Here is a 57671-nt window from a genome sequence, read left to right as displayed (position 1 = left end):
TCGTTCTCGACCTCGCGGATATTCAGGGCAATATTCTCGAAGCCTATCCCAAGCAGGGCTATTTCAAAGGCCGCACCATATTGCTGAACATCGGCGGCGACGCGGCCGATCGCGCCGCCAATGGCCGCCATTTCGTGACGCAGCTGCTGCCGCGCGTCACCTCGGCGCTGGACAGCAAGGGATCGGGCGGCGCGGTGGAGCCGCCGGCGATCACGGTCAATATCGCCTTCACCTTCTACGGCCTGCTCATGCTCGGCGTGCCGACGCGCACGCTGCGCGGCCTGCCGGACGAGTTCATCGACGGCATGGCCAAGCGCGCGCGCATGTTGGGCGATGATTTCTCCGGCAGAAATTGGCAGGACAAATGGGACAAGGTCTGGCAGCCGGCCTCGCCGGAGACCGCCGTCCACATTCTCATCGTGCTCAACCAGCGCTATACGGCGAGCGCCGCCGATCTCGACGCGGCGACGGAGTCGATCGTCGCCCTCGCCGCGGAAAATCAGGTGAGCGTGCTCGGCGGCCATAATCCGCCGGACTATCCGCACCAGCCGCTCTATCAGGACCTCACCGCTCTCTTCGACGCGCAGGGACGGCCGACGCCCAAAGAGCATTTCGGCTTTTCCGACGGAATCAGCGATCCTGTGTTCGAGGGACAATATCCGGCGGACAAGGAACAGGCGGCGGCGGTCGGCCAAGGCGCGGTCGACGGCAATGGCGTTTGGCGGGCTTTGGCCGCCGGCGAATTCCTGCTCGGCTATCCCGACGAAGCGCAGGAGATTCCGGGCGCCGCCATGCCGCTCTCCTTCAGCCGCAACGGCACTTTCCTCGCCTATCGCAAATTGCACGAGAACGTCGCCTCCTGGCGCAAATTCATCGACGATCAGGCCGAGAAATTCGCCGCCGTCCGCGGCCTCACAGTAGAGGTGGCGCGCGAGACCCTGGTCGCCAAAATGGCGGGCCGCTGGTCCGACGGCGTGCCGCTGATCAAGGCGAAGGATTTCGCCGCCTGGCAGGCGTTCAACGAGAAATATCCGGAAGGCTCGCCGGAGCGCGAGCGCGAGCTCGTCGACTTCACCTATCGCGACGACCCCGACGGCGGCGCCTGCCCGATGACCTCGCATACGCGCCGCGTCAACACGCGCGACGCGCTCGACCCTTGGGTCGCGGCCGGCCAGCCCAAGCAGGCGGCAGGCTCCGTGCTCAACAATCGCCGCCGCATCCTGCGTCGCGGCCTGCCCTATGGCTCCTCCGGCCCCGACACGACGGATGCGGACGAGCATGGCATCGTCATGCTGGTCGTCTGCTCGAGCCTCGCCCGCCAGTTCGAATTCGTGCAGCAGCAATGGATTCACTATGGCGTCGACGCGCGCGCGGGCAATGACACCTGCCCGATCGTCGGCAATCATTCGCAAGGCGCCGACACGCCGGACGATTATGCCCGCGATCGCAATGGGCCCAAGGCGAAATTCGTGGTGCCGTCCGACCCCGCGTCGGGCAAGCCGCCTTATATCGCCGAAGGTCTGCCGCAATTCGTGGAGACGCGCGGCGGCGAATATTTCTTCGTGCCGAGCCTCACCGCTCTGCGCATGATCGGCATGGGCACGGTCGATCCGACCTGACGAGTAGGCAGGCGCTCGGGAGCGGGGTGACACGTCCCCGATCTCTGGGAGCAACCCCACCCCGGAGGGCTTCGCCGTCTCACCCTCCCCCGGAAGGGGAGGGTGAGACGGCCTTTCCGGCGATAGACAGCGGGACAGAGACGATGACTTTGCTGAAAAACATTATAGCCTCTCTGCGCGCCTATGCGCTGACGCTCGCGGACGCCGTCGTCGCCTTGTTCTCGCTGCTCGCGGTGGCGGCGCGCGCTCTCCTCTCCGGCAAGGGACCACTGAAGGAGCGACTCGTCGGCGCGCTCACTCTTCCGAGTTCGCAGATCAAGGTCTTTGCGGTGCTGCGCGCCGTGCTGCCCAATTTCTTCATCGCCAAGCAGCTCATCACCAGCTACGAGAACAATGGCACGGCCTTCGTCACCCGCGCCACGGATGTGATCGAGGTGCTCGATCGAGAGGAAGATTTCGCCGTCGTCTACGAGCCGAAGATGCGCGCCATCACAGGCGGCCCCAATTTCTTCCTCGGAATGCAGAATACGGCGCAATATCAGCACGACACCTCGCTGATGAAGCTCGCCATGCGCCGCGACGACGTCGAGACGCTGGTGACGCCGCTGGCCCGCGCCCGCGCCGAGGCCTATGCGAGCGCCTTTCCGACGCGCATCGACGTTCCGCAGGAGCTGACGCTGCGCGTCCCCTCCGCCATCGTCGCCGAATATTTCGGCGTCTCGGCGCAGGCCGAGACCGACGCCATTCATTGGGCGACGAGCCTTTTCTGGTGGCTGTTCGTCGATCTCAAAGGCGATCCGGCGATCGAGACGAAGGCGTTGATGGCGGCCGCCGAGCTGCGCAAGGCGATCGACGCCGCCATCGCCGCGCGCAAGGCGAGCGGAGAGACGAAGGACGACGTGCTCGGCCGCGCGCTCGATCTGCAGAAGGGCGCGCCGGAGTTCGACGATCTCGCCATTCGCAACAATCTCATCGGCCTCGTCATCGGCGCGATCCCGACCATTTCCAAAGCCTCGGTGCAGGCGCTCGACCAATTGCTCGACCGGCCGGAGGCGCTGGCCGGCGCCCATGCCGCGGCGAAAGCCGGCGACGAGGCGCTGCTCGGCGCCTATCTCTTCGAGGCGCTGCGCTTCAATCCGGTCAATCCCGTGATCTATCGCCGCGCCAACCGCTCCACGGTGATCGCCGCCAATACCTTCCGCGCCCGCAAAATTCCCGAGGGCGCCATGGTGCTCGCCGCCAATCTCTCGGCCATGTTCGATCCGCTGAAGATCGAGAAGCCGAACGAGTTCCGCGTCGATCGTCCCTGGGGCGAATATATTCTGTGGGGCTATGGCCTGCACACTTGCTTCGGCGCCTATATCAATCGCGCCGTGATCCCGGCCATTCTGCGCCCCGTGCTGGCGCGGCCCAATCTGCGCCGCGCCGCCGGGGCGGCGGGCCAGATCGACGGCGGCGGCACGCCCTTCCCGCAGCATTTCGTGGTAGAGAGCGACTGATCGCCAGCCGTCTCTCGCCCGGCGGCGCAACCGTGAGCCGAAGGGAAGACCCAATTGTCCGCAAGCCAATTGTCCGACGCCAATTCCGATATCGCAGCCCTGCCCTTCGAAAAGGCGATACAGGAGCTCGAGGAGATCGTCGGCAAGCTCGAGAAGGCGAGCGTCTCGCTCGACGATTCGGTGAAGCTCTATGAGCGCGGCGAGGCGCTGAAGAAGCGCTGCGACGCGCTGCTGCGCGAGGCCGAGGCCCGCATAGAGAAGATCACGCTCGGCGCCGATGGCGCGCCCAAGGGAACAGCGCCGCTCGACGTCGAGTGACTCTCGCTCACTTGCGGATCGTCACCTTGCGGCCGTCGCGAATGTCGGCGGGCGGATCGAGCGCGATGATCTCGTCGCCGGTCAAGCCCTGATCCACATCGACATTCGTGCCGAAATCGCGCGTGATGCCGATCTTCGCCATTCGCACCACATCGTCCTTGTCGATCACCGCGACGCGCGGTCCGTCGGCGCCGAAGAGGATCGACGGCGCCGGTATGTTCACCAGCGGCCGCGGCCGTGGAATGTCCAGCACCACGCGCACGAACATGCCCGGCCTCAGCTCGCCGGTCGGATTGGGCACGTCGACCTCGGTGAGCAGCGTGCGCGAGGCGGCGGCGAGCGAACTGGCGTTGCGCGCGATGCGCCCCTTGAAGCTCTTGCCGGGCATTTCCGGCGGCAGCACCTTGGCTTCGAGCCCATCGACGAGACCGGCCGCCTCCGATTGCGGCACCGACACCTGCACGCGCATGATATCGTCGCGCGCCATGGAGAACAGCGGCGTGCCGCTATTGGCGTCGGCGCTGACGAGATCGCCGACCTCTATGTTGCGCGCCGTCACCACGCCCTTGAACGGCGCGGCGACGTCCTTGAAGCCGACGAGCTCCTTCAGCCGATCGACATTGGCCTGCGCCGCGGCGATATTGGCCTGCGCCACCTCGACGCCCGCCTGCGCCGATTGCAGATTGGCGGCCTGCGTCTCGACATTGGCGGCGTTGATGTCGTTGTTCTGCTTGCTCTCGTAATTGTTTTTGACGAGCTGCGAGCTGCGCCCATAGGTGAGCTTGGCGAGGTTGAGATTGGCCTTGTTCTGCTCGACCTGCGCCTTGGATTGCAGGAGCTGCGCCTTGTTGAGCACGAGCTGCGCCAGCGCCTGCGAATATTGCTGGTCGAGATCGGGCGCGGAAATGCGAACGAGAAGATCGCCCTGCTTCACCTTGCTGCCGATGTCGACGCGGCGCTCGGCGATATAACCCGTCGCGCGGGCGAAAAGACGCGCCTGCTCCCAAGCGAGCGTCTGGCCCGGCAGCTCGACATGCACGGGGCCCGCGACTTTCGTCACTTTGGTCGCGCGCAGGCTGAGCGGGGCGTTGGCCTGCTCCTGCTGAAACATTTGCGCATCGTGCTCTTGCGCCGCATGGCGGCGAAAGCCGATGAGCAGCACCAGAGCGAGCAGCGCGAGCACAAGAAAGAAAGGCAACCTTCGCAGGCGCGGCGGCGGCGCCTCGCGCACGCCGACGCCGGTCGAAGCGAATCCGCGTCCCTGCGGCTGCAACGTCTCGGTCATAGATAATCCCTCGGAGGTTGCGCCTCTCCACGCCGCAGCAGCGAATAGAGGAAAGGCACGAAAAGCAGAGTCGAACATGTGCCGAAGGCGATGCCGCCCATCACCGCGCGAGCGAGCGCGGCGTTCTGCTCGGCGCCCTCGCCGAGCCCGAGCGACATGGGCAGAAGGCCGACGAACATCGCCGTCGCCGTCATGATCACCGGACGAATACGCGTCAGCCCGGCCTCGATCGCCGCCGCCTCGGCGGAGACGCCGGTCTCCTCGCGATGCTCGCGCGCGAAAGTGACGAGCAGGATGGAATTGGCCGAAGCGACGCCGACCGACATTATGGCGCCCATCAATGACGGAATGGAGAAGGTCGTGCCGGTGACGTAGAGCGCGAAGACGATTCCGCAAAAGGCGATGGGCAGCGCCAATATGACGACGAAAGGATCGCCCCAGCTCTGGAAGTTCACCACCATCAGCAGATAGACGAAGATCATCGAGGCGACGAGGCCGAGGCCGATGCGCGCGAAAGCCTGATTCTTGCTGTCGATCTGGCCGCGGATGACGATGTAGTTGCCGGGCTTCAATTCCGGCTCGATCTCGGCGATCGCCTTGCGCAAATCCCGCTCCACGCCGCCGAGATCGCGATCCTGAATATTGGCGTAGACGTCATAGGTCGGCTGCGTGTTGGAATGCGTGGCGACGCTCTGCTCCACGCCGCGCTTCCATTGCGCGACATTGGTCAACAGATCGACCTGCGCCGAAGAGCCGCCGGTCAGATCGGAAATTGGCGTATTGGCGAAGGCGTTGAGCGAGGCGACGCGATATTCCGGCGTCTGCACCGCCACCTGATAGGGAATGCCGGTCGTCGGATCGGCCCAGAAATTGGGCGTCACCTGGAAGGAGGAGGAGAGCGAGATATTCACATTATTGGCGACCTGCTGAACGCTGACGCCGAGCTGCTGCCCCTTCCAGCGATCTATATCGACGAAGAATTCCGGCGCGTCGAGAATTTGATGAATATGCGCATCGACGACGCCGCGCACTTCCTTGACGCGATCCAGCAGCTTGCGCACGATGATCTTATTGCCGGGCGCGTCGCGGCCGACGACGCGCAGCGCGATCGGCGCCGGCAGGCCGAAGTTCAAAATCTGCGTGACGATGTCGGCCGGCTGGAAATAGAAGATCGAATCCGGAAAGCGCTGCGACAGAACCTCGCGCAGCTTGCGCATGTAGACCGCCGTCGGCGCATGGCCATGGGCGAGCGAGATCATGATCTGCCCGTCGTTGTAGCCGACCGTCGTGCCGTCCGAAAAGGCGTAATTATAGGTGATCTGCGGCAGGCCGATATTGTCGATCATCAGAGCGAGCTCATGCTGCGGGATCACCTCGCGAATGACGCCCTCGACCTTTTGGAAGAGACGCTCGGTCTCCTCAATGCGCAGGCCGGAGCGGCCGCGCACATGCAGCGTCATCTGGCCGGCGTCGATCTGCGGATAATAATCCTCGCCGACGGAGACGAACAGAAAGGCGCCGAAAGCGAAGACGCCGGCGACAAAGGCGAGCGTGCGGCCCTTGTGGCGCAGCACCGCGACCAGCAGCAGCGCATATTGGCCGCGCAGCTTCTCGAACCCATGCTCGAAGCCGAGCTGAATGCGCGTCAGCGCCGCCGAAAATCCGAGACCCCGCGCGTCGCTCTCGCGTTCGCGCTCCGCGTGATGCTCATGGATGAGCAGCTGGTCCATCAATATGGGCACCAGCGTTCGCGACAGGAAATAGGAGGCCAGCATGGCGAAGACGACGGCCAGAGCCTGCGGCACGAAGAGAAAGCGCGCGGCGTCGGTGAGGAAGAGCACGGACACGAAGGCCGCGCAAATGGCGAGCGTGGAGATCAGCGCCGGCTTGGCGATGCCGGCGGCGCCTTCCGCCACCGCATGGCGGAAATCCTTGCCCTCCTCGAACAGACGATAGGTGTTCTCGATGGCGACTGTGGCGTCGTCCACCAATATGCCGACCGCGAGCGCCATGCCGCCCAGCGTCATGATGTTGATCGTATGGCCGAGCGCGCTGAGTATGGCGAGCGAGGTGAGGATCGACAGCGGGATCGAGATGACCACGATCAGGGTCGAGCGCCAGGACCCCAGGAACAGAAGGATCATCAGCGCGGTGAGGCCGGCGGCGATGATTCCCTCGTGCAGCACGTCCGATATTGCGTTGGAGACGAAGACCGACTGGTCGAACAGCTCCGCTATGTTGGTGTCCTTGGGAATCGCCTCGCGCAGCTTGGCGATGCCGGCCTTCACATTCTCGACGACATTGAGCGTCGAGGCGTTGCCGTTCTTCAATATGGTCAAGAGCACGGCGCGCGAGCCGTCGACGCGCACAATATTCTGCTGCGGCGGGCTGCCGTCGCGCACTTGCGCCACGTCCCGGATCAGCAAGGGCGCGCCATCGGCCACGCGGATCGGAATGCTGTTGAGCGTCGACAGCGCGTCGGGCGTCGAATTGAGGCGCACGACATATTGCAGATCGCCGAATTTCACGAGGCCCGACGGCACCACCAGATTGCCGGCGGTGATGGCGTTGACGACATCGAGCGGCGTCAAGCCCCGCGCCTGCAGCGTCGCCGTGTCGAGATCGACCATGATCTGGCGCTGCTTGCCGCCCCAGGGCGTCGGCAGAGTGACGCCGGGAGTCGTCGTCAGCTGCTGGCGCACGCGATAGAGGCCCATGTCGTAGAGCTGCTGCTCGTCGAGACTCTTGCTGGAGAGCGCCAGCTGAATGACCGGCACTTGCGAGGCCGAATAGCGGATGACGGTCGGCGGATTGATGCCGGGCGGCATCAAGGCGCGAATGGAGTTCATCGCCGAGACGACCTGCGTGATGGCGAGCTCTATGTTCACATCCGGCTGGAAATAGATCTTCATCACCGCGACGCCTTGCAGCGTCTGGCTCTCCATATTGCGAATGCCGTTGACGTTGTTGCTCGTGGAGAGTTCGGCGTAAGTGGTGACGCGGCTCTCCATCTCGGCGGTGGAGAGGCCGGTGTAGGACCAGATGACCGTCACGACCGGGATATCGACGTTGGGAAACACGTCCTTGGGCGTCGAGACGATCGCCGCGCCGCCGAGGAACGTCATCAATATGGCCAGGACGTAGAACGTCAGCCGAAATTTGAGAGCATATTTGACGAGTTCCATGAACGTCTTCCACTCTCACCACGACGCGGGCCGCTGTCCGCATCGCTCTCGCCACGTAACGCTTCCGCTCAGCCGACGGCGCTCCGCGCTTTCGGCTTCTTCGCGGAACAGCTCATTTTTTCGATCAGATTGGCGCGCGCGGTCCCCAGCACGCGCATCAATGTGGCCCGGTCCTCGTCGCTGACGCCGGCCAGCGCCTCCAGGCGCGTCGCCTCCGAGATGGGCGCGATGGCTTCGACCAGAGGCCATGCCGTCTCGGTCAGAAACAGCAGCCAGACGCGCCGGTCGCTCTCATGCGGCCGCCGCTCGACGAGGCCCATCGTCTGCAGCCGATCCACGGTGCGGCCGAGGGTGATCGGCTCGAGATCGAGCATTTCGGCCAGCACGCACTGGCTGACGCCCTCATTGCGCGACAGATAGGCCAGGGCCTGGGTCTGCGCGCGCGTCAGGCCCAATTGGCGGGCGTTCTGCTCGAAACGCTTACGCATCAGCCGCGCCGCATCATGCAGCAGAAAGCAGAAGGTCGTCGGCGGCGGCGAGGGCATTGGACACGCTTTCTATAGCCGTGCTTCTGATAAGTATGCTTATTAAATAGACGTGCCGCGCCGATTTCAAGCCCCGTCCGAGGCGGCGCCCACCCCGAAAGGATCAGGGCCCTATTTAGGATGATCGCACGGGCCGATTGCCGCGCAGCGTCTCGCGCCTATCGTAATTATGGCAATTCGGCGCCGAGACGGGCGCGCAACGGCGCCACGCCACAGGGAGGATGACGGGATGAGGCTGCTATTGGCTTGCACATTCTTGCTGATCTGCGCGGCCTCGGCCGACGCGGCGACGCGCGGAACGGCCCGCCAGCGCTCGGCCTGCACGGACGACGCCTATAAATTCTGCGAGCGCTACGTGCCCGACGAGGCGGCGGTGGAAAGCTGCCTGAAGGCCAATTTCGGCGGGCTCAGCCGCGCCTGCAAGGCGCAGATTCGCGGGGCCGCGGCCGGCAGGAAGCGCGGCCGCCATTGACGCGGCTCACATCCGCCGCGCGGCGAAACGGCGAATGTCGACGCCGTTCTGAGCGAGAAGATCGCGCAGGGCCGGCGGGACATTCACCACGCGCGTGGCGCCGCCGTCATATTGGCAGGCGCTGCGCAGGCTCACGTAATGGCCGTAGATGCGATTGGTCTCGTGGTCGCCGATGACCGAACGCGCCTCGCTCAGAAGATAACCGACTTGATCTACGCTGTATTGCGTCACCAGCTGACATCCGAACGCTACTTTTTCAGCGCAGGCGGGAAAAGAGATAAAAGTCACGACAGCCGCCGTTGCGAGAATCTTCATGCCACTTCCTCGAGGTTTACCGGATGAGAGCGACGTCGTGTCGCGCCTATGTCGATCCGGACGCTTCTCTTTTGCGGAGCTTCTTGTCCGAAGTTTGTCTCGACGTCGCGACGGGCTGCGCAAACCCTGCGCCATTGCGCAGCCCATCCCCGCGGCGAGCGGAAACTCCGCCATGCTCAACGGAATGTTTACGCTTAACGCCAATGTTCATCGGCAGATTATGTCTCGGGACAGCGCGCCCGATCCGTATGTGAAGCCCGCGAGACGTCGGGCCGTTGGAGTTGCGTCATGAGTTTGTCGGTTTCCGGCGATGACCTCCCTTATGCCGCCGGCCCGTTGAGGGCCCGCCCGCTCGGCAATCTCGCCGCAGTGTCGATGGGCGTCGTGGCGCTTCTCGTGCTCGCCGGCTCGCTCGCCTTCGTCCGCGCGCCACAGCAGCAGGCCGCGCCGACGCCGGCCGCCACGCCGATGGCGCGCGCGACGCCCGCCGCCGCAACGGCGCCCGCCGCCGCCCCGGAGCGGACCGCCGCCTTCCGGCTGGAGGCGCCGGAGATCGACAAGGACCCGAAAATCGCCTTCGATCCACCGCTGCCCTCGGGCGGACGTCAGGAGACGCACACTTTCGGCGCCTTCGACAATGGCAGACCCTATCTGCGGCTCGATATTCTGCAGCCGGCCGGCGAGAAGCTCGGCAATTCCGATTTCTTCCTCGATGTGGCGCGGCACGCCGCCCGGGCCGGCCTCGGCGTGGTCCGCATCGGCCAGCCGACGCCCTTGGTGACGCGCGCGGGCGCTTTCGAAGCCGCCGAAATCAAATTGTCGCTACGTGAGGGCGGCGTCGCCGCGGCCGCCGCGGCCGCCGCGGGCGAGCGCTCCTGCCTCGCCGTGCGCCTCGTCAACGCCAGCCTGTCGATGGAAATGGCGGGCGTCGCCTGCGGCGCCGGGACCAAGCCGATGGATCGCCGCGCCTTGGGCTGCCTGCTCGATCGGGTCTATTATCTGCCATCCGGCGACAATAGAGCGCTGGCTCGCTCCTTCCCCAGGCTCGAAGGGCCCGGATGCCTCGCCGCCGCCCCTGCGGGCGAGGCGGAGGCCGCCAAGCCGGCGCCGAAAAAACGCGCCGCGCGCCACTGAGATCGACGCTGCTTAGGGGCGATCCGGCGCTTTCGCCGGGCCGCCTTCAGCTTTCATGAGGCGCGCCGCACGGCGGCCCGTATCGCCCGGCGGCGCGATTGGTTATGATCGCGTCGATATCGGAATCAGGAGATGAGGATGCGTCATTTCGTCAATTTGTCGGCCGGACTCGCCTGCCTTCTCGCCCTCGCGACGGCGGGCGAGGCGCTCGCAAAGACTCATCGCGCGGCGCATCGTCATCCCGTCATCGCGCCGGCGGGAGTCATCGTGGCGACCGGCCCCATCCCCTATGTGCGCCAGCCGCTCGTCGTTCCGCGCCGCAGCTGGCTCGATCCGGGCCCGGTCGTGCCGGTCGGCTCCACCAATCGCTATATGGTGGAAGCGACCTATTTCGCCTATCAGCCGATGGAGGACAATCAGCGCAGCTGGTTCATGCAGGAGACGCTGCCGAACCGCCGCCGCTTCGAGGTTCTGCCCTATCGCGACGGCATCGCGCCGATCTGGTGGCCCTGATCGCCTCGAGGGGAAAGCTCATCGGGCCGGCCCGCGACGCGCGAGCCGGCCTCGCACGGCCCTGGAAACGCTAATCGCGCGGCGGCTTCTTGCCGCGGACGCCGGCCGTCTCGGCGCGGCCGCCCGGCGTCGCCGCGCTCCAGGAGCCGTGCTTCATCTCGAGGAAGAGCGCGATGGCCTGGGCGCGATTGCGCACCTCGAGCTTCTCGAACAAATTCCGCAAATGGAATTTGATCGTGTTGATCGAGACGCCGAAATCCTTGGCGAGCTGGTTGTTGGTGTGTCCCGAGCCGAGCGCCGACAGCAGGCTGCGCTCGCGCAGAGTGAGATTCTCCAGCGGATCGGCGCGCATCTTGCGGATATCGACGAAGGGAAACACCATGTCGCCGGCCGCCACGGAGGCGAGCACGTCCAGCAGACGCTCCGGCGGAGCGCGCTTGCTGACGAAGCCGGCGCCGCCCAATTGCAGCGTCTCCGCCGGCGCGGCCGGATCATTGGTGCCGCTATAGACGACGATCTTGGGCGCGGAGGGCTGGCGCGACAGCGCCCGCAGCACTTCCCGCGCGTGGAGCGTCGGCAATTGCCAGCCGATGATGGCGATCTGAAAGCGCTGCAGCTTGGCGGCGTCGAGAAATTCCTCGCCGTCCGTGACCTTCAGCACGAGATTGAAGCGGCGGTCATCGGCGAGCAGCGCCTCCAGCCCGGCGAGGATCAGCGGGCTCTTGTCGGCGATGGCGACGTCGATCGGGAAAGCCGCGCCCGCCTCGCCGCGGTCGTCGCCCGCGCGCTCGGCCTTTTGCCGCAGAGCGCTCGGCGCGCCATCGGCCGCAGCCTGCGCCGCAGGGCGTCCCGAAGGACGTTCCTGGGAACGTTCGGGCGCGCGGGTCGGGCCGGGACGTCCGACGGCTCGCGGTCGTTCGTCTCCGGGCCGCGTCGAAGACGTCGTGGCCATGGACCACTCCAATTGAAAGCTCCGGGTGAGAGCGCCGCCGTCGCGGACAGGATAGGCTCGGGCGGCGCGAGGCTCCCCGAGTGGGTAGGCCGGACTATATCGCCAGAGGCTGCCCTTGGAAAGCCTCGCCGCATATTTCAAACCGCCGGCGGCGGACTCTTTCAGAGGCCACGCGGCCGGGATTCGCGCCGGCAAAAAGAAGCGGCGCATCGATCGAGCCGATGCGCCGCGTCATATCCGTAGACCGGTTCTGAAGCGTCAGTCGCTCAGGACCCAGCGAGCGGCGAAATAAGCCGCAGCGCCGAGCGCGATGATCGCGATCATGCCAACCGGCGTCGCCGCATAGCTCGTAAGCTCGAGAATTGCTCCCATAACGCTTCCTCCTTTTTTAACGCCCGACCTCGTTCAGGCTGCCTATCGCGCCACGATATCACCCAAGACAGGCGATGTCTCGCCTTTGAGTGCGATACGTTCTGGTGGATATCGTCGCCGGCTCGAATTCCGAGAACGCCCTCTAGGGGCCGACCGCGATCCGAGACGCGCCGACGGTCTTTTGCGTTCGGCGCGAACTCGCACGAACCGCCGAGCGAAGCCGCGATCCACGCCCGCGACACGTTGTTGGCAATTATATTAGCCTTTGATCCTCGTCAAGATGTGGCGCCGCCGCCATCGCGGCGGAGAGGGCTTGCCGAGGCGCGCTCGGCGCGGTTATTGAAGCTGCGGCTCGACGAAGAAGAACGGAAAAAACCAAAGCCATGGCCCGCCCTTCGCTCACCTTCATCGCCGTCGCCGGCGTCGCGGCTCTCGCCGGCGCCGTCTGGTTCTTCGGCTATCGCCGCACGCCCGCCTGTTCGGGCGACGGACGCTACATGGCGACGGTCCAGCAGTGCCGCGCCTATGGCGTCGACGCCGGCATTTGCGCGAGCGCCGTCGAAAAAGCGCGCGCTCTCGCGACGAAAGTCGCGCCGCGGACCGACGCCGCCTTCGATTGCGAGGTGCGGTTCTCCGAATGTTTCGCCGGCGCCGACGGCCGCTTCACGCCGACGCCCTCCTTCTGCCTCGCGCCGGGATCTGCGGAGCCGAAGGAAGTGCGTTATCTCGAATACGAGTCCGACCGGCTGAACCGCAAGAAGACGCGCGAAATCCGCATCGACTGAAAGGCGGACGCCGAGCGCCTGTCTGTCCGCCGCCTATCTGTCCGCAGCTTGGCGCCGCCCGCTGAGGTGGAACTCGGCCGGCTCGACGGTCAACATGCCGACCGTGGTGCGCAGCGCCATGCGATAGGGCACCACGGCGTGCGCCATGGGCAAAGGCGCGAGCCAGACGGTGATGTCGTTGTTCTCCGCCATGAAGCGCGTGGAGACGCTGTCCGGCCGATGGCCGGCGATCGGATGATAGCGCGCCGCGCAGACCGAGACCGGGCCGGAATAGCCGCGCGTCTCCACATTGCGCATCTCGACGAAAGCGAGCGTCACGTCGAAGCGCGTCACGCCGTCGAAGACGGGAATGGTGCGATTGCAGGCGGCGGGGCCGACCAGCGGCTCGCTCGCCGGAACGCTCATGATCAGCGCGCTCACCGGATCGATGATGTTGGATTTGTTGGCGTCCGTCACCGGGATGCGCACAGGCATGTCCCAGGGAGTCGGCTCCACATGCACGGCGCGCGCGATATTGTTGGCGAGCGCCATGCGGACCGTGCGCGTCTCGTAAGTGTTGGAGGTGGTGTTGGCGTAGCTCGCCGGCGCGAGCCCGTCGCGCGAGAGCGCGCCGGCCGCGGTTGCGGCGCCGCGCGTGTCGTTGACGAGCGAGGCGAGGCCGGTGGTGCGCATCGAAATGTCGATGCGATAATTGCGGCCCTCGATGACGCCATTGGCGGAAGCGTGGCCGATGGAGAGGCCGAGCAGGCTCAGCGCGAAATTGGCCCTGAGCGTCTCCGCCCGGCAGGGCGCGGCGGCGACGAGCAGAGCCAGCGCCACGACGCTGCGGGTCGAGCCGCGTCCGGCCCCGCCCGGAACAGATGTGAGAAACGCCATTCTCGTGACCTGCGATCGATCGAATCAGTCCTGGGCACGATGAGCCAGGCGCGGGCGCTTGTCGATGCTCGGATCGCGCCGGAGGAGACGGCCGGGCTCAGGCCCATTCCTGCCAGCTGCCGTCGGCGAATATGCGCCAGGCGCGCAAACCCGCTTTGGCGACCACGATGCGGTCGGCCTTCGCCTCGCTCACCAGGTGCTTGAATACGAGAGGATTGCGCCAGGAAAACGGCTTTTCGGGGTCGCAGACCGCGTGATATTCGTCGCTGTCGGGATCGTCCATCAGCAGCGTGCCGACCTTGTCCGGCCGCAATTGCGCGCCGAGCGAGCGCTCTTCCTTCCAGCGGCAATGATAGTCGCGGCACACATCCGGGCGCGTGGCGTAGACGCCGCAGCCATTGGTCTTCGTGCAATGCTCGCACCAGACGCCGGCCTTCTTGGTGAACTCCTCGATCTCCAGCACCTTGCAGCAGAAGGCGCAGGGACCGCAGGCCTTGCCGGGAATCTCGAGCATGTGGCGGTTTTCGTCTTTTGGGGCGATGTCGGGAGCGAATCGATTCTGATACATTGCTACAACGATCGCGAGGTCGACGCCATCGCCGCCGCAGCGGCGGGATCGGCAGGAGAGCCGCCGGGATCGACAAGGAGAACCGCCATGCCGACAGCCGCTCCGAACATCGATCAAGAGACGCTGTTCGTCTCGACGCAATGGCTCGCCGATCATCTCCATGCGCCGGACGTCGTCATTTTCGACGCCTCCTGGCACATGGCGGCCGCCGGCCGAAACGCCCATGCGGAATATTTGGACGCCCATATTCCCGGCGCCGTTTTCTTCGACATAGACGCCATCGCCGACCATTCCACCGATCTGCCGCATATGCTGCCGGACCCGGTCGCCTTCTCCTCGGCGGTCCGCAAGCTCGGCCTCGGCGACGGAATGCGCGCGATCGTCTATGACAGTCTCGGCCTGTTCTCCGCGCCACGCCTATGGTGGACCTTGCGCGTCTTCGGCGTCGCCGACGTCTCCGTCCTCGATGGCGGACTGCCGGCCTGGAAAGCGGAAGGACGTCCGCTCGAGCAGGGTGAGACGCAACGCAAGCCGCGCCATTTCACTGCGCGCATGGATCACGCCCTCGTTGCCGACGCCGCCGATGTGACGCGCGCTCTGGCGGACGGCTCGGCGCAGGTGGTCGACGTGCGATCGGCGGAGCGTTTCGCGGGAAGCGTTCCCGAGCCGCGCCCGGGCCTGCGCGCCGGCCATATGCCCGGCGCGCTCAATCTGCCCTTCGGCAATCTCCTCGCCGATGGGCGCATGAAGCCGGCCGAGGCGCTGGCGGAGGCCTTCGCAAAGGCGCAGATCGACCCTGATCGGCCAGTGATCGCGAGCTGCGGCTCCGGCCTCACCGCCTCCATCCTCAGCCTGGCGCTGGCCGCCTCGGGACGTCGCCCGGCCACTGTCTATGACGGCTCCTGGTCGGAATGGGGCGCGCGCGCCGAGCTGCCCGTCGTCGTCGGCCCGGCCGGCTGAAACAGCCTCTGCGACAAAACAAGGCGATGAGCCTAATTCGGGGGCGCCGTCGCGAATGCCGGCGCCGCTCGACGATGCGCCGTCGGCTCGCGCGCGGCGCGGCGGAGCCTCGGCTGCAATCTACGTAAAAATACTGAAAAATAAGTCATTGCAAAAAACCGCGCGCGCCGATGACGGCGCGTCCTCCGCCCTGCGACGCCTGCCGATCGGGCTGAATTCGGCTTTGGCACGAGCCGTGCTGTGGCCCAGCGCCGTCAACGGCCTCGGCGAGACCGCCGACGAAGTCGAACGGCGCCGCTTCGAGCGTCGATCAAGGGTAAGGAGGCGAATAAAAATGCCCAAATACAAGCTCGAATATCTCTGGCTCGACGGCTACACGCCCGTGCCGAACCTCCGAGGCAAGACCCAGATCAAAGAATTCGAGAGCTTCCCGACGCTGGAGCAGCTCCCGCTGTGGGGCTTCGACGGCAGCTCGACCAAGCAGGCGGAGGGCAGAAGCTCTGACTGCGTTCTCAAGCCCGTCTCCGTCTTCCCGGACATCACCCGCACCAATGGCGCGCTGGTGATGTGCGAGGTGATGATGCCGGACGGCGTGACGCCGCATGCGTCCAACGCGCGCGCCACCATTCTCGACGATCCGGGCGCATGGTTCGGCTTCGAGCAGGAATATTTCTTCTACAAGAACGGCCGTCCGCTCGGCTTCCCCGAGGCGGGCTTCCCGGCCCCGCAGGGTCCCTATTACACCGGCGTCGGCTATAAGAATGTCGGCGACATCGCGCGCCAGATCGTCGAGGAGCATCTCGACATCTGCCTCGCCGCCGGCATCAACCACGAAGGCATCAACGCCGAAGTGGCCAAGGGCCAGTGGGAATTCCAGATCTTCGGCAAGGGCTCCCGCAAGGCGGCCGACGAGATGTGGGTGGCGCGCTACATTCTGCTGCGTCTCGCCGAGAAATACGGCATCGACATCGAGTTCCACTGCAAGCCGCTCGGCGCCACGGATTGGAACGGCTCGGGTATGCACGCCAATTTCTCGACGAGCTACATGCGCGAAGTGGGCGGCAAGGCCTATTTCGAGCAGCTGATGAGCGCCTTCGAGAAGGCCAAGGACGATCACATCGCCGTCTATGGTCCGGACAATCACATGCGCCTGACCGGCCTGCACGAGACGGCGTCGATCCACACCTTCAGCTGGGGCGTGGCGGATCGCGGCGCGTCGATCCGCGTGCCGCACAGCTTCATCAAGAACGAATATAAGGGCTATCTAGAAGATCGCCGCCCGAACTCGCAAGGCGACCCCTACCAGATCGCCTCGCAGATTCTGAAAACCATCTCCACCGTGCCGACCCACTGAGGAGCCCGGCGTCGCTCCGAAACGCGCTTTCCGAAGCGCGAGCTTCGGGCGGCGCCTCCGAAGCCGGAGCGGGACATGCGAGCAGGCCGACCGCAGGCGACGCCCAGAATTTAGGCGTGGCCCGCGGTTGGCCGCACAATTTTATCCGTGGAACATTTTTGCAGCAAATGCTATGAGCCCCATCGGTTCCTCGGCCGGATCGAACTTGGATTTCGGCGCGAGGGACATGAGCGATGCGGGGAAAGGTGAATGAAGAAAATCGAGGCGATCATCAAACCCTTCAAGCTCGATGAAGTAAAAGAGGCGCTCCAGAGCGCCGGCCTGCAAGGCATTACTGTCACCGAGGCGAAGGGTTTCGGTCGCCAGAAGGGGCATACGGAACTCTATCGCGGCGCGGAATATGTGGTCGATTTTCTTCCCAAGGTGAAAATCGAGATCGTGCTCGCCGACGACGCGGTGGACAACGCCATCGAAGCCATCCGTAAAGCCGCGCAGACCGGACGCATCGGCGACGGAAAAATCTTCGTTTCGAATGTCGAAGGCGCCATCCGCATCCGCACGGGAGAGACCGGCGCGGACGCCATCTGATTTCGCCCGGATATCGCCGACGCCCCGCCGCCCCCCGGCATTCATTCTCGTCTCCCGCGCTGGACTCGACCGTCCACATCGAACTGAAGGCTCCACGACATGACCACGGCCAAGGACGTTCTCAAGCAGATCGCCGACAATGACGTAAAATATGTGGATTTCCGCTTCACGGATCCGCGCGGCAAGTGGCAGCACGTCACCTTCGACGTGTCGATCATCGACGAGGACGCGCTGAACGAAGGCATCATGTTCGACGGCTCCTCGATCGCCGGCTGGAAGGCGATCAACGAGTCGGACATGACTCTCCTGCCCGATCTCTCGACGGTCACGCACGACCCCTTCTTCGCCGCCTCCACCCTCTCCATCGTCTGCGACGTCGTCGAGCCCACCACCGGCCAGCCCTACAACCGCGACCCGCGCGGCATCGCCAAAAAGGCCCAGGCCTATCTGCAGTCGACCGGAATCGGCGACACCTCTTTCTTCGGTCCGGAAGCCGAATTCTTCGTCTTCGACGACGTGCGCTTCTCGACCGATCCCTACAACACCGGCTTCACCGTCGACTCCGTCGAGCTGCCCACCAATTCCGACACCGCCTATGAGGGCGGCAATCTCGGCCATCGCGTGCGCACCAAGGGCGGCTATTTCCCGGTTCCGCCGATCGACTCCGCCCAGGACATGCGCGGCGAAATGCTGGCGGCCATGGCGGCCATGGGCGTCGCCGTCGAGAAGCACCATCACGAGGTCGCCTCCGCGCAGCATGAGCTCGGTCTGAAATTCGCGACGCTCGTCACCGTCGCCGACCATCTGCAGATCTACAAATACGCCATTCATCAGGTGGCGCATTCCTACGGCAAGACGGCGACCTTCATGCCCAAGCCCGTCTATGGCGACAATGGCTCGGGTATGCACGTCCACCAGTCGATCTGGAAGGAAGGCAAGCCGGTGTTCGCCGGCGACAAATACGCCGGCCTCTCCCAGGAGTGCCTGTGGTATATCGGCGGCATCATCAAGCACGCCAAGGCGCTGAACGCCTTCACCAATCCGTCGACGAACTCCTATAAGCGCCTGGTTCCGGGCTTCGAGGCTCCGGTGCTGCTCGCCTATTCGTCGCGCAACCGCTCGGCCTCCTGCCGCATCCCCTTCGCGACCAGCCCGAAGGCGAAGCGCGTCGAGGTTCGCTTCCCCGATCCGACGGCCAATCCCTATCTCGCCTTCTCGGCCATGCTGATGGCCGGTCTCGACGGCATCGCCAACAAGATCGATCCGGGCGCGCCGTCCGACAAGGACCTCTACGACCTGCCGCCGGAGGAGCTGAAGGCGATCCCGACGGTCTGCGGCTCGCTGCGCGAGGCGCTGGACAGCCTGAAGGCCGATCACGCCTTCCTGACCGCCGGCGGCGTCTTCAACGAGGATTTCATCCTCTCCTACATCGACCTCAAATATCAGGACGTCTATCGCTTCGAGATGGCGCCGCATCCGGTCGAGTATGACATGTATTATTCCTACTGATCGCCTCGCGATCCTGTAGAAACGATAGGGCGGCCGAAAGGCCGCCCTTTTTGTTTGTCGTATCGTCGAGGGACAAAAAACCTCGCCCTCATCCTGAGGAGGTCGCGAAGCGACCGTCTCGAAGCACGAGGGCGAGATCCGGTAGTCGGCCTGCTGAAGGCCACGCGCGTGAAGCTTCCTCGTCCTTCGAGACGCGGCCTTCGGCCGCTCCTCAGGATGAGGAAGCTTCAACCCATCGTCACTGCCGCCGACAGATTAGTCGACGTCCTCGACTTTCTCCGGCCCGCCGCCGAGCACGCGCTGAGCGAGCGAGGCCTGCATGAAATCGTCGAGCTCGCCGTCCAGCACCTCGTCCGGCGTGCCGGAGGTGTGGCCGGTGCGCAAATCCTTCACCAGCTGATAGGGCTGCAGCACATAGCTGCGAATCTGATGGCCCCAGCCGATATCGGACTTCGACGCTTCGACGGCATTGGCCTCCGCCTCGCGCCTTTCCAACTCCACCTCATAGAGGCGGGCGCGCAGCATGTTCCACGCGGTGGCGCGGTTCTTGTGCTGCGAGCGCTCCGCCTGACACGCGACGACGATGCCGGACGGAATATGGGTGATGCGAATGGCCGAATCCGTCGTGTTGACGTGCTGGCCGCCCGCGCCCGACGATCGATAGGTGTCGATGCGACAGTCCGATTCGTTGATCTGAATGTCGATCTTGTCGTCGATGACCGGATAGACCCAGACCGAGGCGAAGCTCGTGTGCCGCCGCGCATTGGAGTCGAAAGGCGAGATGCGGACGAGACGATGCACGCCCGATTCGGTCTTGGCCCAGCCATGGGCGTTCATGCCCTTGACCAGCAGAGTGGCCGATTTGATGCCGGCCTCGTCGCCGGCCGTCTCCTCGATCACCTCGACCTTGAACTTCTTGCGCTCCGCCCAGCGGGCGTACATGCGGAACAGCATTCGCGCCCAGTCGCAGCTCTCGGTGCCGCCGGCGCCCGAATGCACCTCGATGAAAGTGTCGTTGCCGTCGGCCTCGCCCGAGAACAGCGCCTCGATCTGGCGCTCGCGCGATTCCTTCAGCAGCGCCACGAGCTGCGCGATCCCTTCCTTCTCGGTGTCGGCGTCATTCTCGGCCTCGCCGAGCTCGACGAGGGTGATGGCGTCCTCGAGGTCGCGGTCGAGCCGCGCGATGGAGGAGAGCTGATCCTCGAGCTGGGTGCGCTCGCGCATGATCTTCTGCGCGGCTTCGGCGTCGTTCCAGAGATCGGGGTCCTCGACCCTGGCGTTCAGCTCGGCGAGACGTCGCGTTGAAGTCTCGACGTCAAAGATGCCTCCTCAGCAGTCCCATGGACTGCTCGATCTGTTCTTTCAGCGCAAGCGGCTCGGCGCGCATGTCTCTCATCCCTTTTGGGCTCAGGGCCGGCGGCCCGAGGCCGGAGGTATTAGAGCAAGACGCGCAAAAGATGAAGCCCCCGGCGGAAGCGCGGCGCCGGCCGGCCGCGACGACGGCGCCAAACGGCGCCGTTCACGGTCAGGGACAGAGCCCGGTCGATTTGCGGTAATTCGCGAGAGAATCCGGCAGCGCCGACGCGCATATCGGCGCGGCGATGTTGCGCGCCTGCTGCGGCTGTCCATCGTGGAGCAGCGCAGCGAGCATCAGCCGGACACGCGCCTCCATATGGTTCAAAACGGGGATGGTCAGCGCCTGCTTATCGGCGAGCGCTTCGCGCAATTCCTTTTCCGCCGCGGCTGCCGATCCATGATCGATCAGCCAGGCCGCGTGCGCGAGACGCGCGCGCGGGTCGCGCGGATTGCGCGCGAGCGTCGCAGCAGCGCCCGCCTTGGCCTTTTCCCAATCGGCAGGAAAGTCGGGAGCGAGAAGTTGGACTTGCGCGAGGCGCGGCGGGATGAGCGTTGCGGAGCCGAGCGCGACGGCGAAGAAAGCCGCGGCGAGCGCCGCCGGCAATTTGTCGAATGCCGGCCGCGGCCGATCGATCGGCCAGAGCGGCAAAAGCGCCAGCCCGCAGAGCAAGCCGCCGGCCGCGCCGCCGAAATGCGCGGCATAATCGATATGCGCGCCGTGACTGATCGAAACGAGCGGCAGCAAGGAGGGCAGCAGAATCTGAAACGAGCCGGTCAGGAGATTGTTGCGCTCCGGCCCCGGCGGAAAGCGATAGCTCGCAACCGCGGTCGCCGCGAACAGAGCCACGACGCCGCCGGACGCGCCGACGCCGACGATATCCGGCGGATTGAAGAAGACCGACGCCGTCGAGCCGGCGAGCGCGCCGACGCAAAAAACGCCGGCGAACCAGGCCGCCCCGACGAGACGCTCCAATTGCGAGCCGGCGGCGATCAGCGCGACGACATTGAGCAGCAAATGAAACAGCCCGCCATGCAGCAGCGGCGCGGTGAACAATCGCCACCATTCGCCGTCACGAATGGCGGCGAGCGAGGAGCCGCCCATGGCGAACACGGTTCCGACCGCCGGCGTGATAGCGTCCGTCGCCGGAAAGGGCGCGAAGGCCAGCTCGCAGGCGAAGATCGCAGCGAGAACGACCGCGAGCGCGATCGAGAAATAAGGCGCGACGAGCGCGACTTTCGGCTCGGCGGGCGCGCTCTCGCGCGCGAGCGCCGCCGCTTCCGGCGTCTGCTGCGCCTTGGCCTCCTCCACTCTCGCCGCGACGAACATCGTCAATTTGTCCGGCTCGACGTCCAACATGGAGAGCGTAAAAACGATCTCGCGGCTGCGCCAACCGAAAAGTCCCCCGAGCCACGCTAAAAATCCGGCGCGCTCCAGCCGATCCGCGGCGACCGGATAGAGAGTGAGATGCAAGAGTTTCTGATTGTTGGCGACGCTCGTATAGATATTTTGCACGTCGCCCCAGGAAACCGGGCCGCTCACGATCGAGGGGCTGGAGAAATCGCGATCCGTGAGAATGAAGGCGGGCTTTCGCGCCTGGATCAGCTGCCAGAGCGCGGCCAGCGCGCAGAGAGCGGAAAAGGCGAGAACCAGCACGCCCGCCGCGAGGCCGTGACGTTCGTCCGGGTGAAGCGTCATGAAGACGCCGCCTGCGGTGAAGACCAGGCTGCCGACGAAGATCAGCAAAAGCTTTTTGGTCGCACGCCGGATCTCGACGCGCGTGGATTGTTCGACCGTCATGAAATACACTCGCCGCTATATAGATGTGACGTCGGCGTAAGCTTAGCCGAAATATCTCGGGCCGCCTAGACGGCGGACTCGCGGCTTCGTCAATCCTGCGACAGCGGCTCGCCGTCCTCGCGCGGCTCCGGCAGCGGCTCCAGCGGCGGCTCGCCCCTCGCGCGCTGAGCGGCGCGCTCCAGCATGAGCATGAAGGCGTCTATGTCTTCCTCGCGCGTGCGGTGATTGAAGATCGCCGCGCGGATCGTCGGATGGCCGTCGAGCAGCGTCAGCGAGGGCGCCGCCTCGCCGCTCTCATGCAGCTCCATTACGATCTCGCGATTGAGACGCCCCGCCTCATCGTCGTCCTTCACGCCGAAGCAGACGACATTGAGCGCCACCGGCGCACGCATCTCGAACGTGCCGGACGCTTCGATATTGCGGCGCAGCCGTTGCGCCAGAGCGCAGCTTTTTTCGATGCAGGCGCCGAGACGCTCGGTCCCGAACACCTCTATGGTGAACCAGGTCTTCAGCGCGCGAAAGCCGCGCGAGAGATCGGCGCCGAGATCGCAAGGCCAAATCTCGCCCGCCGCCAGCCCGCGCGGCGCGCGCGTCAGATAGGCGGCGTTGGCGGCGAAGGCGCGGCGATGCGCCTCCGGGTCGCGCACCAGGAAGAAGCCCGCGTCATAGGGCACATGCAGCCATTTGTGGAAATCGAAGGCGACAGAGTCGGCGCGCTCGAGACCCTTCACCAAAGGCTTCAGCGCCGGCGAGAGAACGGCCAGCGCGCCGAAGGCGCCGTCTATGTGGAACCAGAGGTCTTCCGCCTTCGCAATGTCGGCGAGCGCGTCGAGATCGTCGATCGCGCCCGTGTCGACCGAGCCCGCCGTGCCGACGACGAGAAACGGATGCAGCCCCGCGGCGCGATCCTCGGCGATGGCGCGGCGCAGCTCGTCCACACGCAGCGAACGGGCCCCGTCCGACTCGATGAGCCGCAAATGGCGCGCGCCGAGGCCGGCGAGCTCCATCGCTTGCCGCACGCAATTATGCGCCTCGCGCGAAGCATAGGCGACGAGCTGCTCCTCCAGCACCTTCAGCCCGTTCTTGCGCACATTCTTCCCGCCCAGCGCATGTTCGCGCGCGACCAGAAGCGAGAGAAAATTGGCGATCGACGTGCCGGTGACGAAGACGCCGGAAGCGTCCAGAGGGAAGCCGAACGCCTGCGCCATCCAGGCGGCGATCTGCCGCTCGACGTCGAGCGCGATGTGATTGCGGCCGCCGCAATTGGAGTTGAGCCCGGCGGCGAGCATTTCCGCCACCATGCCGATGGGCGTGCCCGCCCCCTGCGCCCAACCCATGAACAGCGGATGGATATTGCCATTGGCGTAGGGCTGGATGAAACGCTCGAAATCCTCTAGCGCGGCGGCGAGGCCCCGGCCTTCGGCCGGCAGCGGGCGCCGGAAGCGCTCGCGCGCCTCCGCAGAGGGCTCGCGCCAGACCGGCCGCTCGCGCAGCGTCGCGAGATGGTCGATCATCTGGTCGAGCGCGCGATGGCTCTCGGCGCGAAACGCCTCCCAATCCGTCGGATCGAGATCCGCGGGCAAGGCGTCGGCGGGCGCCGGGACGGCCGCGCCGATCGACTTCGGCGGCCGCTGTGAGTGGTTCATTCCCGCTTCATCCCCGGGAGCTTCGTAAGTGGGACGGACTAATCAGCTTTCGCGCTGCGAAGCAATATCGCCGCCGGAAACGGCGCGGCGCCGACCTGCGCCGTCACTACGCCACCGTCAGCTCGACTGTCCCCACTCCGTCGATCGCCCCCGTCACATGGTCGCCCGCGACGATCGGCCCGACGCCGGCGGGCGTGCCGGTAAAAATGAGATCGCCCGGCTCGAGCCGCACGAAGCTCGACAGGATCGCCACGATCTCGGCGACGCTCCAGATCATTTCGGAGAGATCGGCGTCCTGCCGCGTCGCGCCATTCACGGCGAGGCTTATGCGCCCCTTGCCCGGATGGCCGATGCGCGCGGCCGGGGCCAGCGCACCCAGCGGGGCGGAATTGTCAAAGCCCTTGGAGAGGTCCCAGGGCCGGCCCGCGTTGCGCGCCTCGCTCTGCAGATCGCGGCGGGTGAGATCGATCCCGGCGGCGTAGCCGAAGACATGGGCGAGCGCATCCGCCCGCGCTATCTCCGCGCCGCCGCTCCCGATCGCCGCGACCAGCTCGATCTCGTGATGGAGGTCCGCGGTTCGCGGCGGATAGGGGATCGTCGCGCCGCTGGCGACCACGGCGTCGGCGGGCTTGGAAAAAAAACACGGCTGCTCGCGCGAGGGGTCCTTGCCCATTTCCCGCGCATGGGCGGCGTAATTCTGCCCGACGCAGAAAATGCGCCGCACCGGAAAACGCCGCGCATCTCCCGCTATGGCGAGCGAGGCCGGCGCCGGCGGCGGAAACAAAAATTCGCTCATCGCGCTCCCCTCACAAATAGCTCAGCCACCAATCGCGCCGCCGCCGCTTGACGCCGGCGAACCAGACGCAGGCGGGATAGATCGCCGCCATGATCGCGATCCACATCACATAGGCGCCGCCGAGGCCGAGGCCGTAATTCTCGGGCGGCGGGCCGCCGCTCTCGAGGCCTTTCAGATCGACGCCCTTGGCGAGGGCGACGATGAGAGCGGCGACGAGAATGACATAGAGATGCAGCACATAGGCGAAGAGCGGAACGCGGCCGAATGTGGCCAGCACGCGCCCTGCGGCGCCGCCCGCCCGCTCCAACGCCGGCAGCAGCAGCAGGCCGACGCCGAGCGTGACCAGCACATATTGCAGCGAGGGCGGATATTTGCTGACATTGAGGAAGGAGAGCGCCGTTCGGGCGCCGTCGGGATAGGTCAGCCAGAGCCGCGCGTCGCCATAGACGCCGGCGAAGCGCAAGGCGGCGAATCCCGCGAGAAAGGCGAGGCCGAGCGCGGCGAACGCCCGCATCCGACGCTCGTGCGGCCACAGGAAGATCGGCGCCAGCCCATAGCCGAGCGCGATGACGCCGATCCAGGGCAGCACCGGATAATAGACTTGGCCGCTGAGGCCGAAGGGCAGCGGCCCTTTTTCATGCAGCACATTCCACAAGGGCGCGAACTCGCCCAATTGCGCCGCGTGGACGCTGTCGAATAGATTGTGCAGGAGAAGGATCGCCGCGCCGATCGCCAGCACGGCCCGCGTCGGCAGAGAGACGAGCGCCGAAAGCGCGATCATGCCGCAGCCGATCGCCCACAGAGTCCCGAGCTCGATCGCGCCCGAGCCGACTGTCCACACCGGGCTGACGATAAAAATGTCGAGCAGGATCAGCCATAGGCCGCGCGTCCACAGAAAGCGCGCGCTCTCGCCGCGATCCTCCAGCGAGAGCGCGTGCAGATAGGCGGAGACGCCGGCGAGAAAGGTGAAGGTCGGCGCGCAGAAATGCGTGACGAAGCGCGTGAGGAACAGCGCCGGATAGGTGTGGTCGAGATCGGTCGGATCGAAACGCAGCGCATCGGCGTCGAAGAAATCGCGCACATGGTCCAGCGCCATGACGATGATGACCAGCCCGCGCAGGCGATCGATGGAGAGGAGACGCGCGCGGGCGGGGAGCGAGACATGCTCGCGCGTTGCGCTCGGGGCTTCGTCCAGCATGATCGTCATGACGTGTCTCCGATCGTCGACGGCCGAAAATTCGTCGCATGAAACAGCGGCCACACCCTCCCCTTCAGGGAGAGGGTCGGCCTGCGAAGCAGGACGGGGTGGGGTGAACATCCCGAGTCTGCGGGCGTCACCCCCCTCCCGAGCGCCTTCGGCGCTCGACCTCCCCCCTCGAGGGGGAGGTGGGGCGCGCTAATCGAAATCGACCGGATCGAACTCGCGCAGCGTGCGGCAGAATTCGCAGGTCACGCCGATGCGGCCATTGTCGCCGATCATGTCACGGCGATCCTGCGGCGTGAAACTGCGCAGCATATTGGCGATGCGATCGGTCGAGCAGCGGCAGGATTCGACGATCTCGCGCGTCGGATAGACGGTGACGCCGCGCTCGTGAAACAGCGAATAGAGCAGGCGCTCGCCCGAAAAGCCCGGATCGACGAGTTCGTGATCCTGCGTCGTCGCCGCCAGCGACAGGCCTTCCACCCAAGCGTCCTCCTCGCCCTCTTCCGGCAGGCCCCCGCTTTCGGGCGCGTCGCCGGGGTCGAGATCGCGCGGGCGCAAAGGCGCCTCGGGCAGATATTGCAGCAGCAAGCCGCCGGCGCGCCAGCTGCGGCCGGCGGGCGTCACGCTCTCGGCGACGGCGAGACGCACATAGCTCGGGATCTGCTCGGACTGGCGGAAATAGCGATGCGCCGCCTCGGCGAAGCCGTCGCCCTCCAGCGGCACCACGCCTTGGTAGCGCGCGGAGTCGCGGTCCCGCTCCATCGTCAGCGCCAGGTGGCCCTGGCCGATGAGCGCGCCCGGGCTCATGCCGGCGAGAATGCGGCTCTCGTCATAGCGCGCGAAGCCGCGCAGCTTTCCAGGCGCGTCGAAATCGACGACGATCATATCGACCGGCCCGTCGCTGCGCGTCTGCAATTGGAAGCGCCCATGCGACTCGATGAGCGAGCCGAGCAGCGCCGTCAGCGCCGCCGCCTCGCCGAGCAGGCGCGCCACGGCGGGCGGATAATCATAATGGGTGAGAATGGAATTCACCGCCGGCCCGAGCCGCACCAGACGCCCGCGCAGATCGAGCGGCTCGACGGCGAAGGGGAGCAGATTGTCGTCCTCGGCGAAGGGCGACGCCGGCCGGGCGTTGGCCTCGTCCGCCCGCCCGATCATCTGCTCGCCTGTGCGTTCAATTTGCTCGCCTGTGCGTTCATGGCGAGCCCACTCCGAACACCCAGGCGAGCACGCCCTTTTGCGCGTGGAGGCGATTTTCCGCCTCGTCGAAGACGACAGATTGCGGGCCGTCGATGACCTCGTCGGTCACTTCCTCGCCGCGATGCGCCGGCAGGCAATGCATGAAGATCGCGTCCTTATTCGCCGCGTCCATCAGCTTGGCGTTCACCTGGAAGGGCGAGAGCAGCGCATGGCGGCGCGCCTCCTCCTCCTCGTCGCCCATCGACACCCAGCAATCGGAGATGACCGCGTCGGCGCCGGCAACGGCCTCGAAAGGATCGGCGGTGAGATTCATCCGCACGCCATTGGCGCGCGTCCAGGCGATGAGCTCCTCGCTGGGCGCGAATTCCTTCGGCGTCGCGACATTGATGGTGAAATCGAAGGGCTTGGCCGTATGGACCCAGCTCGCCAGCACATTATTGGCGTCGCCGGTCCAGGCCACTGTGCGCCCCTTTATGGGGCCGCGATGCTCTTCGAAAGTCAGCACATCGGCCATCACCTGGCAGGGATGCGAGAGCTTGGTGAGCCCATTGACCACAGGCACGCTGGAAAAACGCGCGAGCTCAGTGAGATCGTCATGCGAGAGAATGCGGATGACGATGGCGTCGACGAAGCGCGACAGCACGCGCGCCGTGTCCGCTATGGTCTCGCCGCGGCCGAGCTGCATCTCCTGTCCCGTCAGCATGATGGTCTCCCCGCCGAGCTCGCGCATGGCGAGATCGAAGGAGACGCGCGTGCGGGTCGAGGGCTTGTCGAAGATCATCGCCAGCGTCTTGCCGGCCAGCGGCTGGAAGCTCGAGCGCGCGCCGCGCACGCGCGCCGCCTTGATGGCGGCGGCGGTGTCGAGAATGCGTCGCAGCTCCGCGGCCGGAACTTGCGAAATATCGAGGAAGTGACGGACTCCCGTCACCGGCGTATGGGCGGTCATCGCGCAGCTCCTGCGCTCTCGAGCTTCACACAAGCGGCGTCGAGCCGCCGCGCGGCCTCGGCGAGCTCGCTCTCGCCGATGATGAGCGGCGGCAGCAGGCGCACGACATTGTCGCTCGCCGGAATGGTGAGCAGCCTGGCCTCGCGCGCCGCGGCGGCGAACTCGACATTGGGAACGCGCGTCTTGAGGCCGAACATCAGCCCCTCGCCGCGCACGCTCTCGATGATGGCGGAATGGCGATCCTCGAGTTCGGCGAGCTTTTGACGAAAGAGCACGCCGAGGCCGGCGACGCGCTCGATGAAACCCGGCTCCAGCACGACGTCCAGCACGGCGTTGCCGACCGCGGTGGCGAGCGGATTGCCGCCATAGGTGGAGCCATGCGCGCCGACGGTCATGCCCTTGCCGGCCTCGGCCGTGGCGAGACAGGCGCCGAGCGGAAAGCCCCCGCCTATGCCCTTGGCCAGAGCGGCGATATCCGGCGTCACGCCGGAATGCTCGACCGCGAGGAAACGGCCGGTGCGGCCGATCCCGGTCTGCACCTCGTCGACGATGAGCAACAGGCCGAGCTCGTCGCAGAGCTCGCGCAGGCCGGCCAGGAAGCGCGGCGGAGCCGCGCGCACGCCGCCCTCGCCCTGGATCGGCTCCAGCAGCACGCCGGCCGTCTGCGGGCCGACGAGCGCGCGCACGGCTTCGAGATCGCCATAGGGGGCCTGATCGAAGCCGTCGGTCGGCGGGCCGAAGCCGTCGAGATATTTGGGATTGCCGCCGGCGGCGATGGTCGCCAGCGTGCGGCCGTGGAAGGCGCCCTCGAAAGTGATGAGGCGGTAACGCTCCGGCCGGCCTTCCACAGCATGGAATTTCCGCGCCGTCTTGATCGCGCATTCGACCGCCTCGGCGCCCGAATTGGTGAAGAAGACGATATCCGCGAAAGTCGCCTGGACGAGGCGGCGGGCGAGGCGCTCGGCCTCCGGAATCTGAAAGAGATTGGAGACGTGCCAGGGCTTCGCCGCAGCGGCGGAAAGCGTTCCGACGAGATGCGGATGGCCATGGCCGAGCGAATTGACCGCGACGCCGGCGCCGAAGTCGAGATAGCGCTCGCCGTCGCTGGCCGTGAGCCAGGCGCCCTCGCCCCGCTCGAAAGCGAGATCGGCCCGCGCATAAGTCGGAAACAGCGCCGAAACCACCTGGCGTCTCCCCTCGGAGAGACCCCGCTCGCAGGCGCCGCGGACAGCGCCGGACCCATGCAGCGAGGGTCTATGCAGCGAGGGTCTGAAAATCAAAGTGCCGCCCTTCGGGGGCGGCAGCTTTCTCACGGAAACATTCTAGGTCCTCCCCTTGCGCCGGTCAAATCCGTTTCGCCGTGGCGGACAGCGCCGAGACTGCGGCGAAAGGACGGCGCTGGAAGGGCGGCGATCGTCGAGCGCCGGGGCCGCCCCGCAAAAGACCCGCGACGAGGATTGCGACGAGGCTCGCGAGGCGCCTCTCGAAAAGACGTTCGCGCGTGGCGAAATGCGGCGTCATACGTGAAATTCCATGCGATGCGACGCCCATAGTGAGTCTTTCGCGCAACACCGGCGCGGAATGATCGGCATTAGCTTGTGGGGAACGCCGTTTCGCTTGCCAGGGACTCTTGCGCGTGATTCAACTGGTAGAGTAGCGTTCGCGTCATCGCCCACGATATCTCGTGTGGCGCCTTCAATCGAGTGTGTGGTGCGTCTTGTCGACTCCGGCTTCGCCGGTTGCGCGAACGTTCGCCGATTCTCTCGGCTGAAGCCGGCTTAATCGAGGAGGACCTTTATGTCCTGGACCGACGAGCGCGTCGAGATGCTGCGCAAGCTCTGGAACGACGGCCTCAGCGCCAGTCAGGTGGCGGCCGAGATCGGCGCTGGCATCACGCGCAACGCCGTCATTGGTAAAATCCATCGTCTCGGCCTCGCCCAGCGCGCCAAGACGCCCCTGGCGGCGCGTCCGCGCGTCGCAAAACCACAACGTCCGCAGGCGCCTCCGGCGCGCGTGCATCACGGCCATGCGCCGGCCGTCATCGGCAATGTGGCGCTCGCCCTCGCGCCGCGCGCATTGGTGATGCCGGACGCCCGGCCGCAAGAGGAAGTCGTCATTCCAATGTCCGAACGCGTCACGCTGATGGAGCTCCGAGAGTCGATGTGCCGTTGGCCGATCGGCGATCCGACCTCCCCGGAGTTTCGCTTCTGCGGCGCGAAATCGCCGGGCGGCGGCGGCCCCTATTGCGGCTATCATTCGCAGATCGCCTATCAGCCCGTGCAGGATCGCCGCCGCGCGCGCGATCAGCTGCGCTCCGCCGCGCGTCTCGCCTGAGACGCGTTCGCAATATCAATCCGCGTTCCAGAAATAGTGCCAGACGCCATCCGCGCCGACGCCGATCCGCATCACCTTGGGACGGCCGTCGGCATTGGACGCCGCAAGATCGGCAAAGCGCACGCAGGCCCATAGCGCGAGCGCTTCCTCCTCACTCGCCGGCGGCGCCGGACGCCGCGCGAAAGCGGGCCATTCATAGCTCTCGAACGGCCCGCGCGTGATGCGCAGAAAAGGCTGCGACAAGACGGCGCGCGCGATGGAGAGCATCTCGCGGCCCGCGCGGTCGAAAGAGAGCGACTTCAAGGTTTCGATCGGATCGGCGCCCGCCGGCCGCCGCGCGCCGCGCTCGAACAAGGGGCGCAGCTCGTTCCAGTCGATGGGAATGCGCAGCGCCTCTATGTCGCCGGTCGCGCAGGCGGCGAGGATCTTCTCGCGCAACGCCCGCGCCGGCGCGGGCAGAGCGGCAAGATCGCGCATCGGCTCGGAGAGGGTTTCGACCGCGGCTCTGCTCGGCTTTTTCACACGCGCGCTCTGCGGGGTGCGCTCAATGGCGCAGGCCGCTCGAGAATTCGCCGTCGCGCAGGCGGCGCGGCAGGCGCTCCACGAATACCGCGACCTCCTCCTCGCCATAGGTGGCGACCAGCTCGTGCAGCGCCGCGGAGAGCGCCACATAAGCGAAGGAATCGCCTTCTATCCCGGCGAGCGCGGCTTCCGCGAAAGCCTCGGCGAGATAGGCGAGCGCCACGCGCCGTTGCTCGGAGCCGGCGACGTCGTCCAATGTGGAGGAAGGAAAGCCCGTCATGTGAACCACTCTAATCAACGGCGGCCGAACGCGCGAGACGTGTCCTTGCCGGAGGGTTAACGCCCTTGCGCGTATCCGACGTCAGGAATTACCGTAGCGATAGGCGATGTCATGGGCGATGCGGCCGCCCTCGTCGAGATAGCGCGAGATCGCCGAGCGCGCATTGGGCGTGCAGGAGCGATAGGTCGTCTCATAGCCGCGAAAGCCGCGATTGAAGGCGCCCGTCAGCTTCGACCGCCGCTGCCCGGTCTTGGCCTCCGCCTCCAGCAGCGCGCTCATTTTGACGCGCCAATCCTCGCCGTCTTCCGGGCCGCAGAGATCGCGCAGATAGGAGAGCGCCCCCAAAATCTCGGAAAGTCGCAGCAATTGCGGCTCGTAGGGCGGCGGCGGCCCTTCGGCGGCGGATGGCGGCGCGGCGGGCTGCGCCGGAAGCTGCTTGCCCGCCTGGGGCGTTTTCGCCGCGTTCTTTTTCTTCGGCTTGGGCTGCGGCGACGCTTGCTCGATCACGCGCGGGGCCGAATGCGGCTGGCCCCAGCCGAACAGACTTTGAAGGAAATCCTGGGCCCGGGCCGGCGAAGCGAAAGCGCAACAGAGCGCGAGCGGAACGGCGAGCCTGAAGGCTCGCGGTCCGAGCCGCGACTTGGACCGCGAGCCTTCAGGCTCGCTCGCCCGGACACATCCACCATCTGACCAGCGTCTCATCGCTTCGCCGCTTTCTTAGACGTCAAGGATAGAGCCGCGACTTGGCCCAGCCGGCCCCGTCGCGCGAAAATTGCACGCGCTCATGCAGGCGGAAAGGCCGATCCGCCCAGAATTCGAGCGCGACCGGAACGATCCGATAGCCGCGCCAATGCGGCGGCCGCGGCACCTCGCCGAGCCCGAAACGCGCGGCCTGAAAAGCGACCGCCTTCTCGAGCGCAAAACGGCTCTCCAGCGGCTGCGACTGGCGGCTGGCCCAGGCGCCGATGCGGCTGTCGCGCGGGCGGCTGGCGAAATAGGCGTCGGCCTCGGCCTCGGACACGAGCTCGACCGGACCGCGCAGCCGCACCTGACGGCGCAGCGATTTCCAGTGGAAAAGCGCCGCCGCCTTCATCGTGGCGGCGAGCTCGCGGCCCTTGGCGCTCTCGGCGTTGGTATAGAAGGTGAAGCCGGATTCGCCCCAATCCTTCATCAGAACCATTCGGGAATCCGGCAGGCCGGTCTCGTCCACAGTGGAGAGCGCCATCGCTTCGGGAACGTCGGGCTCGCTCGCCTTCGCCGCTTCGAACCATTCGCCGAACAATGCGTAGGGCTCGGAGGCCTCGCAGAAGTCACTCTGTGTTAACTCCTTCACGGGAAAATCCTCAGCTGCCGCCCGAGCGAAGGCGGTTGGTCCTGGTGGTAAGGCAGCGCATTGCACGATCTGCGAGACACACATAACGCCGCCGCGGCCGCTTCTCAAATCGGCCTCGCCGAACCGCGCTCGGCCGCTGTTCGCCTGCTCGCGATCGCCCTCGCGGCGGCGACGCTCGGCGGCTGCTCCTTCGCCATCCCCGGCGGCGAGCCGGCCCCGGCCTGGAAGAATGTCGGCGACGATGTGACCGGCTCCATTCCGCACAAGACGACGCCCACGCTCTCCTATGCGCTGGACCAGGAGGACTGGCGGCGCGCCAGCGCGGCGCTCGGCGTCGCGCTCGATCCTCAAGGCGCCGGCGCGACCGTCAATTGGGACAACCCCCAAAGCCATGCGCGCGGCTCCTTCACTCCGGTCGGCCAGCCCTATCCGTCCGACGGCAAGGTCTGCCGCGCCTTTCTGGCGGAAGTCGGGACCAAGGACAAAAACGAGCAGCTCCAGGGCACCGCCTGCCGTGACAAATCGGTCGATTGGGCGCTGATCGACGTGAGGCCCTGGCGCAAGGCCTAGAGCGCATTCCGATCGAACGGAATCGTTCGGTCGATCAGAATTCGCTCAGCTGGAGCGTATTTGATTCAATCGGATCGGATAGCGCTCCAGACATCCGACCTGCGGCGCATCCTTGCGCGCGGCGGCCTCTTCTCCCAAATAGACATGTCGGACATGAGCGTCCGCGCCGCACGAGGCGGACGCCACGATGGGCTTTTGAAGAAAATGCGCGATCCATATGACGTCCTGGGCGTCGCCAAGACGGCGAGCGCCCCCGAGATCAAAAAGGCGTTTCGCAGTCTCGCGAAAAAATATCACCCGGACCAGAACAAGAACGACCCCAAGGCGAAGGAGAAATTCGCCGAGGCCAATTCCGCCTATGAGATTCTCGGCGACGAGAAGAAAAAGGCGCAATTCGACCGCGGCGAGATCGACGCCGAAGGCAAGCCGCGCTTCACCGGCTTCGAGGGTTTCGGCGCGGGACCGGGCGGCGGCTATCGCGGACAGCGCGGCCCCGGCGGCCCTGGCGGGGCCGAGCATTTCGAATTTCATTTCGGCGGCGACGCTCCGGGCGGCGGCCGCGCCGGCTTCGACCCCTCGGATATCTTCGCCGATCTCTTCGGCGCCGGAGGCGGCGCCCGCCGCGGAGCCCGCGCGCCGCGCCGCGGCGAGGATGTCGCGCTGCAAGTGACGATCTCGCTGGCCGAGGCGGTGAAGGGCGGCAGCACGCGCGTCTTTCTGCCCACCGGCCGCACGCTCGACGTGAATATTCCGGTCGGCATAGAGGACGGCAAGCAGATCCGCCTACGCGGCCAGGGCCACGCCGCCCCGCCCGGCGGCGAGCCCGGCGACGCCATCGTCACCGTGAAGGTCGCGCCGGACCCACTGTTCACGATTGCCGGCCGCGATCTGAAGCTCGACCTGCCGATCGCCTTCTACGAGGCGGTTCTCGGCGCCAAAGTCGCGGCGCCGACTCTCTCCGGCCAGGTGGAGCTCACCGTTCCGGCGGGCTCCAATGGCGGCCGCGTGCTGCGCCTGCGCGGCAAGGGCCTGCCCGCCGCAGATGGCAAGCCGGCCGGCGACCTCTATGTGACGCTGCGGGTCGTGCTGCCCGAAGCCGCGGATGCGGAGCTCGAAGCCTTCGCGCAGAAATGGCGCACGGCCAAGCCCTATGATCCGCGCAAGGGCATGTGAGAGAGGGAAAACCGGGGGCCGCTACGCCCCAGCCTTCCCCGCGCAGGCGAGCGCGAAGGCCCATTCCAGCGCCACTTCCTCCAGCCGCTCGAAACGGCCCGAGGCGCCGGCGTGGCCGGCTTCCATATTGGTGCGCAGCAGAACGGGACCGCCGCCGGCCATGCGCTCACGCAGGCGCGCCACCCATTTCAGCGGCTCCCAATAGGTCACGCGCGGATCGGTGAGGCCGGCGAGAGCGAGAATCGCCGGATAGGTCTTCGCGCCCACATTGTCATAGGGCGAGTAGGAGGCGAGCCGATCATAGGCCGTGACGTCGGCGATCGGATTGCCCCATTCCTCCCATTCTGGCGGCGTCAGCGGCAGGTCGTCGCGCAGCATGGTGCTCAGCACGTCGACGAAAGGAACGCCGGCGATGATTCCCGAAAACAGCTCCGGCGCCTGATTGGCGATGGCGCCCATCAGCATGCCGCCGGCGCTGGCGCCTTGCGCGACGATTCCGCCTTCGCTCGCATAGCCCGTCGCGACGAGATGGCGCGCCGCGGTGATGAAGTCGGAGAATGTGTTGGGCTTGTGCTCGAGCTTACCGTTCTCGTACCAGCTCCAGCCCTTGTCCGTGCCGCCGCGCGTATGGGCGAGCGCATAGACGAAGCCGCGATCGACCAGCGACAGCGCATGAGGATCGAAGCTCGCCGACAGCGGATGCCCATAGGCGCCGTAGCCGTAGAGCAGAGTCGACGCGCCGGCGCCGGGCGTGAAATCGGCGCGATGCAGCAGAGTGACCGGAACCTCCGCGCCATCGGCGGCGCGCGCGAAGAAGCGGCGCGTCACATAATTTTTCGGATCATGACCGGACGGAATTTCCTCGCGCTTCAGCAGAGCGCGGGCGCGCGTGCGCATGTCGTAATCATAGGTCTCCTCCGGCGTCGTCATGGAGGAATAGGTGAAGCGCAGCGTGTCCGTGTCGAATTCGAGGCCGGGCAGAAGATAGAGCGCGTAAGCTTCCTCATCGAAGGCGATGGCGTGCTCCTCGCCGCCCTCCAGCGCGCGAATGAGAATGCGCGGCAGGCCATTGGCGCGCTCCACCCAGACGAGATGACGCGCATAGACAGTGCCGACGACGATGAGCCGTCCCGCCACATGTGGCACGACGGGCCGCCAATCGGCGCGCGTCATGGTGGTCAGAGGCGCGCGAAAAATCGCGAAATCCTCGGCGCCGTCGGCGTTGGAACGGATGTAGAGATCATCGCCATGCGGCTCGACGTCATAGCGCAATTTGGGCTCGCGCTTCGCGACGAGACGCGGCTTTATGTCTTTGTCGCGCAGATCGACGAGATGGCATTCGCTGGCGTCATGGCCGCAAATGGAGACGATGGCGAAGCGCCCGCAGCGGCTGCGATCGAGCGAGACGAACCAGGCGGGATCGAGCTCCTCGACGATCAGCGCATCCGCGCTCGGATCGGCGTTGATATCATGGCGGAAGACTTGCGCCGTGCGGTGATTGTCGTCGACGCGCACATAATAGAAGCTCTTGGAATCGGCGCTCCAGACGAGCGAGCCGTCCGTATGCGGGACGACGTCCTCGCGGTCCTTTCCGTCGGAGAGCGCTCGCGTGCGGATCGAATAATATTCCGAGCCCTTGTCGTCGACGCTCCAGGCGAGCTGCGCATGGTCGGGCGAATGATCGATCTCGCCTATGTCGAAGAAATGCGCCTCGCCGGCTTCCTCATCGCCGTCGAAGAGGATCGTCTCCGCGCCGCCGTCGCGCTTCGTGCGGCAATAGAGCGCATGCTCGCCGCCCTCGCGATAGCGCTCGAAATAGGCGAAGGCGCCGTCCGGCCAGGGCGGCTCGCTGTCGTCTTCCTTGATGCGGCCGCGCAGCTCCGCCTGCAGCGTCTCGCGGAGCTTGCCCAGCGGGGCGAGGACTTGCCCGCAATAGGCGTTCTCGGCCCGCACCAGCGCCGCTATGTCCTCCGGCAGCGTCGCCGGGTCGCTCAGCACGTCGCGCCAATTCTCGGCCGCGAGCCAGGCGTAAGGGTCGTCGAGGACCCGGCCATGGGTCACGCGCCGGCTCTCCCGCTTCTCGGCGGTCGGCGGAGTCGCGCCGGAAAGGGCGAAGGCGGTGGGCCGGTCGACGGATGCCGCCATTTTGTGTCTCCTCGCTGGTGGCGCGCCCCGAAGGCTCGCAAAGCCTCGGAAGCCCGTGAATAGAATTGGGGCGCTTCGATGTCTCGACTTCCTGCGCCGTGGCTGATAGGCATAGCGCGCGACGCAGGCTCCGGCGAGGGGCCGCGCCGCTCTTGCCTTCGCTTTCGGCCGTCGCGCCGGGAGCGGACAAAAAATGCCTGGGCGCAAACCCGGGCGTGGTGGAAACATCGGTTGGGGCAATGAGCAACGCGACGCTCGACGGCAAATCCATTTCTTCCGAAGACGCCTACGAAAAAGCGGCCGAAATCCTGCAAGCCGCGAATTTCCCCCTCGTCGCCGGTCTCGGCGCCGATGTGGCGGGAGCCCAGGCCGCGATCCTGCTGGCCGAGCGGCTGAGAGGCGCTTTCGATCATCTCGCCTCGCGCGATTCGCTGGCCGACCTCGAGGTCGTCCGCTCGGCGGGGATTTTCGTGACGACGCCAAACGAGGCGCGCGTGCGCGCCGACCTCGTGCTGCTGGTCGGCCCCGGACTGACGGGCTATTGGCCGGCGATCTTCGATCGCCTGGCGCTCGACAAGGACACCGTCCACGGCGGCAAGACCGCGCGCCGCGTGATCTGGGTCGGCCCCAAGCGGGGTGAGGCCAAGATCGAGGGCGTCGAGGTCGAGACCATTCCGGCGACCGAGGCCGAGCTTCCCGGCGTGCTGGCGGCGCTGCGCGCGCGCGTCGGCGGACGGCCCGTGGCGCTTCCGCCGGCCGCGGCCAAGAAGCTCGACGCTGCGGCCGAGGCGCTGAAATCGGCGCGATTCGGCGTCGCCGTCTGGTCGGCGGCCGGGCTCGATTCGCTGATGGTGGAAATGCTGCAGGGCATGATCACCGAGCTCAACGCCACGACGCGCTTCACCGGCGTGCCGATCGGCGGAAGGGGGAACGCCACCGGCGTGCTGCAGACCTCCGCCTGGATGACCGGCTTTCCGCCGCGCACGGGCTTCGGCCGCGGCTATCCCGAGCACGACACTTGGCGCTTCGAGGCCAGCCGGCTCGTCGAGAGCGGCGAGGCCGACGCCGCGCTGTGGATTTCCGCCTATAGCGGCGAGGCGCCGCCGTGGGAGGAGGTCGATATTCCGCTGATAACGCTGGGACCGCCGGGCTCAGCGCCCAAGCATGGGCTGTTCATCGCCGTCGGCGAGCCGGGCGTGAATTACGACGCGGTGGAATTCGCGCAGGAGACCAGCTCCATGGTGCTGCGGCGGGCGAGCGCGCCGGCCGAGCTGCCGACGGTCGCCGAGGCGATCGCCGCCATCAGCGCCAAATTTTCGGAGGATTTGCCGTGCTGATCCGTCTGCGCGGCGGTCATGTCGTCGATCCCGCGACGGGCGTCGACGGCGTCGCCGACGTCTATTTCGAGGATGGGCGGATCGTCGCTCCGCCGCAGGGCCGCGAGCCGGATGAGGATTATGACGTCTCCGGCCATATCGTCATGGCCGGCGCGATCGACATCCACTCCCATATCGCCGGCGGCAATGTGAATTCGGCGCGGCTGCTGCTGCCCGAGATGCATCGCTCGATCCGCGCGCGCCTCGATGGAACGCCGCTCGCGACCGCCAAATGGTCGACCTTCGAGACCGGCCGCCTCTATGCGCAAATGGGCTTCACCACTGTGGTCGAGCCCGCCGTCGCGCCGCACCACGCGCTGCAATCGCATTTGGAGCTCGGCGACGTTCCGATCATCGACAAGGGCGCGCTGACCGTTCTCGGCAATGACGACTTTCTGCTCGCCGCGCTGCGCGAGCGGGAGAGCGAGACCGCCATCGCCGATTATGTCGCGCAGACCGTCGAGGCGACGGGCACGCTCGGCCTCAAATGCATCAATCCGGGCGGGGCGGACGCGTTCAAGCAGAATATGCGCGCCTTCGGCCTCGACGAGATCGTGCCCTTCTATGGCGTGACCTCGCGGCAGATCTTCAAATCGCTGCAAAAGGCGACGCAGACGGTCGGCATTCCGCATCCGCTGCATCTGCACATGAACAATCTCGGCATCGCCGGCAATATCGACACGGCGCTCGCGACGATCGACGCCGCCGAGGGCCTGCCGATGCATCTCGCCCATGTGCAATTCTACGCCTATGGCCTCGAGGGCAAGAACGCCTTCTCCTCCGCGGCCCCCGCGCTCGCCGCCAAGATCAACGCCAATAAGAACATCACCGTCGACGTCGGCGCCGTGATGTTCGGCGACACGGTGACCATCTCCTCCGACGTGCTGCGCCAGTTCAACAGCCTGTCGGGCGCGATCCCGAAGAAGGGCGTCATCTTCGACGGCGACGCCAATGGCGGCGGCGTCGTGCCCTACGCCTATCGTATCTCCAATTATTACAATGCCATACAATGGGCGGCGGGCCTCGAGCTGTTCCTGCTGATCGAGGATCCGCTGCAGGTCTTCTTCACCACCGACCATCCCAATGGCGGGCCGTTCACAACCTATCCCGAGCTGTTCGCGCTGCTGATGAGCGCGGAGCTGCGCGCGCAATGGATGGAGCGCCTGCCGGCCGATGTGCTGGAGATGACGTCGCTCCCGTCGATCAAGCGCGAATATACGCTCCATGAGATCGCGCTCATGAGCCGGGCCGGACCGGCGCGCCTCTATGGCTTTGCCGATCGCGGCCGTCTCGGCGAAGGTGCCGTCGCCGATATCGCCGTCTATAAGCCGCAGAAAGACAAGGCGGGCATGTTCCGCAACGCCGCCTATGTGTTCAAGGACGGCGAGAATGTCGTGCGCGACGGCGTCGTGACGCGCTACAGCAAGGGCAAGACGCTGCGCGTGCGCCCCGGCTACGACCGCGCGATCGAGAAGCGTCTCGACGCCTATTACGACGAGCTCTATGGCCTCTCGCGCTCGATCTTCGACGTGCCCGAGGCGGCGCTCGCCGGCCGAAGCGTCTATGCGGAGGTCGCATGCCGCAATTGATTCGCCATTGGGAGCACGCGTCATGCTGACCCGTCTCTACGGCGGCCATGTCGTCGACCCGGTCAATAATGTCGATGGCGTCGGCGACCTCTATTTCGAGGACGGCCGCATCGTCGCGCCGCCCGCAGGCCGCACGCCGGACGTCGAGCATGACGTCTCCGGCCATATCGTCATGGCCGGCGCCATAGACATCCACTCGCATATCGCCGGCGGCGGCGTGAACACCGCGCGCCTGCTGCTGCCGGAGGCGCATCGCGCGCATCGGCCGCGGCCCGCCAACACGCCGCTGTCGACGGCCGGCTGGTCCACCTTCGAGACCGGCCGCCTCTATGCGCAAATGGGCTACACGACGGTCATCGAGCCGGCAGTCTCGCCCCATCACGCGCTGCACGCCCATCTCGAGCTCGCCGATATTCCGATCATCGACAAGGGCTTCCTGACGGTGCTCGGCAATGAGGATTTCCTCCTCTCCGCCTTCCGCGACGGCGCGACTCAGGATTCGGTGGTCGATTATATCGGCGCCACGCTCGAGGCGACGCGCGCGATCGGCGTCAAATGCGTGAACGCCGGCGGCGTCGACGCCTTCAAGCAGAATATCCGCCATTTCTCGCTCGACGATGTGGTGCCGGAATATGGCCTCTCCTCGCGCGAGATTTTCCAGACCTTGCAGCGGGCGGTGAACGCCACCAAGATCCGCCATCCGCTGCATCTGCACATGAATAATCTCGGGCTGCCCGGCAATGTCGAGACGGCGCTGGCGACGATCGACTCCTCGCAGGGCCTGCCGCTGCATCTCGCCCATGTGCAATTCTACGCCTATGGCACAGAGGGCAAGAACGGCTTCTCCTCGGCGGCGGCGCGATTCGCCGAGAAGATCAACGCCAATAAGAATGTCACCGTCGACGTCGGTCAGGTGATGTTCGCCGACATCGTCACGATCTCTTCCGATGTGATGAAGCAGTTCAACAGCCTGCCCGGCGGGCGGCCGAAGAAGGGCGTCATCTTCGACGGCGACTCCAACGGTCTCGGCGTGGTGCCCTATTCCTACCGCGTGTCGGACTTCTTCAATGCGGTGCAATGGGCGGCGGGCCTCGAGCTGTTCCTGCTGGTCGATGATCCGATGCAGGTGTTCTTCACCACCGATCATCCCAATGGCGCGCCCTTCACCACCTATCCAGAAGTCTTCGCTCTGCTGATGAGCGCCGACAAGCGCGCGCAATATTGCTCGCGCCTGCCGGCCGATGTGCTGGAGCTGACCAATCTTCCGGCGCTGAAGCGCGAATATTCCTTCTATGAGATCGCGACCATGACCCGCGCGGCGCCGCGCAAGCTCTATGGCTTCGAGGATCGCGGCCAATTGGGCGCGGGCTCGGTCGCCGATATTGCGGTCTACAAGCCGCAGAAGGACAAAGCGGCGATGTTCCGCAGCGCCGCCTATGTCTTCAAGGATGGCAATCTCGTCGTGCGCGACGGCAAAGTCTCGCATTACACCAAGGGAAGGACGCTGCGCGTGCGGCCCGAATACGATCGCAAGATCAACAGTCGCCTCGACAAATATTACGACGGCCTCTATGGCCTGCCGCGCTCGCTGTTCGAGGTGCAGGATGCGGCGCTCCCCAATGCGGACGCCTTCGCGGAGGTCCCATGCCGCAGCTGATCCGCAAGGGAATTCGCATCGACGAGAGCTTCGCCGAGGCCTTTCCGATGACCGGCTCCGGCGTGGTCGTCACCGCGCCGACCCGCAAATGGGCCATGCAGGCCGCCACCACAATGACCGGCTACGCGACTTCGGTCATCGGCTGCGACTGCGAGGCCGGCATTGACCGCGAGCTTTCGCCGCGCGAGACGCCGGACGGACGTCCCGGCGTGCGCGTGCTGCTCTTCGGCTTCTCGCCCAAGAGCGTCGAGAAGGCGCTGGTCAATCGCATCGGCCAATGCGTGCTGACCTGTCCCGGCTCGGCCGTCTTCTCCGCCTTCGATGGCGAGGCGAAGATCAAGGTCGGCGACTCCATGCGCCAATTCGGCGACAAATGGCAGATTTCCAAGGCGATCGACGGCCGCCGCTATTGGCGCGTGCCGGTGATGGACGGCGAGTTCCTGGTGGAATCGGCCGTCGGCCTCACCAAGAAATCGGTCGGCGGCGGCAATCTGCTCATCATGGGCGAGGATTGGGCCAAGACGATGCGCGCCACGGAGGCCGCCGTGGAGGCCGTCCACAATACGCCCGACGCCATCGCGCCTTTCCCCGGCGGCGTGGTGCGCTCCGGCTCCAAGGTCGGCTCGAAATATAAGGGCATGGGCGCCTCGACCAATGACGCCTATTGTCCGACGCTGCGCGGCGCGACCAATAGCGCGCTCGACGCCGACATCGGCTGCGTGCTGGAGATCGTCATCGACGGATTGACCAGCGAGGCGGTCGCGGCGGGGATGCGCGCCGGCTTGAAGGCGATCATCGCGCTCGGCCCCAAGAATGGCGCCAAGCGCGTCGGCGCCGGCAATTACGGCGGGAAACTCGGCCCCTTCCACTATCATTTGAAGGATCTCGTGTAAGTGAAGCCGCTTCTCTTCACGCTGAAAGCCGAGCCCGACCAGCGGCTCGACCTCTCGCCCCTGACGCCCGATCGGCTCGTCGGCCGCTCGGCGAAGGAAATCGAGTCCCTCTCCATCGGCACGACGCGCGAGAGCGTGACGGTCGGCGACATCTTCAAGGTCAAGCTCGGCGACGCGACCTCGGTGCGCTTCGACGGCGGCTCCGATCGCTTCGATCTTCTCGGCGCCAAGCTGCTGCCGGGCTTCGAGATTCATGTCGAGGGCGATGTCGGCGCGCAGCTCGGCCGCGCGGCCAAGGGCGGGACCATCACGGTCGCCGGCGACGCCGGCCCCTATGTCGCCTCGCAATCCGCGGGCGCGAATATCGATATTTACGGCGACGCTGGGGATTTCCTGGGCGCGCCGCTGGCGGGCGAGATTCCCGGCATGTCGGGCGGGCGCGTCATCGTGCGCGGCAGCGTCGGCGCGCGTTGCGGAGATCGGCTGCGCCGCGGCATCATCATCGTCGAGGGCGATGCGGGCGAGGATTTGGGCGCTAGAGCCATCGCCGGCACCATCATCGTGCTGGGGACGGCGGAGGGCGAGCGCATCGGCTATCTCAACAAGCGCGCATCCATCGTGCTCTCCGAGCAGCGCGAGCTCGGACCGACTTACGTGGATTGCGGCGCGCATAATCTCGGCTTCGCCAAGCTCTTCGCCAAATCGCTGGCGGCAGAGAGCCGCGGCGCCTCGCGCCTGCTCTCCGGCCGACTGCAGCGCTTCGCCGGCGACACGGCGGTGTTCGGCAAGGGCGAGGTGCTGCTGCCGGCGTGAGCCATGCGTAGCAGCATCCAAAGCGCCGACATCGAACCATCAGCCGCCCGACGCGCGCTCGCGCCCTTGCGCTGCGTGTTGCGTTCGGCCTTCTTCCAGCCCGGACGCGAGCGTCGCGAGCAGCGCCCGCGCCGCGGCAATGTTCTCGACCTGCATTTTCGCCGATAGAGCGTCCATCCACTCGGCTTGCAGCTTCATCACCTCTCGATACGCCGCCGCGCCCTGCGGCGTAGGGCCGAGCAGCTTGGCGCGCGCGTGCTTCGGATTGGGGCTGTAGAGCGCAAAACCCTCCCGCGCCAGCTCATCGCCCAAGCGCTGGACGCCCTGTCGGCTCTGCGACAGGCGGCGGCCGATTTCCGCTATGGTCGTCGCTCGGTGGACGATGACGCCCATGACCTGCCAACGGGCGGCGGTCATGCCAAAGGGCGCGGTGAGCCTATTGCCGAACTCCGTCAGGCGGCCCGCGGTCAGCAATATCTCCCATACGAGCCCGCTCAGGGCTTCGCCGCGTGAAGTCGGCATGATCGATCCTCCCTGAACAGCCTGGATATTGACAATATACTGTCAAAATGCAAAAAGACAGTATGTTGTCAATGGAGAGCGCCATGACTCCGGCGGAGCTCGTCGAAGGCCTGTATGAGGATTGTCTGAATAAACGCCAGCTCGACCGGCTTGCCGAATATCTCGCCGCGGAATTCATCGGCGCCAATGGCGAAAGCGGCCCCGAGGGCTTCCGGCGGACGATCGAGCGCATAGTCTCTGCGTTTCCCGACCTCCGATTCGAGATCGAGGATTTGTTCGCGGCCGACGAAAAAGTGTGCTTGCGATGGCGTTTTCAGGCGGCACAGCTCGGGCCGCTGGCCGGCGTCGCTCCTTCCGGCAAAACCGTCGTTCAAGAGGGGATCGCCATCTATCACGCCGCCGGCGGCAAGCTCTCCCGAGCATGGCTGCAGGTCGATCGATTGGGCGTCTTGCAGCAGATCGGAGCGGTGACGCTTTGACCGCGCCCGCCGCCGCCGGCCTCATATGGGAGGATTGCCCGATCGCAGCCCGCGCCGGGCCGCCGCGGCGAACGACCTTCCTCTCGAAACTTCCATAGGTTGCGGCGACGTCGGGAAGATTTGACGACACGCCGTCTCAAATTGCCGAATTGCGTGGGGCAGAGCTTCATGCTAGTCAATCGCCTAGCTCAAACCTGCCGGCTCATGCGGCCAAGCGCAAAGCAGCGAGAAGCGGGATGAGACATTCGCCTCGAAAGGGCGATTTCTTCGAACGGAGGAGATGAACATGGCCTGGACCGCCCCGGTGATCGTCGAAGTCTGCGTCGGCATGGAAATCACCAGCTACGAATCCGCCGAAATCTGAACGGATTTCGTGCTCGCCGCTTCTCTCGTGAAGCGGCCGAATTCAGCGAGCCGGTAGGAAGACCGCTCTCCTAACGGAGGCGACCTTCTTACCGGCTCGTAATTTTTTGGTGCGCCATCGCCTGAGGCGGTCGGGCGCTGCACGCTCCCGCCCTACGCCATAATGCGCGAACGCTCGCGTCGGCGCCTCTCGCGCGACGCATGCGACCTCTTCGCACGCGACCTCTCCTCATGCGCGATCTCGACAATCGCACGCCGCCGGCGTTACGCTCGCAGTGAGACGGCCGAGCTTTTCATCGCGCCATCGCATCGAAGTGAGAAAAGACACGACCGGCCCGCGGCGGGCGCCGGCGTCGTCGAGGAGGCCACATATGAATATGATCGTCCGCAATCTCGTCGGATCGCAGGATGCGTCCGTCCGCTCGGCAGCCTATCGCACCATCTGGCGCTGGCATTTCTATGCGGGACTGTTCTGCCTGCCCTTCGTCGTCGTGCTGTCGCTCAGCGGCGCGGTCTATCTCTTCAAGCCGCAAATCGACGCCTGGCTCGACCGGCCCTACGACCATATGGCGCTGAATGGCGCGCCGCAATCGCTCGACGCGCAAGTGGCGGCGGCGCAGGCCGCTCTGCCCGACGCGCGGCTGACCGCGCTCGAGCTGCGCGCCGATCCGGCCGACGCCGCCCGCGTGACCTTCATGACCGGGCGCCGCGGCTCCGAGGATTTCGCGATCCAGCGCGTGCTGGTGCGTCCCGACACGCTGGAAATTCTCGCGGTTCAGGACGACAAATACCGCCCGTCGCGGCTCGCCGGCGCCATTCATGGCGATCTGCTGCTGGGGACGCCCGGCCATGTGCTGCTGGAGCTCGCCGGCGCCTGGGCCATCATCATGATCGTCAGCGGCCTCTATCTCTGGTGGCCGCGCGACGCGAAAGGTCTGGCCGGCGTCGCCTATCCACGCCTCGCCGAGGGCGGCCGAATTTTCTGGCGCGACCTCCACGCCGTCACCGGCCTGTGGGTGTCGTTTTTCGCTCTGTTCCTGCTCGTCACGGCGCTGCCCTGGACATTGGTCTGGGGCGAGAGCTTCCGCTATGTGCGCAATATCGGCGAGACGATGCTCGTCCATCCCGATTGGACGACGGGGCCCGCAGACGCGCGGGAGCAGCGCAAGGAGCAGTTCCAGCAAGCCGCGCCCGCGCCGAGCGAACATGCGGAGCACCATGCGCATCACGCCGCCGCCGGCGCCGCGGCGACGCGCGTCGGTTTCGATCGAATCGCGCCGATCGCGGCCGGGCTCGGCCTCGCCGAGCCGGTGATGATCTCGCCGCCAGGACCGGAGGGCGCCGCTTGGAAGGTCCAATCGCGAACGCAGAACCGCCCGCTGCGCAGGACGATCGAATTCGACCCGGCGAGCTTCGAGCAATTGCGCGAGACGGGCTTCGCCACGTCTCCGCTCATCGACCGCATCTTCGGAATCGGCGTCGCCGCGCATGAGGGGCAGCTGTTCGGCTGGCTCAATCAGCTGCTCGGCTTGCTGACTGTCGTCGCCTATCTGCTGCTCGTGGTCTCTTCCGTCGTTTTATGGTGGCGGCGGCGCCCGCGCGGCGCCCTGGGCGCGCCGCCGGCCTTCTCGCCCGAGCCGCGCCTCGCACCTTTCATGCTGAGCCTCATCCTCGCCCTCGGCCTCTTCCTGCCGACGCTCGGCCTGTCTCTCCTCGCCGTGCTCGCGGCGGAAACGGTCATCCGCCGCGCTTTTCCGGGCGCGAGCCGCTGGCTCGGATTGCGCCCGATCGGCGCTGCGCGCAACCCTAGCTGCGAGGTATGATTTCATGAGAGCCGGCCTTGCCGGCTCTCATAAATCGATACAGGATGCGCCCGCCGGAGCCCCAGCTCCCACTACGAGAAACGGCGGACCATCATGACTTCCACCATTAAAATTTCCGCGCTGGTCGGATTTGCGGCCGCGGGATTGTGCGTCGCCGCGACCGCTGTCGCGGCCGGCGCCGACGCCGCGCTCCTTTCCGACGCCAAGCGCATTTTCGCGCCTCTGCCGGCCGCGCCGAGCGCCAAAACGGATCAGGCCGAGCTCGGCCGACGGCTGTTCTTCGAGACCAGAGTTTCCGCCGACGGCAATGTGAGCTGCTCGCACTGCCATCTTCCGGACAAGCAGGGCTCGGACGGATTGCCCAAATCCTTCGGCGTGTTCGGCAAGATCAACCCCCGCAATGCGCCGACGATCTTCAACGCCGCACTCCAATTCAAGGCGCATTGGCGCGGCGATCGCGAGACGATCGAGGAGCAGGCCGAAAAATCGCCGACCGGCGCGGTGAGCTTCGGCAATCCCGATTTCGCGACGGTGATCGCCAAGCTGAAATCCATCCCCGGCTATACGGAGGCCTTCGCCAAGGCCTTCCCCGGCGAGGCGGACCCGGTGACGCAGAAAAACTGGGGCAAGGCGCTCGGCGTCTATGAACGCACGCTGCCGCAGCCGACGCGCTTCGACGCCTTTCTGAATGGCGACGCCAAGGCGCTGACCCCGGCCGAGCAGGCGGGATTGCGCAAATTCATCGATATCGGCTGCGTCGGCTGTCACGACGGCGTCGGCATAGGCGGAGACAAATTCGCCAAATTCGGTGTCGTCGAGGATTATTGGAAGGAGACCGGCTCCAAAGACCCGGACAAGGGCCGCGCCGATGTGACCAAGAATGACGCGGACTTCTATGTCTTCAAAGTCCCGAGCCTGCGCAATGTGGCCAAGACCGGCCCCTATTTCCACGACGGCTCGGTGGCCGAGCTGCCGCAGGCCGTGCGCGTGATGGCCAAGGTCCAATTGGGCGCCGATCTCTCCGACAAGGATGTCGCGGCGATCACCGCTTTCCTCGGCGCGCTGACGCAGCCCGTGCCGGCGCATTATTCCGCGCTCACGCCCTTCCCGGACGACGCGGCAAAAAAATAACGATACGAAAGCCCTCGAAAAAAAGCAGCGGCCCCGAATTTCGGGACCGCCTTTTTGGTTCTCAGCCTTCTTCGTCCGTGTCGATGTCGCCGTCGATGAGGCCGGCGACGTCGTCGTCTTCCTCTTCCTCATTCTCGAGGAAGGTGTCGTCCTCCTCGGCCGCATCGTCGATTTCGACATCCTCGTCCACGTCGATCGCCTCGGCCTTGTTCTCGCTGGCCTCGACCTCGTCGAGAGAAACGATCTCGGCGTCCTTCTCGCCCTCGGCCGCCTCATCGGGATCGGCATGGCGCGCGGCGATTCGCGACGTCACGACATGGAAAATCGCTCCGCACTTCGGGCAGACGACGGGGTCCTTGTTCAGATCGAAGAATTTGACGCCACAAGACTGACATTGGCGCTTGGCGCCGAGTTCGGGTTTGGCCACGGTCCTTGCATCCTCGAGATAGAGCGGCGTGGGACCGCCCGTGGGGAACTTTGGTCGGGCGCTCGGTTAGTTTGCCCTTGCCCGGCTGTCAAATGAGAAATGGAACGCGAGCCTGTCAAGCGGCTCGCGCCGAAAAGCCCTGGTTTGCACGGCGAATCGCCGAAAACCATGTATTTTGCGCCGCGCCGGCCGCTCGAGAGCCATTGCCAAGCGCGGCGCGACTTGGCATATCTGCTCCGTCGCGGGTGTAGCTCAATGGTAGAGCAGCAGCCTTCCAAGCTGAATACGAGGGTTCGATTCCCTTCACCCGCTCCAGCTTTTGCTCCGCAGCTCATCGCCCATTCTTCTGCGGCGTGCGCATCGCCGCCAGCAGCGCCTCGCCCAGCGCGCCTGCGCCCTTTTGCGGCTCCGGCTGACGCATCTGGCGCGGGCTCGGGCCGCCGGCCTCGCGGCGCTGACCGCCCGACGGCGCCTGGCGCTGATCGGGCGTGTCGTCGAGCCGCATGGTGAGCGAGATGCGCTTGCGCGGCGCGTCGATCTCCAGCACCTTCACCTTGACGATATCACCGGGCTTGGCCGCCTGCCGTGGGTCCTTGATGAAGGTCTTGGACATTGCGGAGATGTGGACGAGCCCGTCCTGATGCACGCCAATATCCACAAAGGCGCCGAAGGCCGCGACATTGGTGACGACGCCCTCGAGAATCATGCCGGGCTTCAGGTCCGAAATCTTCTCCACGCCCTCCTGGAAGGTCGCGGTCTTGAACGCCGGGCGCGGATCGCGGCCGGGCTTTTCCAGCTCGGCGAAAATGTCGGTGACGGTCGGCAGGCCGAAACTCTCGTCGACGAATTGCTTAGGGCTCAGCTTGCGCAGCTCCGTCGCATTGCCGATGAGCTGCTTTATGTCGGTCTTGGCCGCCGCGATGATGCGCCGCACCACCGGATAGGCCTCCGGATGCACGCCGGAACGATCGAGCGGATCGTCGCCGTCGACGATGCGCAGAAAGCCCGCGCTCTGCTCGAAGGCCTTCGGCCCGAGACGCGGCACTTTCTTCAAGCTTTCGCGCGTGCGGAAAGGACCATTGGCGTCGCGATGCGCGACGATATTGGAGGCCAGCAATTCGCCGACGCCCGACACGCGCGCCAAGAGCGGCGCCGAGGCGGTGTTGACGTCGACGCCGACGGCGTTCACGCAATCCTCGACGACGGCGTCGAGCGAGTGGGAGAGCTTCACCTCGGAAACATCGTGCTGATATTGGCCGACGCCGATCGCTTTCGGCTCGATCTTCACCAGCTCGGCGAGCGGGTCTTGCAGGCGGCGCGCGATGGAGGCGGCGCCGCGCAGCGTCACATCGAGATCGGGCAATTCGCGCGCGGCATATTCCGACGCGGAATAGACGGACGCGCCCGCCTCCGAGACGACGATTTTGGTGAGCTTCAGCTCCGGGAATTTGGAGATCAATTCGCCGGCGAGCTTGTCGGTCTCGCGCGAGGCCGTGCCATTGCCGATGGCGATGAGTTCTATCGCGTGCTCGCGCGCGAGCTTGGCGAGAATGGAGAGGGATTCGTCCCAGCGGCGCTGCGGCTCGTGCGGATAAATGGCCGTCGTCGCGACGATCTTGCCGGTCTTGTCGATGACGGCGACTTTCACGCCGGTGCGAAAGCCCGGATCGAGGCCGAGCGTCGCGCGCGCGCCGGCGGGCGCGGCGAGCAGAAGATCGCGCAAATTGGCGGCGAAGACGCGAATGGCTTCATCTTCCGCGAAGCGCCACAGACGCGTGCGCAGATCGACGGAAAGATGCAATTCGATCTTGGTGCGCCAGGCCCAGCGCACAGTGTCGAGCAGCCAGCGATCGCCCGGACGGCCGCGATCGGCGATGGCGAAACGCTGCGCGATCTGGCCCTCATAGCCGACGGCGCCTTCGCTCGGCTCGGGGAGCATTTCGAGATCGAGCATCTCCTCCTTCTCGCCGCGGAACATCGCCAATATGCGATGCGAGGGAAGCTTTACCAGCGGCTCGGAGAAATCGAAATAATCGGAGAATTTCGCGCCCGCCGTCTCCTTGCCCGCGCGCAGTTTCGATTTCATCAGGCCCTGCGTCCAGAAGGTCTCGCGCAAGCGGCCGATGAGATCGGCGTCTTCGGCGAAACGCTCGACGAGAATGGCGCGCGCGCCCTCGAGCGCGGCGGTCGCATCGGCGACATTCTTCTCGGCGTTCACGAAAGGCTCGGCCTGCGTCTTCGGCTCGCGCTCGGGATGGCCGAGCAGAGCTTCGGCGAGCGGCGCCAGGCCGGCCTCGATCGCGATCTGCGCCTTGGTGCGACGCTTGGGCTTATAGGGAAGATAAATATCCTCGAGCCGCGCTTTATTATCGGCGTCCATGATCGTGGCGCGCAGCGCGTCGTCGAGCTTTCCCTGCGCTTCGATCGAATCGAGAATGGCTTTGCGGCGATCCTCGAGCTCGCGCAAATAGCGCAGGCGCTCATCGAGATGGCGCAATTGCGTGTCGTCGAGCTGGCCGGTCGCCTCTTTACGATAGCGCGCGATAAAGGGCACTGTCGAACCTTGATCGAGCAGAGCGACGGCCGCCTCCACCTGCCAGGGTTTCGCGGAGAGCTCCGTGCTGATTCGTTCGACGATCGACGCCATGCGCAATCCTTGCCGTCGGTTGATGGGACCGCGTTTCTAGCGTTCGGCGGCGCGCCAAGTCAAAAGCGAAATATCGACGGCGAAATTCTGTGGACATCCCCTTCGATTCATTTGCGCGAATCGGGGAGATGCGGATGGTCCGGCCAGCAGCTTCGCTGTTCGATCTCGAGCCGCGCGTTCGTCGCCGCGCCGAGCCAGGCCGGAACCTTTTCGAGGCGCGCGAGATAATTGGTCGGAAAATTTTGCGGATCGGTCTTGCGCCAGCCGGTGAGCAGGTCGCAATCCGATATTGCGAAGGCCGGCGCGACCAGCGCGCGTTTGATCTCCATCCCAGGCGTGGTCGCGGAGACGATCACGATGATCGATATTGCGCTGGCGAGAATTCCGCCGTCGCGCGGCGTCGCTACGGCGATGCGGACGAAAGCGAAGGCCAGCACGAAGAGCGCCGGCATGGAGGCGCGCATCGCGAGATCATTGTTGGGGCCGAAATAATAGAAGGGCAGCGCCAGCAGAACGACGACCGCCGCGCCGATCAATGCGCGATCGCTTTTCGCGATTGCGTCGCGCGCGGCGACGAGGATCGCCACATGCGGAATCTCGACGAGAATGAAGGCGGGATAGAGCAGCGCGAATCCCGGAAGCGCCACGAGCCAGCCGTGCTTGACCGATTCCGCGTCGATCGTCAGATAGAGCGCGACCGGCAGAAAAGCGAGACCCGCCATGACCGCCGCTATGTTGCGCGACGAGAAGAGCGCAGGTCCGAGACGCAGCGCGCAAAAGCCGATGAGCGGCGCGGCGCCCACGGCGGCGAGCGGCGACCACAGCAGCGACGCTGCGAAGAGAATGGCGACGATGGAAAGATCGATCTCGCCGCGCGCCAGCAGCAGCAGCAGCAGAGCCGCCCACCAGCCCGGCAGCGCATGATTGGGCACCCAGAATAGTTGCGTGACATGCGAGGAATATTGGATCGACGAATTCCACCATTCGAGATGGTCCGACAGATCGAGCCCGTTTCGTAGAAGCTGCGGCGCGATGTCGAGGCCGCTGAACAGGATGAACAGCGCGAGAAAGAGCGCCGCGCGCACGCCGGCGAGCTTCACGACGACATAGAGACAAACGCCGAGCAGCAGCGCATTTTGCGCCAGCATGGCGATATGCGCGCCGACGAGCCCGGCGTAATGTCCGATCATGGCGGGGAGGAGATACATGCCGAGCGGCGCGCGCAGCAGATAGTCCTGCCCCTCATAGCGATAGAAGAGCGGAAAGCCTTCGCGCGTCAGATCGGCGAGAACGGCGTCGCGCACCAGCCAATCGAGATTGGCGTAGAAGAGATGCGTCTCGCCGCCGAGCAGCAGCAGAGCAACGGCGAGCGCGAGACAGGCGGCGAGGGTTTTGGCGTCGATCGGCGCAGCGAGCAGGCTGTTCTGCTTCGGCCGAAAGGAGAAGAGCAGAAAGGCGCCATGCGCGCAGCCGACGAGAATGGACGCGGCGGCGGCGGCGCGAAAGCCGAAGGCGAGCGCGGCGTTAGAGAGGAGGAAGACGAGAACGCCGAGCTGCAAGAGCAGCAGATTGCGCAAAGGCGCGCGCGGCGCCGCTCGCGCGGGGGCTTCGTCTTTCGCTTGCAGAGTCGTCGTGGTCATGTCGGCTCAAAAGTTGAGGCGCTCGCGCTCGAACACGACGGGCTTGCGCCGCACCTGTGAATGAATGGCGAGAATATATTCGGCGAGCACGCCTATGGAAAAAAGCTGCACGCCGCCGAAGAAGAAGACGGCGACGATGATCGTCATCACGCCGGGCGGCGCCAGCTGGCGGAAGAAGATCAACCCCAGCGCGAGGCTGACGAAAGCGTAAGCGAGCGCGAGCGCCGCTATGCCGAAACCGAGAAACAGCAGCAGGCGCAAAGGCGCCGGCGTGAAGGTGACGAGCCCGTTGAGGCCCTGGTCGACGAGGCGCGGCAGATTGTTGGAGGTGACGCCGCGGCGGCGCTCGACCCAGCGATAGGGAACGCCGACGGCGGTGAAGCCGCATTCGAAAGTCATCATGCGCATGAAGGGGTAGGAATCGTCTATGCTACGCATCGCCTCGACGACCTTGCGATCGACGAGCTGAAAATCGCCGACGCCGGGCGGCAGCGTGAATTCGGAGAGGCCGGTGAGCATTCGGTAATAGAGGCCGCGCGCCATGCGCATGACGGCGCCCTCCTCGCGAATTTTTCGAACGCCATAGACGATCTCGTTTCCCGCCTCCCAGAGCTGCACGAATTGCGGCAGCAGCTCGGGCGGATCTTGCAGATCGGCGGGCAGGAACAGCAGAACGGCGTCGCCGCCCGCCGCCATCACGCCGTTGAAATTGGAGCGCATCGGCCCGAAATTGCGGGCGTTGAAAATCACCTTCACGCAAGGGTCCGCCGCGGCGATCTCGCGCAGAATTTCGGCGCTGCGATCCTTGGAGGCGTTGTCGCAGAACACATGCTCGCGGCGATACTCCTTCAGCTCGCCGGCGAAGAGCGCCGCGACGCGCGCATGGCATTCGCGAATATTGAGCTCTTCATTATAGCAGGGCGTGACGATGGAGATGGTTTTCATGCGCCGCCGCCTCCGGCGCGGAAGACGAAGTCGCGATTGAGCAGATAGGAGAGCGTCGCGAGCACCGGCGTCAGCGCCGCCTGAGCAAGGGCCGCATCTGCGCCAAAATGCTCGAGCGCGCGCAGGGCGAGCGCGTCGACGATGAAGAGCGCGGCATAGACGGCGATGAAGCGGCCGAGAAAGCGCGAATCGCTGGAGCCGAAGACGAGGCGGCCGATCGAGAGAAAGTTGAACAGCGCGCCGAGCGCGGTGGAGACGCCGGCCGCGACGATCGAGTCGAGCGTGGCGCGCCAGACGAAATAGAAGATCGCATAGCCGAAAGCCGTGTTCAGCAGGCCGACGACGAAGAATCGCAGCGCCCTTGGGCTCGGCGCGAGAGCGAGCGCCGCCGCGCTCAGCCGGAAGTCACGCTTGTTCTCGGTCAATTCGCTGGTCCGTTCGCTCGGCGTCGCTGCCGCGGCGAATCATGGCTTACGAAAGGTTAACGCTCGGCTTACGCCATCTGCGCCGCGATTCGAATATTGACAAGAGCGCGCGCCGGAGTCCGCCTCGCGCCTGCGGCGACCGGCGGGCCGCATATGCTGCAAAAGGCGAGATTTGGCAGCCATAGTGTTTGCGACGCGCGAAAGGGCCCATATCTCGAGAGAACAGAGCGTGATTCGCAGAGAGTCAGCGATTCGGCCGCGATTCGTTCGGCCCCTGTTCGAAACGTAAAATAGCGGCATCTTCGGCGTATCAATTCGGAACGATCGCGGCTATCGATTCGGGGCGCGGACGCGCTCGATGGCTCTTGGCGTCATTCCCGACACTCGGGCGACGCCGAACGATCCGAGACTGCCCGCCGGCCGGCGCTCAGGTGACGCGGGCCGGCAGGTGAAATATAACGCGGAGCCATGAGCCCGATGCTCACCGCCAAGAATCGCAACAAGAAGCCGGGCGTGCGACCGTCGACCGCCGGCGTCTCCGCGGTTCTGGGGCCGACCAACACCGGCAAGACTCACCACGCCATAGAGCGAATGCTCTCCTTTCCGACGGGCATGATCGGCCTGCCGCTGCGTCTCCTGGCGCGAGAGGTCTACACGCGAGTCGCCGAGCGGGTGGGGACGGAGAATGTCGCGCTCGTCACCGGCGAGGAGAAGATCAAGCCGCGCGCGCCCAGCTATTGGATCTCGACCGTCGAGGCCATGCCGCGCGATCTCGACGTGGATTTCGTCGCCGTGGACGAAATTCAGCTCGCCGCCGACCTCGACCGCGGCCATGTCTTCACCGATCGCCTGCTGCATTGGCGCGGCCGTGTGGAGACGCTGCTGATCGGCGCGGAAACCATGCGCTCCTTGATCGAGCGGCTGCTGCCGGGCGTTCCCATCTTCACGCGGCCGCGGCTGTCGCATCTCGCCTTCGCCGGCGAGCGCAAGCTGGCGCGGCTGCCGCCGCGCAGCGCCATCGTCGCCTTCTCGGCCGAGGATGTCTACGCCATCGCCGAATGGATCAAGCGTCAGCGCGGCGGCGCAGCGGTGGTGCTGGGCGCGCTGTCGCCGCGCACGCGCAACGCCCAGGTCGATCTGTTCCAGAATGGCGACGTCGATTACATCATCGCCACCGACGCCATAGGCATGGGCCTCAATCTCGATGTCGACCACATCGCCTTCGCCGCCGACCGCAAGTTCGACGGCTGGCGCCATCGCCGATTGACCGCGGCGGAAATGGGGCAGATCGCCGGCCGCGCCGGCCGCAACATGAATGACGGGACCTTCGGCAGCACCGGCCGCTGCCCGCCCTTCGACGAGCAGACGGTCGAGGCGCTGGAGAATCATTGGTTCGATCCGCTGGTCGCGCTGCAATGGCGCAATGGCGATCTCGATTTCGATTCGATCGAGGCGCTGATCGCCTCGCTGGAGCGCGCCTCCCCCGACGAATGCCTGCTGCGGGCGCGGACCGCCGAGGATCAGATGGTGCTCGAGGTCGCCGCGCGCGACGAGACTGTGCAGCGCAACACGAAAACAATTGCAGATATTATGAGACTCTGGGATGTGTGCCAGATTCCAGATTATCGCAAGACCTCGCCGGCCGCCCATGCGGAGCTGGCGCTCGCCGTCCATGGCTTTGTGGTGCGCCGCGGATTGATCCCAGGCGATTGGTTCGCAAAGCAAATCGCCGCCGTGGACCGCATCGACGGCGACATTCACACACTGTCCGCACGGCTCGCCCAGGTGCGGACCTGGACCTTTATCGCCAATCGTTCCGGCTGGCTCGAGAATCCAGAGCATTGGCAGAGCGTCGCGCGTCAGGTAGAGGACAGTCTGTCCGACGCGCTGCACGAACGCCTCACGCAGCGTTTCGTCGATCGCCGCACCAGCGTGCTGATGCGCCGCCTGAGAGAGAACGCGATGCTCGAAGCCGAAATCACTACTGCCGGCGACGTTATGGTCGAAGGTCAGCATGTCGGACAGTTGCAGGGATTTCGTTTCACGGCCGACCCACAGGCCACGGGCGAAGCGGCGAAGGCGCTGAACGCCGCCGCGCAGCGAGCCCTCGCCGGCGAGATAGAGGCGCGCGCCGCCCGCGTGTTCGACGCGGTGGACGACGCTTTTCTGCTCGGCAATGACGGGACCATTCGCTGGCTCGGCGAGCCTGTCGGCAAGATCGCGCCCGGCGCCGCCGTGCTGACCCCGGTGGTTCGCCTGCTGGCCGACGAGCAATTGACCGGCACGGCGCTGGAGAAAGTGCAGCAGCGCCTCGATCTGTGGCTGGCCCAGCATATAAAGAAGCTGCTCGGCGCGCTGGAGGAGCTGGAAAAGGGCGAGGGGCTCGAGGGCGTTTCCCGCGGCGTCGCCTTTCAGCTCGCCGAGGAGCTCGGTGTATTGGAGCGCAGCCGCGTCGCGCGCGATATCAAGACGCTCTCCCAGGAGGACCGCGCCGCCCTGCGCAAGAAGGGCGTGCGCTTCGGCGCCTATCACCTCTATCTGCCGCAGCTGTTGAAGCCGGCGCCGCGCTCGCTCGCCGCTCTGCTTTGGGGCTTGAAGCATGGCGGGCTCGACAATCTCAAGGGCCTAGAGGAGGTGCCGCATCTCGCCGCCTCCGGCCGCACCTCCTTCGCCGCCGATCCGGCGATCTCCAAGGGCTTCTATCGCGCCGCCGGCTTCCGCGTCTGTGGCGAGCGCGTGGTGCGCGTCGATATATTGGAGCGCCTCGCCGATCTCATCCGCCCGGCGAGCGCCTATCGTCCCGGCGTGACGGCCGGCGATCCGCCGCCCGGCGCCGCCGATGGCGAGGGTTTCGTCGTCACAGTGGCGATGACCTCGCTCACCGGCTGCGCGGGCGAGGCCTTCGCCTCCATTCTGCGCTCGCTCGGCTATCAATCGGCCGAGCGTCAGGGACCGGCGATCACCGTGCCGCTGCTGGCCAAAGCGGCGACCGAGCCGCTCGCGCCGGTTCTGGCCGCCGCCGAGGAGAGCGAATCGGCCGAGGCGGACGCCATCGTCCAGCCGCCGCAGGAGGAGCCCGCGCCCGTCGCCGAAGAGCCGGCCGCGGAAGCCGCCGCGCCGCAAGAGCCGGAGGAGGCCGCGGCGCAAGAGCCAGAGGCCGCGGCGCCCGAGGCGGAGGCCGCGGCCGCGAGCGCCGAGGCGGAAGCCACGGAGTCTGCCGCCGCCGAGCCGGTTTCGACCGAGCCGGCGCCGATCGAGGTTTGGACCTTGCAGCGCCATGTTCCGCAGGCGCCGCGCCGACGTCCCGGCGGCGCCCCGGGGCAGGAAGAGGGCGGCCGCCCGGCGCGACCCGCCGGCGAACGCCCCCGCGGCCCGCGGCCTGCCCAAGCCGGCGGCCGTCGTTCGGAGCCGGGCGAGAGCGCGCAGGCCGAGCACCGGCCCCGCCCGGACGCCCGCAAGGAGAGCGGCTTTCGCTCCAGCGGCAAGCCTCGCGGAGATCATCCGCGCGGCGATAATCCGCGTGGGGACCGGCCGCCGCGAGACGACCGCCGCCGTGGCAATGGCGGCTATTCCGCGCCGGAACGGCGGGAAAAGGAGCGGCTTCCCGACCCCGACTCGCCCTTCGCCAAGCTGTTGGCGCTCAAGGCCGAGCTCGAAAAAAAGGGCAAGAGCTGAAATTTCGCCTCAAATGACTGGTGATGTCGAACCTGCGCCGTAGCAGCCGCGGGATGGCTCGGGGCGTAGCGTCGGCTTGTCAAATCCGGGGCGTTCGGCCTATTGCTGACATCAGCTTTGGAGCGCTGGCGCGAGCCGGCGCTATCGGGCCTCGCCGTCCCCGAACTGCGGGCCGCGGGCGAGATTTTGTCCGCGGCCACCGTCTCGCGAGCTGCACGGCGTTGGACAAAGGCCTTCCACCGAAAGGCGAGACATGACAAAGATACTGCCGGTCATCATGTGCGGCGGGGCGGGCACGCGCGTATGGCCCGAATCGCGGGAAACTCTCCCGAAACAATTCATTCCGCTCGTCGGCGAGCGCTCGACCTTCCAGACGACCATCGCGACGCTGGCGGATGCGGCTTTCGACAGGCCGGTCGTCATTTCCAACGCCGATTATCGCTTTCTCGTCACCGATCAACTCGCGGCCATCGGCGCCGCCGCCGATATCGTGCTCGAGCCCATGCGCCGCGATTCGGCCGCCGCCGTCGCCGTCGCCGCCGGAATCGCCGCGCGCCGCTCGCCGCAACAAATCGTCGTCGTGCTCGCCGCCGATCATGTCGTGCGCGATCCGCAGGGCCTCGTCGCGCTCTGCAAGAAGGCCGCTGCGGCCGCCGCCGACGGCCATATCGTCACGCTCGGCGTCAAGCCCGACAATCCGGCCACCGGCTATGGCTATATTCGCCCCGGCGAGCGCATCGCCGGCGACGTCGCCGAGCTCGAAGCCTTCGTCGAAAAGCCCGATCGCGAGACCGCGCAGCGCTATATCGACGCCGGCTATTTGTGGAACAGCGGCAATTTCATCTTCCGCGCCGATGTGATGCAGGAAGAGATCGCGCATTTCGAGCCGGCGATTTTCGAGGCCGCCGAAAAGGCGATCGACGCCGGCCGCCGCGATCTCGATTTTCTGGTGCTGGACGCCGAAGCTTTCGCGCGCGCGCCGAAGACCTCCATCGATTACGCCGTGATGGAGAAGACGCGCAAGGCCGCGGTGATCGAGGCCGACATCGGCTGGTCGGACGTCGGCAATTGGCGCGCCGTATGGGAGCTGACCGAGCGCGACGCGCAGGGCAAT

General features: G+C 65.9%; 51 protein-coding genes and 1 tRNA gene (1 of these 52 running past the window's edge). 26 read left to right on the top strand and 26 right to left on the bottom strand.

From position 1 onward, the window contains the following. From FMZ75_RS00260 to FMZ75_RS00250, 3 genes are all read left to right on the top strand, one after another. A protein-coding gene (locus tag FMZ75_RS00260) for a hypothetical protein (protein WP_142861885.1) crosses the window boundary here: on the top strand, positions 1–1619 show its 3' portion. Its footprint begins 7 nt before the window's first position; only the last 1619 of its 1626 coding nucleotides appear in the window; its start codon lies beyond the left edge, outside the window; it ends in the stop codon at positions 1617–1619. Positions 1620–1762: 143 nt separating this feature from the next. Next, positions 1763–3118, top strand: a complete 1356-nt coding sequence (locus FMZ75_RS00255) for a cytochrome P450 (protein WP_166140883.1) — start codon at positions 1763–1765, stop codon at positions 3116–3118. A gap of 69 nt (positions 3119–3187) precedes the next feature. After that, positions 3188–3436, top strand: a complete 249-nt coding sequence (locus FMZ75_RS00250; protein WP_108916125.1) for an exodeoxyribonuclease VII small subunit — start codon at positions 3188–3190, stop codon at positions 3434–3436. 7 nt (positions 3437–3443) lie between these two features. Here FMZ75_RS00250 and FMZ75_RS00245 read toward each other — a convergent pair whose 3' ends face one another. The 3 genes from FMZ75_RS00245 to FMZ75_RS00235 form a co-directional block, all read right to left on the bottom strand. Continuing rightward, a complete protein-coding gene (locus tag FMZ75_RS00245) occupies positions 3444–4721 on the bottom strand; it encodes an efflux RND transporter periplasmic adaptor subunit (protein WP_166140882.1) in 1278 nt (425 codons plus the stop codon). Further along, on the bottom strand, positions 4718–7906 hold the full coding sequence (locus FMZ75_RS00240) for an efflux RND transporter permease subunit (RefSeq protein ID WP_166140881.1): 3189 nt from the start codon (positions 7904–7906) through the stop codon (positions 4718–4720). Before FMZ75_RS00240 ends, FMZ75_RS00245 begins: the two co-directional genes overlap by 4 nt. A 68-nt stretch (positions 7907–7974) precedes the next feature. Next, on the bottom strand, positions 7975–8451 hold the full coding sequence (locus FMZ75_RS00235; RefSeq protein ID WP_108916128.1) for a MarR family winged helix-turn-helix transcriptional regulator: 477 nt from the start codon (positions 8449–8451) through the stop codon (positions 7975–7977). A 229-nt stretch (positions 8452–8680) separates the two neighbouring features. On the opposite strand from FMZ75_RS00235, the gene FMZ75_RS00230 reads away from it, so the two are divergent. Continuing rightward, positions 8681–8923, top strand: a complete 243-nt coding sequence (locus FMZ75_RS00230; RefSeq protein WP_108916179.1) for a cysteine rich repeat-containing protein — start codon at positions 8681–8683, stop codon at positions 8921–8923. A 6-nt stretch (positions 8924–8929) separates the two neighbouring features. Here the strand turns inward: FMZ75_RS00230 and FMZ75_RS00225 are convergent, their stop codons facing one another. Continuing rightward, positions 8930–9238 (bottom strand): hypothetical protein, encoded by a 309-nt coding sequence (locus tag FMZ75_RS00225; protein ID WP_166140880.1) that lies wholly within the window; start codon positions 9236–9238, stop codon positions 8930–8932. Between the two features lie 288 nt (positions 9239–9526). On the opposite strand from FMZ75_RS00225, the gene FMZ75_RS00220 reads away from it, so the two are divergent. Then, on the top strand, positions 9527–10372 hold the full coding sequence (locus FMZ75_RS00220; RefSeq protein WP_166140879.1) for a hypothetical protein: 846 nt from the start codon (positions 9527–9529) through the stop codon (positions 10370–10372). A 138-nt stretch (positions 10373–10510) separates the two neighbouring features. Next, positions 10511–10885, top strand: a complete 375-nt coding sequence (locus FMZ75_RS00215; RefSeq protein WP_108916131.1) for a hypothetical protein — start codon at positions 10511–10513, stop codon at positions 10883–10885. 70 nt (positions 10886–10955) lie between these two features. On the opposite strand, the gene FMZ75_RS00210 is transcribed toward FMZ75_RS00215, so the two are convergent. Continuing rightward, positions 10956–11837: a response regulator transcription factor gene (locus tag FMZ75_RS00210; RefSeq protein WP_166140878.1), complete on the bottom strand. Its 882-nt coding sequence runs from the start codon at positions 11835–11837 to the stop codon at positions 10956–10958. Positions 11838–12592: 755 nt separating this feature from the next. Between FMZ75_RS00210 and FMZ75_RS00205 the strand changes: the two genes are divergently transcribed. Beyond that, entirely contained in the window at positions 12593–12994 is a 402-nt protein-coding gene (locus FMZ75_RS00205; RefSeq protein WP_142864617.1) for a DUF1190 domain-containing protein, read from the top strand. 33 nt (positions 12995–13027) lie between these two features. On the opposite strand, the gene FMZ75_RS00200 is transcribed toward FMZ75_RS00205, so the two are convergent. Both FMZ75_RS00200 and FMZ75_RS00195 read right to left on the bottom strand, forming a co-directional pair. Then, a complete protein-coding gene (locus FMZ75_RS00200) occupies positions 13028–13870 on the bottom strand; it encodes a DUF3108 domain-containing protein (RefSeq protein ID WP_108916133.1) in 843 nt (280 codons plus the stop codon). A gap of 97 nt (positions 13871–13967) precedes the next feature. Next, positions 13968–14384: a hypothetical protein gene (locus FMZ75_RS00195; RefSeq protein ID WP_166140877.1), complete on the bottom strand. Its 417-nt coding sequence runs from the start codon at positions 14382–14384 to the stop codon at positions 13968–13970. Between the two features lie 141 nt (positions 14385–14525). Here FMZ75_RS00195 and sseA point away from each other — a divergent pair, with 141 nt between their 5' ends. The 4 genes from sseA to glnA all read left to right on the top strand — a co-directional run bounded on the left by sseA (position 14526) and on the right by glnA (position 18849). After that, positions 14526–15398 carry a 3-mercaptopyruvate sulfurtransferase gene (gene sseA / locus FMZ75_RS00190; protein ID WP_166140876.1) on the top strand — a complete coding sequence of 291 codons (873 nt, stop codon included), beginning with the start codon at positions 14526–14528 and terminating at the stop codon, positions 15396–15398. Between the two features lie 334 nt (positions 15399–15732). After that, a complete protein-coding gene (locus FMZ75_RS00185; protein WP_142864603.1) occupies positions 15733–16752 on the top strand; it encodes a glutamine synthetase beta-grasp domain-containing protein in 1020 nt (339 codons plus the stop codon). Positions 16753–17001: 249 nt separating this feature from the next. Next, entirely contained in the window at positions 17002–17340 is a 339-nt protein-coding gene (locus FMZ75_RS00180) for a P-II family nitrogen regulator (protein ID WP_108916135.1), read from the top strand. Between the two features lie 99 nt (positions 17341–17439). Then, positions 17440–18849, top strand: coding sequence for a type I glutamate--ammonia ligase (glnA, locus tag FMZ75_RS00175; RefSeq protein ID WP_108916136.1), 1410 nt, complete (start codon positions 17440–17442; stop codon positions 18847–18849). Between the two features lie 255 nt (positions 18850–19104). Here glnA and prfB read toward each other — a convergent pair. The 8 genes from prfB to FMZ75_RS00135 all read right to left on the bottom strand — a co-directional run bounded on the left by prfB (position 19105) and on the right by FMZ75_RS00135 (position 28979). Next, positions 19105–20236, bottom strand: a protein-coding gene (gene prfB / locus FMZ75_RS00170) for a peptide chain release factor 2 (protein ID WP_166140875.1) whose coding sequence is annotated in 2 segments (ribosomal slippage) — positions 19105–20166 and positions 20168–20236 — 1131 coding nt in all. Because the reading frame shifts where the segments join, the coding sequence is not laid out codon by codon here. A 138-nt stretch (positions 20237–20374) separates the two neighbouring features. Further along, a complete protein-coding gene (locus FMZ75_RS00165; protein WP_166140874.1) occupies positions 20375–22003 on the bottom strand; it encodes a rhomboid family intramembrane serine protease in 1629 nt (542 codons plus the stop codon). A gap of 89 nt (positions 22004–22092) precedes the next feature. Further along, positions 22093–23649 (bottom strand): pyridoxal-dependent decarboxylase, encoded by a 1557-nt coding sequence (locus FMZ75_RS00160; RefSeq protein WP_166140873.1) that lies wholly within the window; start codon positions 23647–23649, stop codon positions 22093–22095. Positions 23650–23755: 106 nt separating this feature from the next. Further along, positions 23756–24445 (bottom strand): fumarylacetoacetate hydrolase family protein, encoded by a 690-nt coding sequence (locus FMZ75_RS00155; RefSeq protein ID WP_166140872.1) that lies wholly within the window; start codon positions 24443–24445, stop codon positions 23756–23758. A 10-nt stretch (positions 24446–24455) separates the two neighbouring features. Then, positions 24456–25652 (bottom strand): DUF1624 domain-containing protein, encoded by a 1197-nt coding sequence (locus FMZ75_RS00150; RefSeq protein ID WP_166140871.1) that lies wholly within the window; start codon positions 25650–25652, stop codon positions 24456–24458. A gap of 189 nt (positions 25653–25841) precedes the next feature. After that, on the bottom strand, positions 25842–26807 hold the full coding sequence (locus FMZ75_RS00145) for an Hsp33 family molecular chaperone (protein ID WP_166140870.1): 966 nt from the start codon (positions 26805–26807) through the stop codon (positions 25842–25844). 37 nt (positions 26808–26844) lie between these two features. Next, on the bottom strand, positions 26845–27795 hold the full coding sequence (argF, locus tag FMZ75_RS00140) for an ornithine carbamoyltransferase (protein WP_166140869.1): 951 nt from the start codon (positions 27793–27795) through the stop codon (positions 26845–26847). Then, the gene (locus FMZ75_RS00135; RefSeq protein ID WP_166141015.1) at positions 27792–28979 is read right to left on the bottom strand and encodes an aspartate aminotransferase family protein; all 1188 of its coding nucleotides are present in this window, start codon (positions 28977–28979) and stop codon (positions 27792–27794) included. The genes argF and FMZ75_RS00135 overlap by 4 nt, the downstream gene beginning before the upstream one ends. Before the next feature lie 613 nt (positions 28980–29592). Here FMZ75_RS00135 and FMZ75_RS00130 point away from each other — a divergent pair. Beyond that, positions 29593–30129 (top strand): GcrA family cell cycle regulator, encoded by a 537-nt coding sequence (locus FMZ75_RS00130; protein ID WP_108916144.1) that lies wholly within the window; start codon positions 29593–29595, stop codon positions 30127–30129. 15 nt (positions 30130–30144) lie between these two features. Here FMZ75_RS00130 and FMZ75_RS00125 read toward each other — a convergent pair whose 3' ends face one another. The 4 genes from FMZ75_RS00125 to pdxH all read right to left on the bottom strand — a co-directional run bounded on the left by FMZ75_RS00125 (position 30145) and on the right by pdxH (position 32264). Next, positions 30145–30651 (bottom strand): hypothetical protein, encoded by a 507-nt coding sequence (locus tag FMZ75_RS00125; RefSeq protein ID WP_370464653.1) that lies wholly within the window; start codon positions 30649–30651, stop codon positions 30145–30147. A gap of 22 nt (positions 30652–30673) precedes the next feature. After that, complete coding sequence (locus FMZ75_RS00120; protein ID WP_108916145.1) at positions 30674–30931, bottom strand: hypothetical protein; 258 nt, start codon at positions 30929–30931, stop codon at positions 30674–30676. An 81-nt stretch (positions 30932–31012) separates the two neighbouring features. Continuing rightward, complete coding sequence (locus tag FMZ75_RS00115) at positions 31013–31438, bottom strand: TIGR02301 family protein (protein ID WP_370464652.1); 426 nt, start codon at positions 31436–31438, stop codon at positions 31013–31015. A 217-nt stretch (positions 31439–31655) separates the two neighbouring features. After that, positions 31656–32264, bottom strand: a complete 609-nt coding sequence (gene pdxH / locus FMZ75_RS00110; protein ID WP_142864655.1) for a pyridoxamine 5'-phosphate oxidase — start codon at positions 32262–32264, stop codon at positions 31656–31658. A 60-nt stretch (positions 32265–32324) separates the two neighbouring features. Here pdxH and FMZ75_RS00105 point away from each other — a divergent pair, with 60 nt between their 5' ends. Together FMZ75_RS00105 and FMZ75_RS00100 are read left to right on the top strand one after the other, a co-directional pair. After that, positions 32325–32834, top strand: a complete 510-nt coding sequence (locus tag FMZ75_RS00105; RefSeq protein WP_207783223.1) for an RT0821/Lpp0805 family surface protein — start codon at positions 32325–32327, stop codon at positions 32832–32834. Positions 32835–33038: 204 nt separating this feature from the next. Beyond that, complete coding sequence (locus tag FMZ75_RS00100) at positions 33039–34007, top strand: DnaJ C-terminal domain-containing protein (RefSeq protein ID WP_142864672.1); 969 nt, start codon at positions 33039–33041, stop codon at positions 34005–34007. Between the two features lie 21 nt (positions 34008–34028). Here FMZ75_RS00100 and FMZ75_RS00095 read toward each other — a convergent pair whose 3' ends face one another. Then, complete coding sequence (locus FMZ75_RS00095) at positions 34029–36152, bottom strand: S9 family peptidase (RefSeq protein ID WP_166140867.1); 2124 nt, start codon at positions 36150–36152, stop codon at positions 34029–34031. A gap of 239 nt (positions 36153–36391) precedes the next feature. Between FMZ75_RS00095 and FMZ75_RS00090 the strand changes: the two genes are divergently transcribed. From FMZ75_RS00090 to FMZ75_RS00070, 5 genes are read left to right on the top strand one after another with little or no spacing between them, the layout of a single operon-like run. After that, the gene (locus FMZ75_RS00090) at positions 36392–37489 is read left to right on the top strand and encodes a formylmethanofuran dehydrogenase (protein ID WP_166140866.1); all 1098 of its coding nucleotides are present in this window, start codon (positions 36392–36394) and stop codon (positions 37487–37489) included. After that, entirely contained in the window at positions 37483–39117 is a 1635-nt protein-coding gene (locus FMZ75_RS00085; RefSeq protein WP_166140865.1) for a formylmethanofuran dehydrogenase subunit A, read from the top strand. The genes FMZ75_RS00090 and FMZ75_RS00085 overlap by 7 nt, the downstream gene beginning before the upstream one ends. A 22-nt stretch (positions 39118–39139) precedes the next feature. Continuing rightward, complete coding sequence (locus tag FMZ75_RS00080) at positions 39140–40774, top strand: formylmethanofuran dehydrogenase subunit A (RefSeq protein ID WP_166140864.1); 1635 nt, start codon at positions 39140–39142, stop codon at positions 40772–40774. Then, positions 40762–41667 (top strand): formylmethanofuran--tetrahydromethanopterin N-formyltransferase, encoded by a 906-nt coding sequence (gene fhcD, locus FMZ75_RS00075; RefSeq protein ID WP_166140863.1) that lies wholly within the window; start codon positions 40762–40764, stop codon positions 41665–41667. The genes FMZ75_RS00080 and fhcD overlap by 13 nt, the downstream gene beginning before the upstream one ends. Next, a complete protein-coding gene (locus tag FMZ75_RS00070; protein ID WP_142864662.1) occupies positions 41668–42480 on the top strand; it encodes a formylmethanofuran dehydrogenase subunit C in 813 nt (270 codons plus the stop codon). It begins immediately after the preceding gene. Positions 42481–42519: 39 nt separating this feature from the next. Here the strand turns inward: FMZ75_RS00070 and FMZ75_RS00065 are convergent, their stop codons facing one another. Continuing rightward, positions 42520–43002, bottom strand: coding sequence for a MarR family winged helix-turn-helix transcriptional regulator (locus tag FMZ75_RS00065; RefSeq protein WP_166140862.1), 483 nt, complete (start codon positions 43000–43002; stop codon positions 42520–42522). Between the two features lie 83 nt (positions 43003–43085). On the opposite strand from FMZ75_RS00065, the gene FMZ75_RS00060 reads away from it, so the two are divergent. From FMZ75_RS00060 to FMZ75_RS00045, 4 genes are all read left to right on the top strand, one after another. Continuing rightward, positions 43086–43481, top strand: coding sequence for an ester cyclase (locus FMZ75_RS00060; protein ID WP_158271759.1), 396 nt, complete (start codon positions 43086–43088; stop codon positions 43479–43481). Positions 43482–43761: 280 nt separating this feature from the next. Further along, the gene (gene pqqA / locus FMZ75_RS22075) at positions 43762–43845 is read left to right on the top strand and encodes a pyrroloquinoline quinone precursor peptide PqqA (RefSeq protein ID WP_036292796.1); all 84 of its coding nucleotides are present in this window, start codon (positions 43762–43764) and stop codon (positions 43843–43845) included. Positions 43846–44215: 370 nt separating this feature from the next. Further along, positions 44216–45667, top strand: a complete 1452-nt coding sequence (locus FMZ75_RS00050) for a PepSY domain-containing protein (protein ID WP_166140861.1) — start codon at positions 44216–44218, stop codon at positions 45665–45667. Positions 45668–45760: 93 nt separating this feature from the next. Then, complete coding sequence (locus tag FMZ75_RS00045) at positions 45761–46798, top strand: cytochrome-c peroxidase (protein ID WP_142864664.1); 1038 nt, start codon at positions 45761–45763, stop codon at positions 46796–46798. A 61-nt stretch (positions 46799–46859) separates the two neighbouring features. On the opposite strand, the gene FMZ75_RS00040 is transcribed toward FMZ75_RS00045, so the two are convergent. Next, positions 46860–47225, bottom strand: coding sequence for a TIGR02300 family protein (locus tag FMZ75_RS00040; protein ID WP_108916159.1), 366 nt, complete (start codon positions 47223–47225; stop codon positions 46860–46862). Positions 47226–47466: 241 nt separating this feature from the next. Between FMZ75_RS00040 and FMZ75_RS00035 the strand changes: the two genes are divergently transcribed. After that, positions 47467–47540: transfer RNA gene (locus tag FMZ75_RS00035), tRNA-Gly, on the top strand. Positions 47541–47556: 16 nt separating this feature from the next. Here the strand turns inward: FMZ75_RS00035 and FMZ75_RS00030 are convergent. The 4 genes from FMZ75_RS00030 to FMZ75_RS00015 all read right to left on the bottom strand — a co-directional run bounded on the left by FMZ75_RS00030 (position 47557) and on the right by FMZ75_RS00015 (position 52882). Then, positions 47557–49872, bottom strand: coding sequence for a Tex family protein (locus FMZ75_RS00030; RefSeq protein WP_166140860.1), 2316 nt, complete (start codon positions 49870–49872; stop codon positions 47557–47559). Positions 49873–49979: 107 nt separating this feature from the next. After that, on the bottom strand, positions 49980–51512 hold the full coding sequence (locus FMZ75_RS00025) for a hypothetical protein (protein WP_166140859.1): 1533 nt from the start codon (positions 51510–51512) through the stop codon (positions 49980–49982). A gap of 6 nt (positions 51513–51518) precedes the next feature. After that, positions 51519–52457, bottom strand: coding sequence for a glycosyltransferase family 2 protein (locus FMZ75_RS00020; RefSeq protein WP_166140858.1), 939 nt, complete (start codon positions 52455–52457; stop codon positions 51519–51521). Continuing rightward, positions 52454–52882 carry a GtrA family protein gene (locus tag FMZ75_RS00015; RefSeq protein WP_108916163.1) on the bottom strand — a complete coding sequence of 143 codons (429 nt, stop codon included), beginning with the start codon at positions 52880–52882 and terminating at the stop codon, positions 52454–52456. Before FMZ75_RS00015 ends, FMZ75_RS00020 begins: the two co-directional genes overlap by 4 nt. A gap of 477 nt (positions 52883–53359) precedes the next feature. On the opposite strand from FMZ75_RS00015, the gene FMZ75_RS00010 reads away from it, so the two are divergent. Together FMZ75_RS00010 and FMZ75_RS00005 are read left to right on the top strand one after the other, a co-directional pair. Continuing rightward, on the top strand, positions 53360–56557 hold the full coding sequence (locus tag FMZ75_RS00010) for a helicase-related protein (RefSeq protein ID WP_166141011.1): 3198 nt from the start codon (positions 53360–53362) through the stop codon (positions 56555–56557). 253 nt (positions 56558–56810) lie between these two features. Beyond that, on the top strand, positions 56811–57671 hold an 861-nt coding region (locus tag FMZ75_RS00005; protein WP_166140857.1), incomplete at its 3' end, for a mannose-1-phosphate guanylyltransferase.

Origin of the sequence: Methylosinus sp. RM1 (assembly GCF_011378635.1) — a bacterium.
Lineage (GTDB): Bacteria > Pseudomonadota > Alphaproteobacteria > Rhizobiales > Beijerinckiaceae > Methylosinus > Methylosinus sporium.
Note: the sequence above shows the minus strand (reverse complement) of the source record. Positions and strands in the feature narration are given on the sequence as shown.

Coding starts and splice junctions, on each gene's coding strand:
- FMZ75_RS00045 (WP_142864664.1), top strand. CDS start 45,761: ATGACTTCCACCATTAAAATTTCCGCGCTGGTCGGATTTGCGGCCGCG.
- FMZ75_RS00080 (WP_166140864.1), top strand. CDS start 39,140: ATGCTGACCCGTCTCTACGGCGGCCATGTCGTCGACCCGGTCAATAAT.
- FMZ75_RS00150 (WP_166140871.1), bottom strand. CDS start 25,652: ATGACGATCATGCTGGACGAAGCCCCGAGCGCAACGCGCGAGCATGTC.
- FMZ75_RS00215 (WP_108916131.1), top strand. CDS start 10,511: ATGCGTCATTTCGTCAATTTGTCGGCCGGACTCGCCTGCCTTCTCGCC.
- FMZ75_RS00195 (WP_166140877.1), bottom strand. CDS start 14,384: ATGCTCGAGATTCCCGGCAAGGCCTGCGGTCCCTGCGCCTTCTGCTGC.
- FMZ75_RS00210 (WP_166140878.1), bottom strand. CDS start 11,837: ATGGCCACGACGTCTTCGACGCGGCCCGGAGACGAACGACCGCGAGCC.
- FMZ75_RS00095 (WP_166140867.1), bottom strand. CDS start 36,152: ATGGCGGCATCCGTCGACCGGCCCACCGCCTTCGCCCTTTCCGGCGCG.
- FMZ75_RS00225 (WP_166140880.1), bottom strand. CDS start 9,238: ATGAAGATTCTCGCAACGGCGGCTGTCGTGACTTTTATCTCTTTTCCC.
- FMZ75_RS00100 (WP_142864672.1), top strand. CDS start 33,039: ATGCGCGATCCATATGACGTCCTGGGCGTCGCCAAGACGGCGAGCGCC.
- FMZ75_RS00120 (WP_108916145.1), bottom strand. CDS start 30,931: ATGACGGGCTTTCCTTCCTCCACATTGGACGACGTCGCCGGCTCCGAG.
- FMZ75_RS00010 (WP_166141011.1), top strand. CDS start 53,360: ATGCTCACCGCCAAGAATCGCAACAAGAAGCCGGGCGTGCGACCGTCG.
- FMZ75_RS00050 (WP_166140861.1), top strand. CDS start 44,216: ATGAATATGATCGTCCGCAATCTCGTCGGATCGCAGGATGCGTCCGTC.
- FMZ75_RS00060 (WP_158271759.1), top strand. CDS start 43,086: ATGACTCCGGCGGAGCTCGTCGAAGGCCTGTATGAGGATTGTCTGAAT.
- FMZ75_RS00240 (WP_166140881.1), bottom strand. CDS start 7,906: ATGGAACTCGTCAAATATGCTCTCAAATTTCGGCTGACGTTCTACGTC.
- FMZ75_RS00030 (WP_166140860.1), bottom strand. CDS start 49,872: ATGGCGTCGATCGTCGAACGAATCAGCACGGAGCTCTCCGCGAAACCC.
- FMZ75_RS00185 (WP_142864603.1), top strand. CDS start 15,733: ATGCCCAAATACAAGCTCGAATATCTCTGGCTCGACGGCTACACGCCC.
- FMZ75_RS00200 (WP_108916133.1), bottom strand. CDS start 13,870: ATGGCGTTTCTCACATCTGTTCCGGGCGGGGCCGGACGCGGCTCGACC.
- argF (WP_166140869.1), bottom strand. CDS start 27,795: ATGACCGCCCATACGCCGGTGACGGGAGTCCGTCACTTCCTCGATATT.
- FMZ75_RS00155 (WP_166140872.1), bottom strand. CDS start 24,445: ATGAGCGAATTTTTGTTTCCGCCGCCGGCGCCGGCCTCGCTCGCCATA.
- pqqA (WP_036292796.1), top strand. CDS start 43,762: ATGAACATGGCCTGGACCGCCCCGGTGATCGTCGAAGTCTGCGTCGGC.
- FMZ75_RS00180 (WP_108916135.1), top strand. CDS start 17,002: ATGAAGAAAATCGAGGCGATCATCAAACCCTTCAAGCTCGATGAAGTA.
- FMZ75_RS00025 (WP_166140859.1), bottom strand. CDS start 51,512: ATGACCACGACGACTCTGCAAGCGAAAGACGAAGCCCCCGCGCGAGCG.
- FMZ75_RS00145 (WP_166140870.1), bottom strand. CDS start 26,807: ATGATCGGGCGGGCGGACGAGGCCAACGCCCGGCCGGCGTCGCCCTTC.
- FMZ75_RS00235 (WP_108916128.1), bottom strand. CDS start 8,451: ATGCCCTCGCCGCCGCCGACGACCTTCTGCTTTCTGCTGCATGATGCG.
- FMZ75_RS00130 (WP_108916144.1), top strand. CDS start 29,593: ATGTCCTGGACCGACGAGCGCGTCGAGATGCTGCGCAAGCTCTGGAAC.
- FMZ75_RS00245 (WP_166140882.1), bottom strand. CDS start 4,721: ATGACCGAGACGTTGCAGCCGCAGGGACGCGGATTCGCTTCGACCGGC.
- FMZ75_RS00205 (WP_142864617.1), top strand. CDS start 12,593: ATGGCCCGCCCTTCGCTCACCTTCATCGCCGTCGCCGGCGTCGCGGCT.
- FMZ75_RS00020 (WP_166140858.1), bottom strand. CDS start 52,457: ATGAAAACCATCTCCATCGTCACGCCCTGCTATAATGAAGAGCTCAAT.
- glnA (WP_108916136.1), top strand. CDS start 17,440: ATGACCACGGCCAAGGACGTTCTCAAGCAGATCGCCGACAATGACGTA.
- FMZ75_RS00065 (WP_166140862.1), bottom strand. CDS start 43,002: ATGCCGACTTCACGCGGCGAAGCCCTGAGCGGGCTCGTATGGGAGATA.
- FMZ75_RS00255 (WP_166140883.1), top strand. CDS start 1,763: ATGACTTTGCTGAAAAACATTATAGCCTCTCTGCGCGCCTATGCGCTG.
- FMZ75_RS00090 (WP_166140866.1), top strand. CDS start 36,392: ATGAGCAACGCGACGCTCGACGGCAAATCCATTTCTTCCGAAGACGCC.
- FMZ75_RS00160 (WP_166140873.1), bottom strand. CDS start 23,649: ATGAACCACTCACAGCGGCCGCCGAAGTCGATCGGCGCGGCCGTCCCG.
- FMZ75_RS00220 (WP_166140879.1), top strand. CDS start 9,527: ATGAGTTTGTCGGTTTCCGGCGATGACCTCCCTTATGCCGCCGGCCCG.
- FMZ75_RS00230 (WP_108916179.1), top strand. CDS start 8,681: ATGAGGCTGCTATTGGCTTGCACATTCTTGCTGATCTGCGCGGCCTCG.
- fhcD (WP_166140863.1), top strand. CDS start 40,762: ATGCCGCAGCTGATCCGCAAGGGAATTCGCATCGACGAGAGCTTCGCC.
- sseA (WP_166140876.1), top strand. CDS start 14,526: ATGCCGACAGCCGCTCCGAACATCGATCAAGAGACGCTGTTCGTCTCG.
- FMZ75_RS00165 (WP_166140874.1), bottom strand. CDS start 22,003: ATGACGGTCGAACAATCCACGCGCGTCGAGATCCGGCGTGCGACCAAA.